General features: G+C 69.7%; 34 protein-coding genes. 19 read left to right on the top strand and 15 right to left on the bottom strand.

Annotated elements, in window-relative coordinates:
- Positions 1 to 36: 36 nt before the first annotated feature.
- Positions 37 to 456 carry a hypothetical protein gene (locus KGQ19_RS22100; protein ID WP_212011118.1) on the bottom strand — a complete coding sequence of 140 codons (420 nt, stop codon included), beginning with the start codon at positions 454 to 456 and terminating at the stop codon, positions 37 to 39.
- A gap of 816 nt (positions 457 to 1,272) precedes the next feature.
- On the opposite strand from KGQ19_RS22100, the gene KGQ19_RS22095 reads away from it, so the two are divergent.
- The 6 genes from KGQ19_RS22095 to KGQ19_RS22075 all read left to right on the top strand — a co-directional run bounded on the left by KGQ19_RS22095 (position 1,273) and on the right by KGQ19_RS22075 (position 7,857).
- Entirely contained in the window at positions 1,273 to 1,863 is a 591-nt protein-coding gene (locus KGQ19_RS22095) for a TetR/AcrR family transcriptional regulator (protein WP_212011117.1), read from the top strand.
- Positions 1,864 to 2,061: 198 nt separating this feature from the next.
- Positions 2,062 to 2,157, top strand: coding sequence for an Ms4533A family Cys-rich leader peptide (locus tag KGQ19_RS52875; RefSeq protein WP_323746664.1), 96 nt, complete (start codon positions 2,062 to 2,064; stop codon positions 2,155 to 2,157).
- Between the two features lie 172 nt (positions 2,158 to 2,329).
- A complete protein-coding gene (locus KGQ19_RS22090) occupies positions 2,330 to 4,045 on the top strand; it encodes an ABC transporter substrate-binding protein (protein WP_212011116.1) in 1,716 nt (571 codons plus the stop codon).
- Positions 4,046 to 4,055: 10 nt separating this feature from the next.
- Positions 4,056 to 5,018, top strand: coding sequence for an ABC transporter permease (locus KGQ19_RS22085; RefSeq protein ID WP_212011115.1), 963 nt, complete (start codon positions 4,056 to 4,058; stop codon positions 5,016 to 5,018).
- Complete coding sequence (locus KGQ19_RS22080) at positions 5,015 to 6,004, top strand: ABC transporter permease (protein ID WP_212011114.1); 990 nt, start codon at positions 5,015 to 5,017, stop codon at positions 6,002 to 6,004. The genes KGQ19_RS22085 and KGQ19_RS22080 overlap by 4 nt, the downstream gene beginning before the upstream one ends.
- Positions 6,001 to 7,857 (top strand): ABC transporter ATP-binding protein, encoded by a 1,857-nt coding sequence (locus KGQ19_RS22075; protein ID WP_212011113.1) that lies wholly within the window; start codon positions 6,001 to 6,003, stop codon positions 7,855 to 7,857. The genes KGQ19_RS22080 and KGQ19_RS22075 overlap by 4 nt, the downstream gene beginning before the upstream one ends.
- 55 nt (positions 7,858 to 7,912) lie before the next feature.
- Here the strand turns inward: KGQ19_RS22075 and KGQ19_RS22070 are convergent, their stop codons facing one another.
- Both KGQ19_RS22070 and KGQ19_RS22065 read right to left on the bottom strand, forming a co-directional pair.
- Entirely contained in the window at positions 7,913 to 9,058 is a 1,146-nt protein-coding gene (locus KGQ19_RS22070) for a lysylphosphatidylglycerol synthase transmembrane domain-containing protein (RefSeq protein WP_212011112.1), read from the bottom strand.
- Positions 9,059 to 9,168: 110 nt separating this feature from the next.
- Complete coding sequence (locus KGQ19_RS22065; RefSeq protein ID WP_212011111.1) at positions 9,169 to 10,137, bottom strand: ketopantoate reductase family protein; 969 nt, start codon at positions 10,135 to 10,137, stop codon at positions 9,169 to 9,171.
- Positions 10,138 to 10,276: 139 nt separating this feature from the next.
- Between KGQ19_RS22065 and KGQ19_RS22060 the strand changes: the two genes are divergently transcribed.
- On the top strand, positions 10,277 to 10,528 hold the full coding sequence (locus KGQ19_RS22060; RefSeq protein WP_212011110.1) for a hypothetical protein: 252 nt from the start codon (positions 10,277 to 10,279) through the stop codon (positions 10,526 to 10,528).
- 109 nt (positions 10,529 to 10,637) lie between these two features.
- On the opposite strand, the gene KGQ19_RS22055 is transcribed toward KGQ19_RS22060, so the two are convergent.
- The gene (locus KGQ19_RS22055; protein WP_212011109.1) at positions 10,638 to 12,095 is read right to left on the bottom strand and encodes a hypothetical protein; all 1,458 of its coding nucleotides are present in this window, start codon (positions 12,093 to 12,095) and stop codon (positions 10,638 to 10,640) included.
- Positions 12,096 to 12,264: 169 nt separating this feature from the next.
- Between KGQ19_RS22055 and KGQ19_RS22050 the strand changes: the two genes are divergently transcribed.
- Complete coding sequence (locus KGQ19_RS22050; RefSeq protein WP_212011108.1) at positions 12,265 to 13,041, top strand: VOC family protein; 777 nt, start codon at positions 12,265 to 12,267, stop codon at positions 13,039 to 13,041.
- A gap of 38 nt (positions 13,042 to 13,079) precedes the next feature.
- Here the strand turns inward: KGQ19_RS22050 and KGQ19_RS22045 are convergent, their stop codons facing one another.
- The 4 genes from KGQ19_RS22045 to KGQ19_RS22030 form a co-directional block, all read right to left on the bottom strand.
- A complete protein-coding gene (locus tag KGQ19_RS22045; RefSeq protein WP_212011107.1) occupies positions 13,080 to 13,502 on the bottom strand; it encodes a hypothetical protein in 423 nt (140 codons plus the stop codon).
- Positions 13,503 to 13,510: 8 nt separating this feature from the next.
- The gene (locus KGQ19_RS22040; RefSeq protein ID WP_212011106.1) at positions 13,511 to 13,822 is read right to left on the bottom strand and encodes a hypothetical protein; all 312 of its coding nucleotides are present in this window, start codon (positions 13,820 to 13,822) and stop codon (positions 13,511 to 13,513) included.
- 83 nt (positions 13,823 to 13,905) lie between these two features.
- The gene (locus KGQ19_RS22035) at positions 13,906 to 14,754 is read right to left on the bottom strand and encodes a DMT family transporter (protein ID WP_212011105.1); all 849 of its coding nucleotides are present in this window, start codon (positions 14,752 to 14,754) and stop codon (positions 13,906 to 13,908) included.
- Between the two features lie 176 nt (positions 14,755 to 14,930).
- Positions 14,931 to 17,750, bottom strand: coding sequence for a ricin-type beta-trefoil lectin domain protein (locus KGQ19_RS22030; RefSeq protein ID WP_212011104.1), 2,820 nt, complete (start codon positions 17,748 to 17,750; stop codon positions 14,931 to 14,933).
- Between the two features lie 521 nt (positions 17,751 to 18,271).
- On the opposite strand from KGQ19_RS22030, the gene KGQ19_RS51990 reads away from it, so the two are divergent.
- The 3 genes from KGQ19_RS51990 to KGQ19_RS22015 all read left to right on the top strand — a co-directional run bounded on the left by KGQ19_RS51990 (position 18,272) and on the right by KGQ19_RS22015 (position 23,053).
- Positions 18,272 to 20,536: a chitosanase gene (locus tag KGQ19_RS51990; protein ID WP_212011103.1), complete on the top strand. Its 2,265-nt coding sequence runs from the start codon at positions 18,272 to 18,274 to the stop codon at positions 20,534 to 20,536.
- A 115-nt stretch (positions 20,537 to 20,651) separates the two neighbouring features.
- Positions 20,652 to 22,052 carry an MFS transporter gene (locus KGQ19_RS22020; RefSeq protein WP_413562887.1) on the top strand — a complete coding sequence of 467 codons (1,401 nt, stop codon included), beginning with the start codon at positions 20,652 to 20,654 and terminating at the stop codon, positions 22,050 to 22,052.
- Entirely contained in the window at positions 22,049 to 23,053 is a 1,005-nt protein-coding gene (locus tag KGQ19_RS22015) for a TolB family protein (RefSeq protein WP_212011101.1), read from the top strand. The genes KGQ19_RS22020 and KGQ19_RS22015 overlap by 4 nt, the downstream gene beginning before the upstream one ends.
- Before the next feature lie 187 nt (positions 23,054 to 23,240).
- Here the strand turns inward: KGQ19_RS22015 and KGQ19_RS22010 are convergent, their stop codons facing one another.
- Together KGQ19_RS22010 and KGQ19_RS22005 are read right to left on the bottom strand one after the other, a co-directional pair.
- Positions 23,241 to 23,915, bottom strand: a complete 675-nt coding sequence (locus tag KGQ19_RS22010) for a class I SAM-dependent methyltransferase (protein ID WP_212011100.1) — start codon at positions 23,913 to 23,915, stop codon at positions 23,241 to 23,243.
- Between the two features lie 57 nt (positions 23,916 to 23,972).
- Positions 23,973 to 24,479 (bottom strand): hypothetical protein, encoded by a 507-nt coding sequence (locus tag KGQ19_RS22005; RefSeq protein WP_212011099.1) that lies wholly within the window; start codon positions 24,477 to 24,479, stop codon positions 23,973 to 23,975.
- 175 nt (positions 24,480 to 24,654) lie between these two features.
- Here KGQ19_RS22005 and KGQ19_RS22000 point away from each other — a divergent pair, with 175 nt between their 5' ends.
- Positions 24,655 to 25,929: a sensor histidine kinase gene (locus tag KGQ19_RS22000; protein WP_212011098.1), complete on the top strand. Its 1,275-nt coding sequence runs from the start codon at positions 24,655 to 24,657 to the stop codon at positions 25,927 to 25,929.
- Positions 25,917 to 26,570: a response regulator gene (locus KGQ19_RS21995; RefSeq protein WP_212011097.1), complete on the top strand. Its 654-nt coding sequence runs from the start codon at positions 25,917 to 25,919 to the stop codon at positions 26,568 to 26,570. The genes KGQ19_RS22000 and KGQ19_RS21995 overlap by 13 nt, the downstream gene beginning before the upstream one ends.
- Here KGQ19_RS21995 and KGQ19_RS21990 read toward each other — a convergent pair.
- Positions 26,567 to 26,944: a hypothetical protein gene (locus tag KGQ19_RS21990; protein ID WP_212011096.1), complete on the bottom strand. Its 378-nt coding sequence runs from the start codon at positions 26,942 to 26,944 to the stop codon at positions 26,567 to 26,569. The two genes, KGQ19_RS21995 and KGQ19_RS21990, sit on opposite strands and share 4 nt — an antisense overlap.
- Before the next feature lie 595 nt (positions 26,945 to 27,539).
- On the opposite strand from KGQ19_RS21990, the gene KGQ19_RS21985 reads away from it, so the two are divergent.
- On the top strand, positions 27,540 to 29,954 hold the full coding sequence (locus KGQ19_RS21985; protein ID WP_212011095.1) for a UvrD-helicase domain-containing protein: 2,415 nt from the start codon (positions 27,540 to 27,542) through the stop codon (positions 29,952 to 29,954).
- 594 nt (positions 29,955 to 30,548) lie between these two features.
- On the opposite strand, the gene KGQ19_RS21980 is transcribed toward KGQ19_RS21985, so the two are convergent.
- Positions 30,549 to 31,718, bottom strand: a complete 1,170-nt coding sequence (locus KGQ19_RS21980) for an acyl-CoA dehydrogenase family protein (protein WP_212011094.1) — start codon at positions 31,716 to 31,718, stop codon at positions 30,549 to 30,551.
- Between the two features lie 120 nt (positions 31,719 to 31,838).
- On the opposite strand from KGQ19_RS21980, the gene KGQ19_RS21975 reads away from it, so the two are divergent.
- Both KGQ19_RS21975 and KGQ19_RS21970 read left to right on the top strand, forming a co-directional pair.
- Positions 31,839 to 32,693: a 3-hydroxybutyryl-CoA dehydrogenase gene (locus KGQ19_RS21975; protein ID WP_212011093.1), complete on the top strand. Its 855-nt coding sequence runs from the start codon at positions 31,839 to 31,841 to the stop codon at positions 32,691 to 32,693.
- Positions 32,694 to 32,749: 56 nt separating this feature from the next.
- On the top strand, positions 32,750 to 33,745 hold the full coding sequence (locus KGQ19_RS21970) for a DUF1444 domain-containing protein (protein ID WP_212011092.1): 996 nt from the start codon (positions 32,750 to 32,752) through the stop codon (positions 33,743 to 33,745).
- Here KGQ19_RS21970 and KGQ19_RS21965 read toward each other — a convergent pair.
- A complete protein-coding gene (locus KGQ19_RS21965; RefSeq protein ID WP_212011091.1) occupies positions 33,708 to 34,943 on the bottom strand; it encodes an MFS transporter in 1,236 nt (411 codons plus the stop codon). The genes KGQ19_RS21970 and KGQ19_RS21965 overlap by 38 nt on opposite strands.
- Positions 34,940 to 36,220 carry an MFS transporter gene (locus tag KGQ19_RS21960; protein WP_212011090.1) on the bottom strand — a complete coding sequence of 427 codons (1,281 nt, stop codon included), beginning with the start codon at positions 36,218 to 36,220 and terminating at the stop codon, positions 34,940 to 34,942. Before KGQ19_RS21960 ends, KGQ19_RS21965 begins: the two co-directional genes overlap by 4 nt.
- A 274-nt stretch (positions 36,221 to 36,494) precedes the next feature.
- Between KGQ19_RS21960 and exaC the strand changes: the two genes are divergently transcribed.
- Entirely contained in the window at positions 36,495 to 38,018 is a 1,524-nt protein-coding gene (gene exaC, locus KGQ19_RS21955) for an acetaldehyde dehydrogenase ExaC (protein WP_212011089.1), read from the top strand.
- Positions 38,019 to 38,140: 122 nt separating this feature from the next.
- Entirely contained in the window at positions 38,141 to 38,476 is a 336-nt protein-coding gene (locus KGQ19_RS21950) for a DUF779 domain-containing protein (protein WP_368862140.1), read from the top strand.
- Positions 38,477 to 38,535: 59 nt separating this feature from the next.
- On the opposite strand, the gene KGQ19_RS21945 is transcribed toward KGQ19_RS21950, so the two are convergent.
- Positions 38,536 to 40,056, bottom strand: coding sequence for an MDR family MFS transporter (locus KGQ19_RS21945; RefSeq protein ID WP_212011087.1), 1,521 nt, complete (start codon positions 40,054 to 40,056; stop codon positions 38,536 to 38,538).
- Positions 40,057 to 40,155: 99 nt separating this feature from the next.
- Between KGQ19_RS21945 and KGQ19_RS21940 the strand changes: the two genes are divergently transcribed.
- Positions 40,156 to 40,725: a TetR/AcrR family transcriptional regulator gene (locus tag KGQ19_RS21940; protein WP_212011086.1), complete on the top strand. Its 570-nt coding sequence runs from the start codon at positions 40,156 to 40,158 to the stop codon at positions 40,723 to 40,725.
- Positions 40,726 to 41,833 lie beyond the last annotated feature (1,108 nt).

The following is a 41,833-nucleotide window of genomic DNA, read 5'->3' as shown; positions in this document are numbered from 1 at the left end:
ACCATCAACAGGCACACAGCCGAAATCCGGCGACTCCTACAGGCCGCAGGCCACCAGATCACACCAGCCGGCGACCACCCCACCACCTTGAACGACCTCCACCAACTCGCCACCGACACCGACACCGGACCCACCCCGACACACCAACCCTAAGATCAAACCAGCGTGTTGTTTATCTGCAAGCCCTAAAGTCCGCGCGCGGCGGTCATGCAGGTAGGCGGCGGTTTCGTGCAGCGCGAACTTGACCCCCGGCCACCGGCACTGTAGGCGAAGCCCTGCCGACGCGACCGAGGGGAACGAACCGAAAACCAGCCGGAAGAATAGCAATCGCAGGGAACGACAACGCGGGTCGGTGATGCAGCTGCCGGTGAGGGTGCGGCGGCGGGCCGGTGGGGAGTTGGTCGAGAACACGCCCAGGTGCGGTAGGCGGCATGCCTTGGTGGCCAGGTCTGTCATCCGGCGGCGGCTATCGTGGCGATGGGCGGCCAGGTCTACATGCCATCCGGCGGCAGCCAGGCGAGCCCGCACCGCACCCGCCAGCCCAGAATGCGCACCTCGGGACTGCCGCGCTGCCAGCACCCTGACCGGCGGCCGTACTCGCCGAGCCGCCGGTACCCGCACCTCCTGTTTTGTACTTCTCCGGCTGGTTTTCGGTTCGTTCCCCTCGGTCGCGTCGGCAGGGCTTCGCCTACAGTGCCGGTGGCCGGGGGTCAAGTTCGCGCTATCACAAACCGCAGCTCACACGCCCGACCGCAAGCGCGCGGACTTTACCCCCGGACACCGGTGCTGTACCCATCGGGCTGACGACGCGACCGTGGGGAACGGACCGCACCACCTCACCGACCGCCGCCGCTGAGACTGACCCGGCCACCCGAGGGAACCGCGCAAGTTTCCCTGAGGTTGCCGAGGCCCGCCGGAGGCCCGGCCCTTCACCACAGCCCTTGACCTTGACCTTGCTTGTGGCTCTTGATCTTGCTCTTGCTCGGACTTGCCGGAGTTGAAGAGGCCTGAGGTGGGGCGGGGTTGTGAACGCGCGAACCGGCAGCCGACAAGCAAACCCGCCGACCCGAACCCCGAACCGGCACAACTATGACCGAAGGCCGTAAAAAGCATTTAAAACCCACACCCCAACCGCAACCCGGCCCACAACACCAGCCACCAACAGATCCCGCCCGGCGACCAGCGCGTCACGAACTCCGCCACGAACTCCACCACGAACTCCGTCACAAACAACCGGGCAAAGCATGCCTGACACGGCACTAGAATCGCACCATGCCGCGCTGGGACCCGAGAGCCGAGGACCGCCTGCGTGAATCCGCGCTCGCCCTGTTCCTGGAGCGCGGCTACGAGAACGTCACGGTCACCGACATCACCGACCACGCCGGCCTGACCCGCCGCACGTTCTCCCGCTACTTCGCCGACAAGCGCGACGTCCTGTTCGCCGGCTCGGACCGGCTCCCCACGGTCATCGCCCAGGCGGTCCAGGCCACCGACCCGGCGCTGACCCCGGCCGAGGCCCTGATCGCCGGCCTCGCCGACACCGGCACGCTGCTGGCCAAGCAGGTGCCCCGCTCCCCCGAACGCCGCCGCATCGTCGCCGGCAGCGCCGAGCTCAAGGAGCGCGAGCGCACCAAGCTGGCGGCCGTCGTCGACGCGGTGGCCGAAGTCCTGCGTGCCCGCGGCGCCTCCAACACCGCCGCCCGGCTGCTCGCCGACGTCGGCGTCGCGGTGTTCCAGGCGGCGTTCGCGCGCTGGACCGAGGAGCCGGACGGCGCCGACTTCCCCGTCTACGTGCGCCGGGCCGCGGCCGAACTGACCACGGCGCTGGAACCGATCGCGCGGCGGACCGTCACAGAACTCTGACTTCGGCGAACCAGCAGCCCGGCGTTGAGTTGAATCGCATAACGCTGATACCGCCAGGGCACAATCGCGTCATGCGCCCGAGCCGCCCGGGGGCGAATAATCTCGGCCAGGGCACCCTCGGGTAACGATCACGTCAAGCTCTTGTCCATATACCGAACCGGTTTGACCGTCCCTAGAATCCCGACCTATTTTCTAGACATGTCCTCGATCATCGCGACCCGCATGGCGTTCCTCGAACGCGCCCTGCTCGCGGTGACGAACCACTGCGTCGCGGACATCCTCTGTAGCCGTTAAGCAGCTCTCGGCCGGCAGCAGCCGCGAGCCGGAGCCTTCATCGGCAGCCGTTCTCGCCGGCTCCCTGCGCGTTCCTCGCGCATCCCCCACACCAAGCGTTCCCGTCAGTGCGCGCCTTCCCAGGGCCCGCGCCGCCGCCCCACGTCTCCCCCCTCATCCGAGAGGTCTTCCCATGCGGAGAATATCCGTCGTTTCGGCTGCCCTGGCGCTGGTCCTCGCCGGGACGGCCGCGTGCTCGTCGTCGTCGGGACACTCCTCCTCCGGCGGTTCCGGCACCGCCGCCGCGTTCGATCCCAAGACCTGCCAGGGCGGCACGCTGGAGGTCCTGAACCAGGACAGCATCAGCAAGCTGGACCCGGCGCGGATCTACACCTCCGGCGGCGGCAACATCCCCTCGCTGCTGTTCCGCACCCTGACCACCCGCAACCGGGAGCCCGGGCAGGACGGCACCAAGCCGGCGCCGGACCTGGCCACCGACCTGGGCACGCCCAGCGACAACGCGCAGACCTGGACGTACCACCTCAAGGACGGCATCTTCTTCGAGGACGGCACGCCGATCACCTCGGCGGACATCAAGTACGGCATCGAGCGCTCGTTCGCGCCGGAACTGCCCGGCGGCGCCCCGTACCTGCGGGACTGGCTGGTGAACGCTGCCAACTACCAGGGCCCTTACAAGGACCCGGACGGCATCGCCGCGATCGAGACCCCGGACCCCAAGACCATCATCTTCCACCTGCGCAAGCCCGAGGGTGACTTCCCGCTGCTGGCCACCGCCACCCAATTCGCCCCGGTGCCCAAGGCCAAGGACACCGGCGTGGACTATGACAAGCACCCGATCTCCTCGGGTCCTTACATGGTCGCCAGCTATGAGAAGAACAAGACCCTGGACCTGGTGCGCAACCCGCACTGGTCGGCGGCCACCGACCCGCTGCGCTACGCGTGCCCGGACAAGATCGACGTCACCTCGGGCCTGGACCCGGCGGTCATCAACCAGCGCATCGCGACCGGCACCGGCCAGGACGCGAACGCCGTCACCACCGACACCACCATCGGCCCGGACCAGCTGGCGCAGCTGAACAGCAACCCGGCGCTGGCCAAGCGGGTGGCGCACGGCGAGTTCCCGGCGACCACCTACATCGCCTTCGACACCAAGGTGAAGCCGTTCGACGACATCCGGGTCCGCGAGGCGATCTCCTACGCGATCAACCGCACCACCGCCGTCAACGCCGCGGGCGGCACCGCCGTGGCCGGCGCCTCGACCACGTTCCTGCCGCCGCAGAAGGCCCTGGGCTACCAGCCCTACGACTACTTCCCGGCCGGTGCCACGGGCAACCCGGCCAAGGCCAAGGAACTGCTGGCCCAGGCCGGCTATCCCAACGGCCTGACGGTCACACTGGCCCACCAGTCCGACGACGCCAACAACTTCGGCCCGAAGGTGGCCACCGCGGTCCAGGACGCGCTGAAGGCGGCCGGCATCACCGTGAACCTGAACCCGATCGACGACAACAGATACACCGACGTGACCGGCAAGCCCAGCACCGAGCCCGGCATGTCGCTGCAGTACTGGGGTGCCGACTGGCCCTCCGGCGCGCCGTTCCTGATCCCGATCTTCGACGGCCGGGAGATCATCAGCAGCGGCGGCAACTTCAACCTGGCGCAGCTGAACGACCCGAGCGTGAACGCCGAGATCGACGCGATCAACGCCATCACCGACCCGGCCCAGGCCCAGGCCCGCTGGGGCGCGCTGGACGCCAAGCTGGGGCAGCAGGCGCTGACCGTGCCGCTGTTCTATGAGAAGGACGTCTCGCTGTTCGGCAAGAACGTCAAGAACGCGGTGCCGGACGGCTGGCGCGGCCAGTACGACCTGGCCCGGGTCTCGGTCAAGTAAGGCCACTGCGTTGACGGTCACGCTCGAGGCGGCGACGGGTCCCCAGCCGGGACCCGACCCGTCCTCGCCCCCACGCCCGCGCGGGGCCACCTGGCGCCGGCTGCGCCAGGACAAGGCCGCCGCGACCGGCATGGTCATCATCACCCTGATGGTGCTGGTCGCGGTCCTCGCCCCGCTGCTGACGGCGCTGGAGGGCCAGGACACGACCACTCAGCACCCTGAGTTGGTCGACTCGGCCTCCGGCGGCACCCCGCTGGGCTCGCTCGGCGGAGTCAGCGCCGCCCACTGGCTCGGGGTCGAGCCGCAGACCGGCCGCGACCTGTTCGCCCGGCTCGTCTACGGCGCCCGGATCTCCCTGGGCGTCGCGCTCGGCGCCACGGCGCTCCAGGTCCTGATCGGCGTGTCCGTCGGCATCGCCGCCGGGCTCGGCGGGCGGTTCGTGGACTCCGCCCTGAGCCGGCTGACCGACCTGACACTGGCGTTCCCCTCGGTGCTGTTCGCGATCGGACTGATGGCGATCGTGCCGGGCTCGGTCCCGCGGCCGCTGGTGCTGGCCGTGGTCATCGCGCTGCTCGGCTGGGGCGCCACGGCCCGGCTGGCGCGCGGCCAGACGCTGTCGCTGCGGACCCGGGACTACGTGGCGGCGGCCAAGCTCTCCGGCGCGCCGCCGCTGCGCGTGGCCCGCCGCGAGATCCTTCCCGGGCTGGTGACGCCGATCATCACCTACGCCGCGCTGCTGGTGCCGACCAACATGATCAGCGAGGCCGGGCTGTCGTTCCTGGGCGTCGGGGTGCGCCCGCCGACGCCGTCCTGGGGCCAGATGCTCTCGGCCGGCACGACCTGGTTCCGGCCGGACGTGATGTATGTGCTCGTCCCCGGCGGCGCTCTGTTCCTGACGCTGCTGGCGTTCACCCTGCTCGCCGACGGCGTGCGGCGGACGCTGGACCCGCGGAACACCGAGGTGGCCGCGTGATCGGCTACCTGATCCGCCGGGTGATCGGCGCGGCCGTGGTGCTGCTGGCGCTGTCGGCGATCGTCTACGGGCTCTTCTACGCCGGCCCCTCCGACCCGGCGCTGCTGGCGTGCGGCAAGGGCTGCACACCGGACCGGCTCGCGGTCGTGAAGTCCTCGATGGGCCTGGACAAGCCGCTGGTGGACCAGTACCTGTCGTTCCTGCACGCGATCTTCTTCGGGCACGACTACTCCTCGGGTCCGTCGGTGCGGCACTGCCCGGCGCCGTGCCTGGGCTACTCCTTCGAGACCGACCAGCCGGTGACCACCATCCTGGGCAGCACGCTGCCGGTCTCGGCGTCCCTGGCGCTCGGCGCGATGGCGCTGTCGCTGCTGCTGGGCATCGGCGCCGGGCTGGTGACGGTGCTCAGCCGCCGGCGCTGGCTGGACCGCGGGCTCAACGCGGTGGTGCTGGTCGGGTACGCCATGCCGGTGTTCCTGGTCGCGCTGATACTGCTCATCGTGTTCTGCTCCGACCTGCGGTGGCTGCCGTTCCCGACCTACGTGCCACTGACCCAGGATCCGGCGGGCTGGGCCCAGAACCTGCTGTTGCCGTGGATCGCGCTAGCGCTGATCCAGGCCGCGGCGTACGCGCGGATGACGCGGGCCCAGACGCTGGAAACGCTCAGCGAGGACCACGTCCGGACGGCGCGCGCCTACGGCCTGAGCCAGCGCCGGATCATCACCGGGCACGTGCTGCGCGGGGCGCTGCCCCCGCTGGTGACGATGGCCGCGATCGACCTGGCCGGGATCATGACCTCGGCGGTGCTCACCGAGACCATGTTCGGCCTGCCGGGCATCGGCCAGGCGCTGGTCAGCGCGGTCGGGAGCACCGACCTGCCGGTGATCGTCGGCGTGACGCTGACCGCCGGCGCGGTCTATGTGCTGGCCAACGCGCTGGCCGACATTCTGTATGCGGCTATCGATCCTCGAGTGGAGCTGGCATGAGCGCGATATCGGATACCGGCGCTGAGCCCGGGGCGAGCGCGGAGTCCGGCTCGGTTTCGGGCCCGGGTTCGGCTTCGAGCTTGGGTCCTTACTCGGTTTCGGGCTCGGCTTCAGGCCCGGGTTCGGCTTCGAGCCTGGGTCCGGACTCGGCTTCGGACTCGGGTCCGGTCGCCGGGTCCGGCGCGGTGCTCGAAGTCAAGGGCCTGAGCATCGACTTCCCGGTCCGCGGCGGCTCGGTGGTGCACGCGGTCCGCGACCTGAGCTTCGCGGTCTCGGCGGGCTCGGCGCTCGGCATCGTCGGCCAGTCCGGCTCGGGCAAGAGCGCCACCGCGCTGTCCCTGCTGGGCCTGCACCGCGGCACGTCCGCGCGGGTGTCGGGCCACGTGCTGGTGGACGGCGTGGACCTGGTCACGGCCCCGGAAGCCGCGGTGCGCCGGCTGCGCGCGTCCCAGATCGCGATGGTGTTCCAGGACCCGCTGACCGCCCTGGACCCCTTCCACACCATCGGCGACCAGATCTCCGAGGTGTACCGGGTGCACACGAAGGCCACGCGGGCGCAAGCCCGGGCGCGGGCTGTCGAGGTGCTGGAGCAGGTGCGCATCCCCGACGCCGCACGCCGCTACCGGGCGCACCCGCACGAGTTCTCCGGCGGCATGCGCCAGCGCGCGCTGATCGCCATGGCGCTGGCCTGCCGGCCGCGGGTACTGGTCGCGGACGAGCCGACGACGGCCCTGGACGTGACGGTCCAGGCGCAGATCCTGGACCTGCTCGACGAGGTACGGGCCGAGACCGGCATGGCCCTGGTGCTGATCAGCCACGACCTCGGCGTGGTCGCCGGGACGGCGGACGACGTGGTGGTGATGCACGAGGGCTCGGCGGTCGAGGCGGGGTCGGCCGAGCAGGTGTTGCTGGCGCCGCAGGACCCTTATACGCAGGGGCTGCTGGCGGCGATGCCCCGGCTGGATTCGCCTTTGGTGGAACGGGACACGACTGCCGACGGCTCCCCTGCCGAGCCTGAAGTGCTGGCCCACATCGAAGCCGTCACCAAGCACTACCGCCGCGGCGGCCTGCTCGCCCGCCGCACCGAACCCGTCCGCGCGGTGGACGGCGTCACCCTGGACCTGCGCGCCGGCGAGACCCTCGGCCTGGTCGGCGAGAGCGGCAGCGGCAAGACCACCCTCGCGCGCATGCTCGTGCGGCTCCTGGAACCGTCAGCGGGCCGAGTGGTGTTCGCCGGGACCGACATCTCCGCACTCCCCGAGCGCCAGCTCCGCCCCCTGCGCCACGACCTGCAGATGGTCTTCCAGGACCCGCTCTCGTCCCTGAACCCCCGGCGCTCCGTCGGCGAGACCATCGCCGACCCGCTGCGCATCGCCGGCGGTTTCACGGACGCTGAGATCCGCGGCAGCGTCCACGGCCTCATGACCAAGGTCGGCCTCGACCCCGACTCCTACGACCGCTTCCCGCACGAGTTCTCCGGCGGCATGCGCCAACGCGTCGGCATCGCCCGCGCCCTGGCCCCGCGCCCGAAGCTCCTGGTCTGCGACGAGCCGGTGGCCTCGCTCGACGTCTCGACCCAGGCCGTGATCCTGGACCTGCTGCGCGACGTCCAGGAAGAGTACGGGCTCACCGTCGTGTTCGTGGCGCACGATCTGGCCGTCGTCCGGCAGGTCGCCGACCGCGTGGCGGTGATGCGGGCCGGGAAGATCGTCGAGCTCGCCGACACCGCGACGCTCTTCGACGCCCCGCGGCACGAGTACACCCGCACGCTCCTCAACGCGGTGCCGATCGTCGACCCGGTCGCCGCCCGCACGCAGCGGGCCCGACGCCGGGAGGCACTGGCGGCGGCCTAAAGGATCCAAGTCGGCGGCCTGCGGGATCCAAGGCGGTCGGGCAGATCGCGAGGTTCTACTCGGCAGCCTGCTGCGAGCCGGCCACCGCCTGGTTCGAGGGGGCCGCCGGCCCCCGCCGCAACCGCCACCCGGCATAGGCCAGCGCCCCCAACACGATCGGCAGCGCGTACGTCAGCCCCCTGGCCAAGAACACGGCCGCGGTGACCTTGGCCTTCCCCGCCGTGTCGAGCCCGCCCGCCAGATAACCAGCCAGCCCCCACTCGATCACGCCGACCCCGCCCGGCGTCACCGGCAGCACGGCCAGCACCCGGGCCAGCGCGTACCCGGCCAGGCACCGGCTCCACGGCACCTCCGACTGCGGCACCCCGCAGGCCAGCAGGCTGGTCTGGAACACCAGCAGCCAGCCCAGGTCGTTGCCGATGGTGGCCAGCGTGAGCCGCCGGCTGCGCGCGCGGAGCAGGTCCACGGCATCGTTCCGGAACCGCACCACGGCCGCGGCGATGGTGGTCGGCGCGGTGCGGCGCAGGACCCGGAAGAGCCGGTCGGCCCACCGCTGCGCGCCGCGCCCGACCGCGTCGGCCGCCCGCTCGTCGCGCAGCGACCGGCGCACCAGCACCGCGCTGACGACGAACACGGCCGCGCAGACCAGCGCACCCAGGCACAGCGTGGCGACGGCGCCGGTCCCGGCGGTCAGCCGACCGGTCGCGGCCAGCACCAGCACCACGATCGCCGGCGTGGCCAGCTTGGCCAGCGTGCTCCACAGCCCGGTGACCCCGGTGTAGACGGCGAACGAGCGCTTGCTCAGCCCCCAACTCGACAGCATCCGCCAACTCACGCCGACCGACACCGCGCCGCCGGCCGGGACCGTGTTGGCGACCGCCGTCGAGGCCAGGTTCACCGCGGCGGCCCGGCGCAACGGCAGCCCCGGAATCGCCGCCGCGATGAACAGCCAGTTCAGGAGCAGGTTCACTCCGGCCGCCGCCAGGACCAGGACCGCCCAGCCGGAGGTCAGGTCGCGGAAAGTGCCCAGCACTCCGTGGTACGAAGCCAGCTTCGGCAGCCCGTACCCGAACGCCGCGACGCACACCACCACCGGCAGCAGGATCGTGACGGCCCGCCGCCCCCGGACACCGAGCTTGCGGCCACCAGGTTTTCCGGCACCTCTTCCGACACCGAAACCGCGGTCACCAAGCTTCCCCACCACAACCCCCTCCGCCCGGATCCGAGCGCCCCTATACCGAGGAGGCTAACTGGTCACGCATATCTATGCGTCGATACTCCGCCCGGCCACACCGAACGAACACAAAGCCCTTACGCGCCGGCCGCCGGCACGTTTTCCAGTTGCTCAGTAACCAGCCGCTCAGTGTCCAGCCGTGCGTTGTGCACCCGCAGCCGGACCGCGACCGCCGCCATCAAGGGCACCGCGACGCCCAGCGCCTCGGCCGAGGCCACCAGGTCGCCGAAGATCTGCTCGGCCTCGACCGGCAGCCCGGCGCTCAGGTCGCGGAACAGCGACGACGTGCCGTCGTTCCCGGCCGTCGTCAGCATGCCGCGAACAAGGTCGAGCTCCTTGTCCGACACCGGATACCCGGCCGCCGCCGCGACCGACGCGCCCTCCGCGAGCACCGCCAAGGCCAGGGCCTGGCCGCCGGCGACCGCCGCCACCTCGGCGACGCTCCCGTCGCCGAGCACGCACACCGCACCGAGCGTGGCGATGAACGTCCACTTCGCCCACATGCCCGACAGGATCCGCTCGGACAGCACGGTGTCGAACCCGGCGTCGGACAGCGCGGCGTGCACCGCCGAGACCTGCTCGTCGACGCTGCCGTCCCGCCGGCCGTAGACGAGCCGGTGCATGCCGTCCAGGCGCAGGATGTCGCCCTCGGCATCGATCGTGGTCATGACGTAGGCGATGCCGCCGAGCACGGCGGCCTCGCCGAACCGCTCGACCAGCACGTCGATCTGCCGCATACCGTTGAGCACCGGAACGATCAGGGTGTCCGGGCCGACGGCGGGCGCCATGTCCGCCACCGCCCCGAGCAGCCCGGACTCCTTCACCGTGAACAGCACCAGGTCATAGGGGCCGGTTATGGCATCGGCGGTGACCAGCTCGGGCTCCAGCACCGTCTGCTCGCCGAGCCCGACGATGCGCAGGCCGCGCTCGCGCAACTTCCGGGCCCGGCCCGGGCGGACCAGGAACGTCACGTCCCGCCCGGCCTGGGCCAGCCGCCCGCCGAAATACCCGCCGGTGGCCCCGGCTCCGACGACGAGAATCCGCATGCCGCACTCCTCCTGAAGGAAGCTTGTCCTGAACGCCGAACGATCCCGGGCAGGCGATCATCCCCGACACGCCGAAGCCGCCAACCATTCGGCGCAACGGATGCGGCATTCGCCGGTGCGGATCGCGACCCTGGACGTCATGAAGGTTCTCATTAGACCCCGCAGGGCCGCACGCCTGGCGTTCAACTGCGCCGTCGTCGTCTCGCTGGCCCCACTGACCGCCGTCAGCGCGGCGGCCGCTGTCACCGCCTCGGCGTCGCCGACCGCCGTGGTCCGGCACGCCCTGCCCACCGAGCTCTGCGACGGTCACCATTGGTCGCTGTTCGGTTGCCGTCCCGATCATCACCGGGTCCAGCAACCGGACGTCGGCGGGTTGGCGTCGGATGACTAGCTGACCGACTGCGAGAAGGGCCGCTCCCGGGTGGCGGGAGCAGCCCTTCTCGCAGTGGCGCGAATCAGACCTATGCGCATCAGACCTATGCGCATCAGGCCTATGCGCATCAGGCCTTGTGGTCGGGACGGCGGCGGGCCGCCAGGACGGTGCCGATACCGGCCAGCAGGGCGGTCAACGCGGTCACCGCGCCGAGCGCCGCCGACAGCGGGACGCCGGTGTCGGGCAGGCTGCGCGCCTTCTTGCCGGTTTTGTGGAACGGCCGGCTCGAAGGCTGACGCCTGGCGGACTTCGTGGTCGTCCTGTGGGGTGCCGCCGGGCGCTGTGTCGTCGCAGCGTGCTGGGACGCTGCGGGCTGCACCGCGGCTGCGGCTGCGGGGGCCGGGGCCGCCTGGACCAGGCCGCGCTGCTGCGGTGCGGGCGCCGCACCCGCCGACGCGCCGGGCACCGGGAAGCCGACCGTACCGGCCGCGAGGTCGAAGCGGATCGGCCCCTTGGCGAACGCCGGAAGCCCGATCAGGGTGCCGGAGGTGTCGGTCGAGGGCGCGTCGGTCACGGTGACGCCGGTCCCCGCGCCGGTGCCGTAAGTGGCCGACCAGCGGGCCTGCGGGACGCCGACGGTCAGAGAACGCCCGGCGGGCCAGGTCGCGGCCGGGGCCCCGGGCACGTTGAGCGCGAACTCGGGGGTGCCGGAGTCGAACATCGCCGGGGCGCAGGTCTTCGCCAGGCCGGTGCCCTCGACGCAGGTCTGGACGGCGCGCGGGTTCCAGGACGGCGGCTTCGCCGGGTTCGCCGGGCGGGAGCGCTGGTGGTTGAGCGGGGGCGTCCGGGGCAACTGCGCGAGACCGTAGCCGGCGGCGGGGACGTTCAACAGGATCTCGCCGCTGACCTCCGCCGGGTCGTACCGCACCGCGAACTGCCGCCCGATGTGGTTCCCGGCCGGGTCCTGCAACCCCCACAGCGGGTTGACCAGCCCGGAGATCTCCTCGGGGCTGACGCCCATGATCCCGTCGAGCACTCCCCCGAACATCGCGGGCTCGGCCCCGTGCGCGGCCGGGCAGTCCGGCTTGTCGGCGAAGCAGTCGGTGGAGCGGACCAGCTCGATCGGCAGCGGACCGGTGTGGTAGCCGGCCAGGACCACGTCGGCGTTCGCCTGGTCGCCGTGCAGCTGGATGCCGCTGCCGTAGCCGTAGGGCCGCGCCGCGCCGGTGACCGCGACCGCGCTGGACGGGATCTTGTCGGCCGCCACGCGGATGCCGGTGGAGCCGGTGTCCAGCAGCAACAGCAGCTGCACCCCGCCGATCTCGGCGGTCACCACCGGCCGCGGCGCCGTGTCCGGATCGGCGACCGAGAAGGGGATGGACCCGGCCGGGACCGCCCCCTGGTCGGCCCGCGGCGGGGTGAAGGCGGCCGGCCGCGCGGCCGGATACCCGCCCGGATGCGCGGCCGGGTGAGCCGCGGGCGCGGTCGCCGCCGCGACGCCCGCCGGTAACGCCACGAACGCCCCGCCGACCAGCCCGATCGCCGCCGCCGTTGCCGAGAACCGTGTGGCCAAGGTCAGATCCATCCGCCCGAGATTGCCGAAGTCGGGCCCCACTTTGGGCGATCAGTGCCCTCAGACACGAATCGCTTGCGCTGAACGGATGAACGGATGGCCGATTCCGCTAGCGCCCGCCCGCGCGAGGTGGAAACGTGGCCGGTGGGGACGAGCGCAGCACCGGCGAGGAGGCCATCGCGTGAAGCCGACCGAAGCCGTCATCGGCGCCCCGTGCTGGGTCGAACTGGGCACCTCCGACGTGCCGGAATCCAGCCGGTTCTACGGCTCCCTGCTCGGCTGGACCTTCACCACCGACCCGCGCGCCGAAGCCGGCGGCTACACCAGCGCCACCCTCGACGACACCCCGGTGGCGGCCCTGTCGCCCCTCTACGCCCCGGGCCAACCGGTGGCCTGGACGGTCTCCTTCGCCGTCCTGGACACCGACGACGTCGCGGCGCGCGCCGCCGACGAGGGCGGCACCGTGGTCATGGCGCCCATGGACATCTTCGACAGCGGCCGCTTCTCAGTGCTGCGCGACCCCACCGGCGCCATGTTCAGCATCTGGCAGCCCCGCGCCTTCCACGGCTTCGGCCGCTGGGACGAGCCCGGCGCGGCGTGCTGGGTGGAACTGGCCACGCGCGACGTCCCGACGGCGACCGCCTTCTACCAATCCCTGTTCGGCTGGTCCATCAGCGCCGACTCCTACCCGCACCTGAGCGTCGGCGACCACCACTTCGGCGGCATCCAGGACATGAACGCCGGCGGCGTCCCGGAGAGCACACCCGAGCACTGGCTGCCGTACTTCCGCACGGAGAATGCCGCGGCCAAGGCCCAACACGCGGCCGAACTCGGGGCCCAGACTCTGACCGAGCCCTTCCATCTGCCCGGCACCGGGCACTTCGCGACGCTGCGCGACCCGCAGGGGGCGGTTTTCGCGCTGTTCCAGGGGGACGATGAAGAGGTTGCGGCGGCTTAGGCAGAGTCTCGCGGCTTAGGCGGCGCCTATCAAACCGTTCAGCGTCCGTAAGCCTCGAAGAACATGTCGACGCTGCCGCTGATCTCCTCCAGGTCGCCGGGCGTTCGAGCCTTGAGCGCCGACCGCAGGGCCGAGACGGCTCGCCGCACCTCATCCGACTCCGCCGCCAGCGCCTCGTCCGCCGCGACCTCCGTCAGCATCTCGGCGAAGACGTGCGGTTCGCACGTACGCGCACTCTGCTCGATGAGGTCGACGGCCGCCGCCTGATGGGCCCGGTACAGCAGGTCGAAGGCGAATCCCCGCAGGAACACGTCGCCGATGCCGTCCTGGAGAACCTTCAACGCCACCCGCGCACCGGTGTCCGGATCCAGGCTCACCAGCTCGATGAGCGCTTCGGAGGCCTGTTCGTAGTCGTCCGGGAGCTGGACCTGCCGGACCAGATCGTCAATGTCCGATGTCACGCCGACCCCTACTCCCCATCGATGACGTTTCCCTCGTCATCGTAGACAAGCCCGTTGTCTATCAGCTCGTCCGCGAAAGCGAAATCCCCGGCAGTCGCCTTCCAGTCGTCACCACGCGTTTCCCACATGGCTATCAATCCCAGGAGCTCTTCGGGATTGGTCGCACTGAACAAACGATCGCCCTGGATGGCATTGTACTCGTAAGCACAATTGCCGACATCTCCACCTTCAGCGAAGGCCGCGTATTCGAGCTCGTACCCCTTCGCCCTGATCGCGGCCAGCGCGGGTATCTGCGTGTTTCCCGCTATCCGGATCGTCAAGCGACACCCCTGCACCGACAGCCTTCCATCCGACCCCACTGGCGACCGCACCACGATAACCCTCCCGACCCCCGCCGACGACGCTATTCCCGCACCAGCGGTGACCTGCTGAGGATCACGATCCCGACGACCGCGAGCATCCCGGCCGCGACCTGCCCGACCAACGCCCACGACGTCGCCAACGGCTCCTCGAACACCACAGCCCCCATCACCACCGACCCCACCGGCTCGACGGTGTCGATGATCGGCAGGCTGACCGCCAGCGATCCGGCCTGGTAGGAGCTCTGGACGAGGATCAGCCCGGTGCACCCGATGACGATCAACGCATAGGGCTCCCAGTGCCCCAACGCACCCAGCCCATCATGACGGAACAGATCCGCCACACTCTTCGTCACCGCGTCGAGCAGCGCCAACAACGCCCCGGCCGCCGCCGCGTACAGCGCCGTCCGCACATTGCCGGACATCCGGATCCCCACCGCTAGCAACCCGGCCACCACCGCCGCGACCCCGATCAGCGCCGGCACCCAATCGGCCAACCCCGGCAGCCCGGCCCCGGCCGTGGACGGCAACGCCACCAGGAACGCGGCCATCCCACCGGCCGTACAAGCCGCCCCCACCACCTCTGCCCGATTCAGCCGCTGCCCCCGCCGCCACGCCAGCAACGGCAGCGCGAACAACAAGTCGGTCGAAGCCAGCGGCATCACCAACACCAACGGCCCGAACGCCAGCGCCACCCCCTGGATCCCGAACGAGGCGACATCGAGCGCGGCCCCCGCGACCCACGCCGGACGACGCACCAGCGAGAGGAACAACCCCGGCCGCAACGACTCCGACGCCGGCACATCCGAAGCGGCAGCCTGCTGGATCACAGCCGCGACGGCAAAGGCCACGGCGGCCAGGAGCGCAGCCGTCACCGCCACCGCAATAGACATATGTCAAAGCATGGCGGTTGCCCGCGCGAGGCCGATACAGGACACGCCAATGTCTTGATGTCAATGGAAGGTGACCCTACGGCGACGCGGTAGCTGATAGAGCATGAACCCGTCCGCTCCCGCAGCCGGATGGCGAGCGGAGAGCAGACGGGTCAGGTGACGGCGTTCGTGATGCCTCAGGCGGCGGGCAGCGCCCACTGCTGATTGGCGCCGTCGTTGCAGTCGTATATCTGGAGCTGGGTTCCCGGCGTCGTGCTGAATCCCGGGTCGTCCAGGCATCGGCCGGACTGCGGGTTGAGCAGCTCACCGTCGGCCTGGGGCGTCCAGACCTGGTTGGCGCCGTTGTTGCAGGTGTACAGCTCGACCGGGGTGCCGTTGGCGGTGGCGCCCGAGCCGGTGACGTCCAGACACTTGCCGTTGTTCATCAGCGCGGACCCGACCTGCTGCCAGCGCTGCGCGTTGGTGTCGTTGCAGCCGTAGATGTCGACCTTGTTGCCGTCGGTCGTGACGTCGTTGGCGTCGTCGAGGCAGAGGGCGTCGACGCCGGTGGTGACCGGTCCGACGATCGGGGGCAGCGCCCACCTCTGGTTCGCGCCGTCGTTGCAGTCCCAGATGTCGAGCTGGGTACCCGGCGTCGTGCTCAGCGCCGGGTCGTCCAGGCACCGGCCGGACTGCGGGTTGAGCAGCTCACCGTTCGCCTGCGGTATCCAGATCTGGTTCGGGCCGCCGTTGCAGAACCACACGTCGACCAGGCTTCCGTTCGCCGTGGAACCGGAGCCGACGACGTCCAGGCACATGTCGCTGTTGGTCTTCATGATGCCGTTCGACGGCGTCCACCGCTGGCCGGTGGAGTTGTCGCAGGTGCCGATGTCGACCTTGTTGCCGTTGGAGATCGAGCCGTTCGCGTTGTCCAGGCACAACCCGGCCAGACCGGAGGTGGCCGGGCCTGTGCCGTAGGTGCCGTAGCCGCCGGGCAGCGGGTTGACGGCGAGGTTGTCGAACTGGTCGGTCTGGTAGCCCACGACGCCGAGCCCGGCCTGACCGGTCTGGTAGGTGCCGTCCGAGGCGGAGCCGACAGTGGTCCCGTCGATCGAGGCGGTGAGCGCGGTGCCCCACATGTTCAACGCGATGGTGTGCCAGCGGCCCGTACCCAGCGCGCTCACGGTGCCCGACGCGAGCGTCGTGATGGACCCGACCGCATCGCTCCGGTCGATCGACCACGCCCCGGAATCCGAGACCCGGAACAGGTAGGCCGCCTGATCGGACTGCGGCCTGTCCTGCTTGTTCGCCCGACCGAACAGCTCGGCGGTACCGGCCTGGTTCAGGTACACGTCGGAGGAGACCGTGTAGTTCGACCAGGTCGTGTCACCGATCAAGCCGTACGCGTCGGAGTCGCTCTGCCACTCGATCGGCGTGGTGGGGGCCAGCTGCTGGACGCACTGCCCCGAGCGGCCGCCCAGGCACGGCTCGACCTGGTACGCGCCCTGCATCGTCTGCAAGTACTGCGGCTCGCTGCCGGTCGCGTCCTGGTCGTAGGAGTCGTTGTACGGCAGGCCGAGCGTCGCCGGGGCGGGGCTGACCGCCGTGCCCTTGCCCTGGCCGGTGGTGGTGGTCAGGGTGTAGATGTACCCCGGCTGGACGGTCAGCGAGTAGGAGCCGTTGGCCGGCGTGATGTCCTGGCTGTGGATCAGCGCGGTCGCCGGACTCGGCGCGTTGACGTCTGTGCTCCAGACGTGCACGGTGCCGTTCGACAGGCCGCCGGACACGTTGACGTTCACGGTCTGGGCCGCGGTCGCCGTCGTGGTCTCGATGACGGTGGAGTAGTCGCTGCCGTTGGTGGACTTCAACGAGACGTAGGCGCCGTTGCCCTCAGCGCCGCCCAGGTACCCCGAGCCGGAGTCGAGGAACTGCCAGCCGGGCTCGGTGAACTGGGTGACCTGCGCGGTGGCCCAGGCGCTTTCCCCGACCGAGTAGTTGCCCGACCAGGGCTGGCCCGCCGTCATCATCCCGTCCGTCGGATACGGCAGATTCGGGGTGATCGCGGCGATCAGCGGCCAGTTGAGGTACGCCGTCATGCGGGCGTCGGTGTAACCGCGGACGATGGAGCGGATCAACGCCGGCGCGCCGGTATCCATGTCCTGCGACCCGTTCTCCGAGGCCCACAGCGGCTTGCCCGAAGACGTCGCCTGGCTGGTGGTCGAGCACGACAAGGCCGGGCCGCCATCACCCTGACACGGATAGTGCGATCCGATGACCTGCACCGCGTTGGCGAAGGCGGGGTCGGCGTCGATGTCGTTGGCCACCGACCAGTCCGAGTCCGCGCCGACGATCTGCACCCCCGAGTAGCCGTCCGCGTTCAACGTCGAGCGCAGCTGCTCATACCAGGCGATGTTGTAGCCGCGCTCATTCCAGCCGCCGAGATAGTCGATCGTCAGACCGTCCGCCTTGGCACAGCCGAGCCACGACACCAGGTAGTTGATGGTGTCGGTGGACCAGAAGTCGCCGCCGCCGATCCAACCCGGCGCACCCCAGGCCAGCCCATACAGCTTGATGTTCGGATTCAGGGCCTTGGCCTGCTGCATGAGCCAGAACTCATAGCCGGTCCCGCACTGCACGTTGCCGGCGGTGTGCTCGATCGACGGCTCGGCCCCATCGGTGGAGTTGGTGTCACCCCCGATCTCAACCTTGAGGATCTGCAGATCGGCACCATATCCGGGCTCGAACAGGTAGTCGAGAATCTGCTGACGCTGAGCCGGCGGATAGTCGATGAGCAACCGCGAGTTGCCCCCGCCGCCGCTGATCGCGCCGATCCCGTCGAAGGTACGTCCGGTACCCGCACCGTTGACCGCGATCGTGGTCGCCGCGGCAGCCGCACCAGGAGTGGCCGCCGGAGCCGCCGGCGCCCCGATCACAGAACACAAGGAGGCGAGCAGCGCCACCAGCAGCACAAGGGCGGCATGGCTGCGCAATCTTCGAGGAAGCACCGAAGTCATCATCTTCCCTTCTTCGCAGACACCCCGGCGTCTCCGCCCCGGCCTCCCACCGCAGCACCGGGGCGCACGTCAAGGACTGTGTCGGCGTGGGCCGCGCACTCCTGACCTACGGCGCCGCCCTCCGTTCGCAGGATACGGAGAAAGAAGCTATGGGAGTTTTCGAACCTCAACGCGCGATCCGTCCCGGTGCCGCCTCATGGTCACGCTTCCACGACTTCTGGTAAACCTCCCTAACCACAGGGATACCAGCATGTCTGAGCAGCGTCAAGAGTCTGAGGAGGACTCGGTGCGGGGCTGAAAATCGTTTCGGCGGAACGATTGACAAGCACCTATCAGAGTATGTATGTATTCTCGTCAGTGGCTTGGCGTGGAAGTTCCGAACCGGACACGCTCAGAGGGAATCTGACCCGGCTGCCTGCGGCCGTATGCCGCCTTCTCATTGCGGACAGCGCTTGCGGCGATGCGTGCTGCGCGCCGGCCGTTTCCCCATCGCATCGGGGGCTGCGGCCCTCAAGGAGACCGAAATGCGACTTCGGCAAGCCTTCTCGCGCCCCAGGCGCACCCGTCCACCGTCGGCCGCGGACGCCTCGTCCGCCGCGGACACCCTGCTGTCCACGAAGAAGCGGCGCGCCGTCATCGCCGCCGGGTCGGCCTTGGTGCTGGTCACGCTCGGCGTGGCGTCGACCGCCGCCGCCCGGCCGTCGTCGGCGTCGGCGTCGGTCTCGGCCACGGGTCTGCCCGTGTACGACCACGTCGTGCTGGTCACCGAGGAGAACAAGTACTACGACGACATCGTCGGCAGCAGCAACGCCCCGTACATCAATTCCCTGATCAAGCAGGGTGCGTCGTTCACGAACTTCCACGGTACGACGCACCCGAGCCAGGGCAACTATGTGGCGCTGTTCTCCGGGTCCCTGCACGGGGTCGACTCCGACGACTGTCCGTACAACTTCAACGCCGACAACCTCGGCAACCAGTTGCTGACCAACGGCCACACGTTCGTCGGCTACTCCGAGAGCCTGCCCGCCGACGGCTCGAAGGACTGCGGCGACGACGGCAGTGGCGGGTACGCCCGCAAGCACAACAGCTGGGCCGACTTCGCCGACATCCCGGCCAGCTCGAATCTGCGCTTCAGCAAGTTCCCGACGGACTTCAGCAAGCTGCCCACCGTGTCGTTCGTGACGCCGAACCTCGACGACGACATGCACGACGGGACGGTCAAGGCCGGCGACACCTGGCTGCACGACCACATCGACGGCTACGCCCAGTGGGCCAAGACGCACAACAGCCTGCTGATCGTGACCTGGGACGAGAACGACGGCGACGACACCGACAACCAGATAGCCACCATGGTCGTCGGCGCCCACGTGAAGCCGGGCGCCAGCAGCGGCACCCACTACAACCACTACTCGCTCCTGCGCACGCTGGAAGACGACTACGGCCTGCCGGCGCTGGGCAGCGCGGCCACGGCATCCGACCTCTCCGGAATCTGGGACCAGGGCGGCAGCACCACGCCGACCTCTCCGAGCTCGCCCCCGACCTCCTCGACCTCGCCTCCGGCCGGCGGCACCGACCTCGCGCTGGGGCGGCCGGCCACCGCGTCCTCCACGGAGAGCTCGTCGCTGTCGGCGGCCAACGCGGTCGACGGTGACGCGACGACCCGGTGGGGCAGCAAGGAGGGTTCGGATCCGCAGTGGATCTCCGTCGATCTGGGCAGCAGCACGGCGATCAACCAGGTCAAGCTGACCTGGGAGGCCGCGTACGGCAAGGCCTACACCATCCAGACCTCTGACGACGACAAGACCTGGACGACCGTCTACTCCACGACCAGCGGCCACGGCGGGACCGAGGACCTGACCGTCAACGGACACGGCCGCTACGTGCGCATGTACGGCACCAAGCGCGGCACCTCCTACGGCTACTCGCTCTATGAGTTCGCGATATACGGCCCGGCGTCTGCCCTGGCCGCCCCGCCGGCGAACCCGGCGGGCCTGGCAAACCCGGCGCCGAACCTCCCGGCGACTCCGCAGGTGACCGGCCCGACCTACGCCTCGCCGATCCCGCCGAGCAGCTCCACCAGCGACCTGACCGACCCGCGCAAGAAGGAAGCGGCGATGGAACTGGTCTCCAGCGCGCAGAACTCCTCGCTGGACTGGAAGGCGCAGTACGCGTACATCGAGGACATCAGCGACGGCCGCGGCTACACCGCGGGGATCGCCGGATTCAGCTCCGGTTCCGGCGACCTGCTCGACCTGGTGAACCTCTACACCCAGCGGGTTCCGCACAACGCGCTGGCCGGGTACCTGCCGGCGCTGCGCGCGGTGAACGGCAGCAGCTCGCACCGCGGGCTGGACCCGGACTTCACCTCCGCCTGGCACACCGCCGCTTTGGACCCGGCGTTCCAGCAGGCCCAGAACGACGAACTGGACCGGGAGTACTTCAACCCCGCGGTCACCCAGGCCAAGGCCGACGGCCTGCACGCGCTGGGACAGTTCGCCTACTTCGACGCGATCGTCAGGCACGGCTCCGGAACCGATCCGGTCAGCTTCGCCGCGATCCGCGCCGCGGCCATGAAGCAGGCCCGCACGCCCGCGCAAGGCGGTGACGAGGCGACGTATATCAAGGCCTTCCTCAACGCCCGCAAGGCAGCGATGCTCGCCGAGGCCACACCCGACGACACCAGTCGTGTCGCCACCGAACAGCAGGTCTTCCTCGACAAGGGCAACCTGAACCTGAACGCGCCGCTGTCCTGGCAGACCGACGGCGACACGTACACCATCGCCGACTGACGCCGTCTCCCCATCGGGCGGCGGAACCGGCCCGCCACTCCCTGCCGGTCGGCGCACCGTTCCGGTGTGCCGGCCGGCAGCCCCCACTCGGGGTAGCCGGTCTGAGAGGACGGACATGTACATCTCGTCGACGCGCCGGAATCCCCCTGCTCCGGCCGTCTCAGTCGCTTCGGCGAACTCTGCGAGTCCTGCCGGTTCTGCAGGTCCTGCGGGTTCTGCGAGTTCTGCCGGGTTGGCGGACTTGGCGGACTTGGCGGACTCGGCGGAGATTGCAGAGGCGGCACCGGCGCGTGCCGATGCCGCCTCCCGGCCGGTGCCGGGACGGACCCGGGTCGCCGTGGCCCCCAACGTGCTGGCGTTGGGGTCAGTCAGTCTGGTCACCGACATCTCCTCGGAGATGATCACAGCGGTGCTGCCGATGTATGTGATCTTCACTCTCGGTCTGAGCCCGCTCCAGTTCGGCGAGCTCAACGGTCTGTACTTCGGCATCACCGCGCTTGTACGCCTGGCCGGCGGGCACGCGGCCGACCGGTGGCAGCGCCGCAAGCTCGTGGCCGGCAGCGGCTACGCGCTGTCCGCGGTCTGCAAGCTGGGCCTGCTGGCCGCCGGCTCGTCGGTGTCGGCGCTCGGTGCCGTCATCGCCGCGGACCGCACCGGCAAGGGACTGCGTACCGGGCCCCGGGACGCGCTGATCTCGCTGAGCAGCACCCCGGAGACGCTCGGCCGCTCGTTCGGCGTGCACCGCGCCCTGGACACCGTCGGGGCGTTTCTGGGTCCCCTGGCCGCTTTCGGGCTGCTTCTGGCGACCCCGAACCACTACGACACCGTCTTCGTCGCCAGCTTCTGTATCGCGTCGTTCGCGGTCGTGATGCTGGCCTTGTTGGTGCGCGACCGGACCGAGAAGGTGGACCAGGGGAACCCGGTCTCCTTGGGCGCCGCGCTACGGCTCCTGCTCCTGCCGCGGTTCCGCCGGGTCTGCATAGCCGCCCTGCTGCTGGGCGTGGTGGCGCTCAGCGATTCCTTCGTCTACCTACTGCTGCAACAACGCCTTGACATCTCCGCCGAGTACTTCCCCCTGCTGCCGCTCGGCACGACGGCCGGCTACCTGCTGCTCGCGGTCCCGTTCGGGCAGCTCGCCGACCGGGTCGGCAGGATCCGGGTATTCGTCGGCGGCTACGTCGCCCTGCTGTGCGCCTACCTGATGTTGTTCGGACCCGTGGGCGGGGTGGTGTTGCTGGTGCCCACACTCGCGCTGCACGGCTTGTTCTACGCCGCCACCGACGGCGTCCTGATGGCCGCCGTCGGCCCCATGCTGCCCGTCCACCTGCGCGCCAGCGGCATCGCCCTGATCCAGACCGGCCAGTCCGTCGCCCTGCTGGCGTCCTCGGTGCTCTTCGGCGCGGCCTGGGACCGATGGGGACTACACGCGGCCCTCGCGCTGGCCGTGACCTCCTTGGCCGCCGCGATCCTCGCGGCCCTGTGGATCCTCCCGCTAGCGAAGGAAAGCAACACATGAACACGCGCACACGAGTGCTGATATTGACGGTCACCGGCCTGATGGCCGCCACCGCGATCGTCGGATACACGGTGAACACCCGCGATGCCGCAGCCGGTACGTCCCCGACCGGCAGCATCGATCTGGCAACGGCCGACACGATCGTCTTCCGCGACACCGCACCAGGACCCGACTTCGGCCACATCGCGTCAGTACCCAGCGCCCACCCCGACGCCACCCCGACCGTCAGCAGCACACTGTGCGACCGCTTCTACGCCGCCAACAACACCGCGATCTGCCTACAGCGCGGAGGCGCACTCCCCGCCACCTACGCCACCGTCCTGGACCACTCCCTGCACCAGGTCCGCCAAGTCAAGACCGCCGGCTTCCCCAACCGCGCGCGCGTCTCAGCCAGCGGCCGGATGGTGTCCTGGACGATGTTCGTCCAGGGCGACTCCTACCTGAGCGACGACTTCTCCACCCGCACGGCCATCCTGGACACCAAAACCGGCCGCCTCATCGACAACGTCGAGAGCATCCCCCTCACCCTGGACGGCAAGCCCTACCAGGCCGCGGACGTGAACTATTGGGGCATCACCTTCGCCGCGGACGACAACACCTTCTACGCGACCGTGCGCACCGCGGGCCGCACCTACCTCGTTCAAGGCGACTACCGCGCCTGGACCGCACGGACCCTGCGAGAGAACGTCGAATGCCCCTCCCTATCACCGGACGGCACCCGTATCGTCTTCAAGAAACGCGTCAACGCCAGCGCAAACCGCCCCTGGCGCCTCTACGTCCTCGACCTGCGCACCATGGTCGAAACGCCGCTCGCGGACGAGCACAGCATCGACGACCAGGCGGCGTGGCTCAACAACAACACGGTCATGTACGGCCGCCCCCGCCAGTCCGGCGGCGACTGGGACATCTGGGCCGTCCCCGCCGATGGCGGAGGATCCCCACGCATCCTCATCCCCGACGCCAGCTCCCCGACCCCCCTGGGCACCGACACCGGACCCTGACGACGGGTGTCGGACACACACGGTCACGCCGAATCGGGCTGCTCTCGGGCAGCCCTTTGAAAGTGCCTCGGCGGCCGGGCCTGGAGTCCGGCCGCCGGTCCCGGCGCTGTGAAGTTCGGTTCCCGCCCGTAGGGCGGAACAGTGCGCCGACAAGGCCAGCAGCGTTGTGGTCGAAGGCCCCCCGGGCTCAGGCCGCCCCCGCCCCTGCCGTCTCCGTCGCGCAGGGTCGGAAGGCGGCGAGGTAGGCGAGGCTGGGGCCGCGGCGTTCGAGCAGGTGCAGGCCCTGGGAGTCGGCCATGCGGTGCAGGCGCTGGAACGGGATCCAGTGCCGGTCGAAGAACTCGCCCACCACCAGCCGCCCGCCGGGCTTGAGCACCCGGGCTGCGTCGGCGAGCACCCGCTCGGGCTCCGGTATCTCACCGAGCGCGGTCACCAGGTAGACCGCGTCGAACTCGGCCTCCTCGAACGGCAGTTCGCGCGCGTCCGCGAGGTGCGGGACGATCGCGCCCGGGCCGTCACCTTCCGCGCGATCCTCCTGCGCGCGCCGCATGACGTGGTCCAGCATCTCCTGCTGCACGTCCACGATGTCCAGCCGCCCCTGCGGGCCGAGCTGCGGCGCCACGTGCAGCGCCTGCAGCCCGGTGCCCGGCCCGAGTTCCAACATCCGCTCGCCCGGCCGCGGCCGGAGCACCGTGTCCAGGTCGGCCAGGCCGAGGAAGGGCAGCTGCAGGTCCAGCAGGCGGCGCTGGGCGTAGGGGTAGGGCGCGCGGTCGGTGAACCACCAGGCGCCCGCGGCCAGCGCGGCGGCGCCGGTGGCGGCGGCCAGGGCGGTCTTGCGCGAGGGACGGGCGAAGTGCGCCATTGTCTCTATGTCCTTAGATGTGTCGAGGAAATCGGGGGAAGCCGACGCGGCTGGGGCTCAGCGGTCCTGGGGGAACGGCGAGCGCAGCACGCGCAGCGCGAGCAGGGTGCAGACCGCGGCGATCGGTATCTCGGCAGTCGCGGCCATCGCGGCCGCGGCCACCAGGTCCGCGCCCGGCGCCGCCGAGGTGAGGTCGAACCAGGCGTCCACCACCACCAGCACGGCGGTGGCGGTCGCGGTCAGCGCGCACCGGTTGTCCCGCCGGGCCAGGAAGCGGCCGGTGGCGAACAGGGCGAGCGCCTCGCAGCTGTCCAGGCCGACCCAGGCCAGCGCCCAGTGCGCGTCCCGGGCGCTGGCCGGCAGGCTGCACGAGAGGTAGAAGACCCAGGGGATCATCGCCAGCCCGGCCAGTACGAAGGCGGCGTCGAGCCGGTGGCCGCGGCCGCTGCCGGGGCCGTGGCCGGGGCGCGCGCCGCGGCGGGCGCCGGGGGCGGTGCGGCCGGCGCCCGCCTCAGCCCGGGCGAGGCCGGCGGTCCGGTCGATCCGTTCCGTGACGGCGAGCATGGCCTCTGGTCTCCTCCCGGCCCGGCGCGGCGCCGGGCAACGATCACCACTGTCGGCCACCGCGGCCCGCGAATCTGTAGCGCGGCTTGCCGTCTTGGGGGTGGTGCCAGGTACACCCCGAGGCGGCAGCCCGCGCCATGGAACGATGGCGACCAGCTCGAATACGGTAGAAACCATGAACGCCGCCCTCGCCTCGACCGGCCGGTTCCTGCTCGTTCCCTGGCAGGCGCGTGCCTGGCGCGACCTGTGGTTCGTCGTGCTGTCCTCGGCGCTGAGCCTGCCGCCGCTGGGCATCATGGTGCTGGCCTGGATCTTCTACGTCCCGGCCTATGTGCCCTCGGTGCTCGTGTGCGTGTTCGCCCCGCTGGCCGTGGTGGTCCTGCTCAGCCCGCAGCTCACCGCGCTGCGCCGGGCCACGTACTTCGAGATCCGCGGCGTCAGGATCCCCAAGCCGCCGCCGCTGCCGTCCGCCTCCGGCGGCCCGCGGAACCCTGGTCGGCTGACCGCCGTCGGTTCCGCCCTGGCCGACCGGTTCCGTTCCCCGCGGACCTGGCGGCAGGCCCTGTTTCACCTGGTGGCCTGCCCGGCGGCGGAGCTGGTAGGCGTGCTCTCCGGGGTCGCCTGGCTCGGCGCCCTGGTCTTCGCCTCGGTCGCCGGTAACTTCGCCGCGAAAGGGTCGTTCGCCTTGGCGGGTGTGCAGTTCGCAGTGTGCCTGGTCCTCGTCTACCTGGCTCCGTGGCTGGTCATGGCCTCGGTCCGCTGGGACCTGAAACTCGCCGCCGACCTGCTGGGCCCCACCCGGGAGGAGCAGTTGGCGCAGCGGGTGTCCGACCTGACGGAAAGCCGGGCCGCGACGGTGGACGCGGCCGACGCCGAGCGCCGCCGGATCGAGCGCGACCTGCACGACGGCACCCAGCAGCGGCTGGTCTCGCTGGCGATGAACCTGGGCCTGGCCCGGGCCACCCTGACCGACCTGCCCGAGGACGCCCGCGCCGCCCTGGCCGAGGCGCACGAGGAGGCGAAGGACACGCTCGCCGAGCTGCGGCACCTGGTCCGCGGCCTGCACCCGGTGGTGCTCGAGGACCGCGGCCTGGACGCTGCACTCTCCGGCGTCGCGGCCCGCTCCCCGGTGCCGGTGCGGCTGGCCGTGGACGTGCCCCGGCGGGTCTCGCCCACGGTCGAGGCGGTCGCGTACTTCACGGTCTCCGAAGCCCTGGCCAACATCGCCAAGCACGCCCAGGCTGCCGAGGCCCGGGTGGACGTGTGGCTGGACGGCCCGCTGCTCAAAGTGTCCGTCACCGACGACGGTGTCGGCGGCGCCGACGCGGGCCGTGGCTCGGGCCTCAACGGCCTGGCCCAGCGCGCCGCCTCGGTGGACGGCGGGTTCGAGTTTTCCAGCCCGGTCGGGGGTCCGACCACGATTCAGGTGGAGCTTCCGTGCGAACTGTGATCGCCGAGGACTCGGTGCTGCTGCGCGCCGGGCTGACCAAGGTGCTGGAGACCGCCGGCTTCGAGGTGGTCGGGGCGGTTGACGACGCGGCCGGGCTGCTGGCCGCGGTCGAGGAGCACCGCCCGGAGCTGGTGATCGCGGACGTGCGGATGCCGCCGACGTTCACCGACGAGGGGGTGCGCGCGGCCTTGGTGGTGCGCCGGCAGTGGCCCGAGGTGGCCATCATGGTGCTGTCGCAGTACGTGGAGGAGCGTTACGCCGCTGACCTGCTGTCCCAGCAGACCTCGGCGATCGGTTACCTGCTCAAGGACCGGGTCGCGGACGTGGAGAGCTTCCTCGAGTCGCTGCGTCGGGTGGCCGGCGGCGGTACGGCGCTGGATCCCGAGGTGGTGGCACAGTTGCTGCTGCGCCGGCAGGACACCTCGCTGGACCGGCTCACCGCCCGGGAGCGGGAGGTGCTCGGCCTGATGGCCGAGGGCCGGTCCAACACGGGGATCGCGGAGCTTCTGGTGATCAGCGAGAGCGCGGTCGCCAAGCACATCAACGGGATCTTCGCGAAACTCGACCTGTCCTCCAGCGACGGCGGCGACCACCGGCGGGTACTCGCCGTCCTGAGGTTCCTGGACGGCGAGCGGGCCTAGGTGCCAACCTCAGTTCGATCCTGAAGGAACTCAGCCTTGTCGACCGGCGTGACCCACATATAGTTCCCGCGGCGGCGCGTGGTGGCGGGTTGGTAAAGCGGCACGTACTCGCCTGCCGCGGTCTCGGCCACAAAGCTGTCGAGATACACCCCTGTGGCCGCGAGCCAAACGCCGTGCCAGTCTCCACACGACCCGCGCTTCTTCACTGGGCACGGCCCGAAACCCTTTTGGCAGCGTTCCATGCGCAAGGCACGGACACCGCCTCGAACGTTCAGTTGTCTGCCGGCGACCTGCCGCCAGTCCGTGATCTTGTCCAGACGGTTCCACGGCCCCCGATCGATGACCTGCGACCGATCGTTGTCGACCGTCCACATGGGCGTGATGCCGTGGGCCTTGGCGGTAACGGTGCGTTTGATCGTCGCGCGGCCGGTGATGTGCGAGAACTGGATCTCCCACCCGATAGGGCCACCGTCACCCCCGTCGACCGCAGGTGGGAGGCGATCCGGAGACCGTCTCGCACCTGGATGTACATTGCCTCGGGGCACTCGGTGCCGTCGTCATCATCGATGGCCATGCAGCGCAACAAGCGAGGCTGGGACGCGTCCGGCTTGTAGATCTCTTCCCACAGGCCCGGCCGGTCAGGATGTCCGAGGTCTTCCAGCGACAGGTTGATGACGATGTGGTACCCAGCGTGCCAGACAGTCTGAGTCACATCACCAGGGTAACCACGAACCCTGACATAAGCATCGCTTCTCCACCTCGTCAGGCTACTCACGATCGCTGGCAGGAGATCAGAGGCCGAAACCAGGCTGGAGTACCAGACGCTACTCGTCTCTCTTGTCGAAGTCGGGTTCCGGCATTTGGTCCGCACGCCGCCTTCACCTTCAACCCGACACCGTACAGCCGCAGCGATCCGTCCCGAATCTATGGTAGACCACTGATTTAGTCGGCATTGGAGACGGGGTGGGGATGATTCAGGCCACAGCGGAGCAGCAGGCGGCACGCGATGCGTTCGCTTCGGGTGACGATCTGGCGCTGATCGCGGGCGCGGGGGCGGGCAAGACGTCGACTCTGGTGCTGATGGGTTCGGCCACCAGAAAGCGCGGCCTGTACATGGCCTACAACAAGGCCGCTGCCGAAGATGCCCGACGCCGGTTCGGCGGCAACGTCGAATGCCGTACATCGCACGCCCTCGCCTATCAAGCGGTGGGCATCCGCTACAAACGCCGGCTCGAAAACTCACCGCGCCGCCCGGGGAAGGAGACGGCGAGGCTTCTCGGACTAACCGATGTCGTAAAGGAAGGAGCGGTCCAGATCGCCCAGGCTCATCAGGCCCGCCTGATCATGGAAATGGTCGCGCGCTACTGCCGCACCGCCGATCTGGAGGTATCGGCCCGACACATGGCGCGTGTCAACGGCCTCGACCCTGGCGCTCAGGACCGCCTGTCCCAGCACCTCTTGCCGTACGCGCGCCGCGCCTGGGAGGACATCTGCGCGCTCGACGGCGTGCTCAAGTTCGACCACGAGCACTACATGAAGATGTGGGGTCTGTCCCGCCCAGTGCTGTCGGCCGACTTCATCTTGCTCGACGAGGCCCAGGACACCAACCCAGTGGTCGAAGAAGTCTTCCTGGCACAAGACGCCCAACGCGTGTGCGTTGGTGATCCAGCACAGCAGATCTACGCCTGGCGCAACGCACGCGACGTCATGACCGGCTTCCCTGCCGACCACCTCTACCTGACCGAATCCTTCCGATTCGGACCCCCGATCGCCGATGAGGCCAACCGGTGGCTCGCCCACGCCGGCTCCGAGATGCGCCTGACGGGCCGCGGGCCGGGAGACAGCGCCATCAGCGCGCTCGATCACCCCGACGCGGTGCTGTGCCGTGGCAACGCCGACGCCATCCGCGAAGTACTCACGCACCTGGATCAGGGCATACCCGTCGCGCTGGTCGGCGGCGGCAAGGAACTGCGACGCCTGGCCGAAGCAGCCATCGACCTGAAGGCCGGCCGGCGGACCAGCCATCCGGAGCTGTTCCTGTTCGCCAACTGGGGCGAAGTCCAGGACTACGCCGACAGCGACCCGGAAGCCCAGAGCCTGCGCACCATCGTCAACCTCATCGACAGCTTCGGCCCCGACACCATCATCGACGCGGTGGGCCGCCTGTCAGACGAGCAGGACGCCCGCGTCATCGTCTCCACCGCGCACAAGTCCAAGGGCCGCGAGTGGAATACCGTACGCATCGGCGCCGGCTTCCACGCGCCGCCCTTCGACGAGAGCGGCCTGCAGCGTCCGCTGCGTCTGGACGAGGCGCGCCTGATCTATGTCGCGGTCACCCGCGCCCGCCACGTCCTCGACCAGTCGTCGCTGTCCTGGATAGGCGAATACGAAAAGCGAGCCGCAGAGACCGGCTCACATGCAAGCACGGAGACGCTTGCCGAGCTCCCGCTCACCGGGCAGCTGAAGCTCTCCGAGTCCCCTGTTTCGCGTTTCATGGCCGAGCACCTTCCCCACGTGGGCCCACTGCACGTCCAATACCTGAAGTTCGCCGCGACACTTCCCCACCCCGTCCAGCCCGTCGACGTCCGATCCCCCGCCTGGGCCGCCCTCGGCCACGCAATCGACTACCGCCTACGGCTGTCCCTGGGCTCCGACCTCGGCCACGCCGTGTCCCACGGGGTGAAGATGGTCGGCACCGGCACGCACCTGCCCGGCGCACCCGATGCTGCAACCCGTGCCGCGCTCCAGGCCGCCGGCATCGAGCTGCAGACTCTGCTGCTTCACCATCTCGACGGAGCCGCGTCCCTCGGCGACGAACAGCTCAGCCGCCTGTGCTTCGTCGCCGCCTCCTACGAAGCCGTCTATCGCACTGGACGCCTTCAACGCGGCAGCATGCTTCTCGGTGCGACGCCGCAGATCACCCTCTCAGAGCTGACTGCGACGGTGCCCGAGTACGCCATCGAGGACCTTGACCGCCAATTCGCGCTCTCAACTGAGCCTTTCGCTGCGCTGCGCGCACTGCCGAGCAGTAAGCAAATCTGCGGGCCCACCTTCGCCGGAAGCACCGATCTCGGAGGGGCCGACGCGGACTTCATCCTCGACGGGCTCCTCCTCGACTGCAAGGCCACCCGGCACCCCCGCTCCCTGGGGCGTGAGGAGATCTACCAGCTCGCCGGTTACCTACTCCTCGACTATGACGACCGCTATCGCATCACCCGTCTCGGCCTCTACCTCGCCCGCCAGGGCGCGATGATCGCATGGAGCGTCGAGGAGTTCCTGCAAGCGTTGGGCTGCAGCCGCTCCCTCGCCAGCCTTCGCGGCTTGCTTCAGCTCAAGCTACGCGGGCGCCGAACGTTCGCCGATTCCCCGACCCCCATCCGATAACGCACCCACATCGGTGGACTGTGTCCTCGGAACCCCGACCGAGCGCCATATTGCCTCGAGCACGGCACGATGCGCGCACGACTAGCCGAATAGCGCGCCGCGGCTGGCGACACGCGCGGCGGCGACCGGACCGACTCAAGTTGTCGGGTGCCCGTGTCACAGCGTCCTTATTCGAATGCACCGGCCGAAGGAGGGCTCATGGTTGCCAAACCTGTCATCGTCGGGGACATCTACTTTCCGCGCAGGGGAGCCGCCCAGCAAGCCTGCCGAGATCTGCTCTACCGTTACCGCCAGGCTCGGTCATCGACGATCCGTCTGATGAGGCACCCGGACAACCGCGCGCCCGAAACGTCAGGTGAGTGAGCAGTCGCGGTCGTTTACCTGCCTGGCAGAGATTGGCGTCACTCCGCGAGATGCATTGATTGCCAGTTCAAGGGGTTGACCAAGCTTCCCAGGGGTTGGGAGCGCAGAGACATCACGTGATCTGTTCCGTCGCTGATGGTCCTCTGCCGAGGTTCTCACGGAACAGCCACGGAACAAGCAGTCGGCGGCCGGTTTTTCAGGCCCGGCCGCCGAGGCACTTTCAAACAGAAACTACAAGCTCAGCCCACCTGCGAGCACCTGCCGAGCCATCACGATCCGCTGCACCTGGTTCGTGCCCTCATAGATCTGCGTGATCTTCGCATCCCGCATCATCCGCTCCAGCGGATAGTCCTTCGTGTACCCGTACCCGCCGAGCAGCTGCACCGCGTCCGTCGTGACCTCCATCGCCACGTCCGAGGCGAAGCACTTCGCCGCCGCGCCGAAGTAGGTCAGGTCCGTGTCGCCGCGCTGGGACTTGGCCGCGGCGGTGTAGGTCAGTTGGCGGGCCGCGGTCAGCTTCATCGCCATGTCGGCGAGCATGAACTGGATGCCCTGGAAGTCGGCGATGGGCTTGCCGAACTGCTTGCGCTCCTTGATGTAGTTCGACGCGTAGTCCAGCGCTCCCTGGGCGATGCCCAGGGCCTGGGCCGCGATGGTGACGCGGGTGTGGTCCAGGGTGCGCATGGCGGTGGCGAAGCCGGTGCCTTCGGGGCCGATGAGGCGGTCGGCGGGGATGCGGACGTTGTCGAAGTAGACCTCGCGGGTCGGGGAGCCCTTGATGCCCAGCTTCTTCTCGGGGGCTCCGAAGGTGACGCCTTCGTCGCTCTTCTCCACCACGAAGGCCGAGATGCCCTTGGAGCGGGCGGCGGGGTCGGTGACGGCCATCACCGTGTAGAACTCCGAGACGCCGGCGTTGGTGATCCAGCGCTTGACGCCGTTGAGGATGTAGTGATCACCGTCACGCTCGGCGCGGGTCTTCATGCCCGCTGCGTCGGAGCCGGCGTCAGGCTCGGACAGGCAGTAGGAGAACATCGCGGTGCCGGCTGCCAAGGGGGTCAGGTACTTCTGCTTCAGTTCCTCGGAGCCGGAGAGGATGAGCGGCATCGAGCCCAGCTTGTTCACCGCCGGGATCAGGGAGGAGCTGGCGCACACGCGGGCCACCTCCTCGATCACGATGCAGGTGGCCAGGGCGTCGGCGCCCTGGCCGCCGTACTGCTCGGCCACGTGGACGGCCGCGAGGTCGGAGGAGACCAGGGCGTCCAGGGCCTCCTGGGGGAAGCGGGCCTGCTCGTCGACGTCGGCGGCGAAGGGGAGGATCTTCTCCTCGCACAGCGAGCGCACCGCCTCCCGCAGCAGGTCGTGTTCCTCGGAGACCTTGAACAGGTCGAAGTCGGCGGCCATGGCTCGCTCCTAGTGTGAAGGTACTGGGTACCCTCGATTATCCACACTCAGTGCCACAGATACCCTGTGGTACGCACCACAAGTGCAGCACAGAACGTAATTCCGGAACCGGAGGCATCGGTGATCGAACGAGTCGGAGTGGTCGGGGTCGGCCAGATGGGATCGGGCATCGCGGAGGTCTGCGCGCGCAGCGGGCTGGACGTGATCGTCGCCGACGAGAACGCCGAGGGCCTCAAGCGCGGGCGCGACCGGATCGCGGTGTCCCTCAAGCGCGCGGTGAAGGCCGGCAAGATGAGCGAGGCCGACGCCGAGGCGGCGCTGGGCCGGATCCGCTTCACCGAGGACCTGCAGGAGTTCGCCGACCGGCAGCTCGCGGTCGAGGCCGTGGTCGAGGTCGAGGCCGTCAAGACCGCGGTGCTGGCCAAGCTGGACCTGATCCTGCCCGAGGATGCCATCCTGGCCTCCAACACCTCCTCCATCCCGATCATGCGCCTGGGCACGGCCACCGCCCGCCCGCACAACGTGATCGGCGTCCACTTCTTCAACCCGGTCCCGGTGCTGAAGCTGGTCGAGGTCATCCCCTCGCTGGCCACCAGCGAGGACACCCGGGCCCGGGCCGTGGCCTTCGTCGAGCAGCTGGGCAAGCAGGCCGTGGTGGCCCAGGACCGCGCCGGGTTCGTGGTGAACTCGCTGCTCATCCCCTATCTGCTGGCCGCGATCCGGATGGCCGAGGGCGGCTTCGCCTCCGCCGAGGACATCGACTCCGGCATGGTCCTGGGCTGCGCGCACCCGATGGGCCCGCTGGCGCTGTCCGACCTGATCGGCCTGGACACCGTGAAGCTGGCCGCCGAGGCGATGTACGAGGAGTTCAAGGAGCCCCTGTACACCCCGCCGGCGCTGCTGCTGCGCATGGTCGAGGCCGGCCGGCTGGGCCGCAAGGCCGGGCGCGGATTCTACGAGTATCCCAGCCTCTGATCGAGGGTCGAAATACCGCCCACCGGTGATCGGGGACCTCGATAGGGTCCCCGATCATGGGAAGCACCACAGACCCCAAGCCCGAGCGGACCCCCCGGGACTGGGCCTCGGCCCGCCCGCTGCTGCGGCCGGTCCCCCGCCCGGCCGACTTCGACCTGGACGCCGCCGACGAGACCGGCGTCCAGTTCCCCTCCCGGCCGATCGCGCCGTGCCTGAGCGAGTTCATCGGCGTGGACCTGAGCGTCGGCATGGGCTACGCCACCACCGAGCTGGTGGCCGGCTGGGGCGTGAGCGCCGACGAGGTCGCCGCCACCGCGCACGCCAACCTCGCCGCCGATTTCCGCCCGCTGGTGAGCAGCCGCAGCCTCGCGCCGGACGTGACCTACCTGCACGAGCCCGGCGACGGCTATCTCAGCTCCCTGCCACTGCTGGGCGGCTGGATCACCGCCTGGGCCGACAGCTCCGGCTGGGGCGAGCGACGCCCGGTCTTCCTCATCCCGCAGCGCAACGCCCTGCTCATCGCCCCCGAACCCACCGACGCCGAGCAGCTGCTCAACCTCCTGGCCGCCGCCGAGCGCGAATGGCAGGGCGCCGAGCGGCCCCTGTCCCCCGTCCTCTACACCTGCGACGCCGCCGGCCACATGATCCCCTACGACCTGCCCGCGGACTCCCCGTTCCGAGGCGCGCTGCGCCGCTCCTGGAACCTGCTCGCGGACAGCGTCTACGCCGGCCAGACCGAATACCTGCGCGCCAAAGCAGAGTTCGGCGACCCGTTCTTCGCCGCCCTGCAACGCTTCGTCGACCCCGGGACCGGCGCCTCGTTCACCGTCGCGACCTGGGCCGAGGACCTGGAGATGACACTGCTCCCGGAGGCCGACTGGATCGCCTTCGCCACCCGGGACAACGAGCGCTTCTTCGTCCCCTGGGACGACGTCGCCCGCGAGTGCCCCCTGATCCCCGATCCCCGCTACCACCCGATCCGCTACTACGTCCAAGACTGGCCGGAGCCGCAGGTCATGATGCGGCTGCAGGCGCTGGCGTCGATGCCTTAGGCGGCGCGGGCCCGGCCTCCGTCCCGACCCGGCGCACGGAGGCCAGCGTCAGCGGCGCCACCATCGCCACCGCGAACAGCACGCCGGTCCCGACCATGACGTGCCGCGTGCCCAGCGCGTCGGCGATCGGGATGACCGACAGCTGGCCCAGCGGGACGGCCAGCGACCTGCCGAACAGGTCGTAGGACACGACGCGGGACATCATGTCGTTCGGGACATACGTGTGCAGCGACGTGTCCCAACTGACCGCGGCGAACGTGATCCCGAACCCCGCGACGAACGACGCCGCGGCCACCGCCGCCACCCCGCCGTTCAGCCCGAGCAGCAGATAGGGCACCGCCTGCACCGTGATGGCGATCTGCCCGACCAGCAACGGCCGTCGCACCTTGACCCGGATCATCAGCACACTCATGATCAGCTGCCCCACCGCCCGGCAGCTGAGGATCACGCCCCAGCCCTCGGCACCGAACGTCTGCTTGGCCAGCACCAGCCCAAGCACCTGTCCGGCGCCCATCTGCAGGAAGTTGGAGACGGTGAACGCCGCGGTCATCGACCAGATCCAGGAGCTCCCGCGGAAGTAGGCCCAGCCCTGCCGCAGCTCGCTGAACAGCTTCCGGTCGGTCCGCACCCGCCCGGACACCGGGACGAAGCAGAAGATGACGGCCGCGAGGAAGAACGACGCCGAATCCGCGGCCAGTGCCCACCCGCCGCCGATGGTGCTGACCAGCACACCGCCGACCGTGGGCCCGAGCACTCGGGCGGCGTTGCCGACGCTGGCCAGCAACGAGTTCGCCTTCCGCAGTCCCTCCGGACGCACCAGCTGCGGCACGATCCCGCTCAGCGAAGGACCGGCGAACGCCGACAGCACGCCGGTGAGGAAGGCCAGGCCGATCAGGTAACCGATCGGCTGCTTGGTGAGCAGACAGAACGCCATCACGCCCTGCGTCAGCCCGAGCCCGAAATGCGTGACCCGCAGCAGCAGCGCCTGCCCCAGCCGGTCACCGATCCCGCCGCCGATGAGCAGCAACGCGATCGTCGGGAGCATCTGGGCACTGACGACGAAGCTCAGATCCTTCGCGCTCCCGGTCAGCTGCAGGACGGCGAAGAACAGCGCGACCTGGGTGGCGGCGCCGCCGAGCACCGAGACCGACTGGCCGACGAAGAAGCGTTGGAAGGGCTTGTCCCGAAGCGGATTCACGAGGCGACCGCCGCAGTCCCGGTATTCGGTGTATCCACCTCAGCCAGGACCTCGCCCGAGACCTCGGCCGCCACCGGAGAAGCCGCCACCGGAGCCGATCCCAGCCGACGCACCGAGCCCAGCGCCAACGGCGCGACCATCGAGCCCAGGAAGATGACGCCGGCCGCCAAAGCAACGTGGCGCGCGCCGAACGCCGTCGCCAGCGGGATCACCGACAGCTGCCCGATCGGGATGGCGCAGTACGAGCCGAACTGGTCGTAGGCCACCGCGCGGGACATCATCTCGTTGGGGACGTGGGTGTGCAGCGCGGTGTCCCACAGCACGCTGCCGAAGCTGGACGCGAGCCCGGCGCAGAACGTGGCGGCGCCGATCGCCACCACGCTCGCGTTCAGCCCGAGCAGCATCAACGGCACGGCCGCGACCGTCATGGCCAGTTGCCCGGCCAGCAGTGGCCGCTTCACGTTCAGCCGCACCATCAGCACGCTCATCACCAGCGCTCCGGCGGCCCGGCAGCTCAGGATCGCGCCCCAGCCGCCGGCCCCGAACGTGCCCCGGGCCAGCACCGGGCCGAGCAGCTGCCAGGCCCCCATCTGGACCAGGTTGACCACGGTGTAGGCGAGGGTGACCGACCAGAACCAGCGTGTGGAGCGGAAGAACGTCCAGCCCTGCCGCAGCTCGGTGAACAGCTTCTCCTTGTGCTTCTTGCGCCGGTCCTGAACGGGGATCAGCGAAAGGACGATCGCGGCGATGAAGAACGACGCCGAGTCCACGGACAGCGCCCAGCCGCCGCCCACCGTGGCGACCAGCACCCCGGCCACGCTCGGCCCGATGACCTTCGTCGCGTTGGCGACGGTGGCCAGCAGCGAGTTGGCCCGTCGCAACCCCTCGGGGCCGATCAGCTGCGGCACGATGCCGCTGAGCGCGGGCCCGGTGAAGGCCTGGAGCACGCCGTTGACGAAGGCCAGCCCGATCAGATAGCCGATCGGCTGCCGGGTGAACAGGCAGAACGCGATGGCGGCCTGGGACAGACCGGACCCGAAATGGGTGACCCGCAGCAGCAGGGCCTGCCCGACCCGGTCGGCCACCCCGCCGCCGATCAGCAGCAGCGCGACGGTCGGGATCAGCTGGGCGCTGACCACGAAGCTCAGGTCCTTGGCGCTGCCGGTGAGCTGCAGGACGGAGAAAGCCAGGGCGACCGGGGTGAGGGCGCTCCCGGCGACGGAGATGGACCGGGCGATGAAGAAGCGGCGGAAAGGTTTCTCATGGAGCGGATTCACTGGGCGATCCCTACGGCCTGACCTGACGTCACCTGACCTGTCCCGACCCGACGTGACCTGACAGGCACAAAGGACCGGAGGCTAGCAGCGGCCTCGGCGGATGCGCACCCGATTTAACACGCCCTGGCTCGCGGGCCCGGTTTCAAACCCTTATACGCAGATCCCCGTACAGCGGGGTGAACCCACCTCACCTCGGGATTAGCGTCACGCGCATGCCGCCGGCGGGCCAGACGACGGCTGTCCCTCGCAACGCCGCAGAATGTGGAGGTCTCCCATGACCGTCTTCATCGCGCCGGGCCGCCCCGACGCCCTCATGAGCTACCAGCCCCGGTACGAGCACTGGATCGGTGGCGAGGCCGTCGCGCCGGCCGGCGGGCAGTACTTCGAGAACCCGACGCCGATCACCGGGCAGCCGTTCTGCGAGGTGGCCCGGGGCACCGCCGAGGACGTCGAGCGGGCGCTGGACGCCGCGCACGCCGCCGCGCCGGCCTGGGGCCGTACCTCGCCGGCGGAACGGGCCGAGGTCCTGAACCGGATCGCCGACCGGATGGCGATGAACGTGGACCGGCTGGCGCTGGCCGAGTCGTTCGAGAACGGCAAGCCGATCCGGGAGACGCTGGCCGCCGACATCCCGCTGGCCATCGACCACCTGCGGTACTTCGCCGGGGCGATCCGGGCGCAGGAAGGCGCGCTTTCGCAGATCGACGAGGACACGGTCGCCTACCACTTCCACGAGCCGCTGGGTGTGGTGGCGCAGATCATCCCGTGGAACTTCCCGATCCTGATGGCGATCTGGAAGCTGGCCCCGGCGCTGGCCGCGGGCAACACCGTGGTGCTCAAGCCGGCCGAGCAGACCCCGGTCTCCGTGCACTACCTCATGAGCCTGATCGCGGACCTGATCCCGCCGGGCGTGGTGAACATCGTCAACGGCTTCGGCGTCGAGGCCGGCAAGCCGCTGGCCTCCAGCGGCCGGGTGGCGAAGGTGGCGTTCACCGGCGAGACCACCACCGGCCGGCTGATCATGCAGTACGCCTCCGAGCACATCAAGCCGGTGACGCTGGAGCTGGGCGGCAAGAGCCCGAACATCTTCTTCGACGACGTCTCCCGCATCCGCGACGACTTCTACGACAAGGCGCAGGAGGGCTTCGCGATGTTCGCCCTCAACCAGGGCGAGGTCTGCACCTGCCCCAGCCGCGCCCTGATCCAGCGCGGCCACTACGGCGACTTCCTCTCCGACGCGATCGCCCGCACCGACCGGATGAAACAGGGCAACCCGCTGGACACCGAGACCATGGTCGGCGCGCAGGCGTCCAACGACCAGCTGGAGAAGATCCTGTCCTACCTGGACATCGGCCAGGCCGAGGGCGCGAAGATCCTGATCGGCGGCGAGCGCGTGGACCTCGGCGGCGAACTGGCCGGCGGCTACTACGTGCAGCCCACGATCTTCGAGGGCGACAACGCGATGCGCGTCTTCCAGGAGGAGATCTTCGGCCCGGTGGTCGCCGTCACGCAGTTCGACGACTACGACGACGCGATCCGGATCGCCAACGACACCCTGTACGGCCTCGGTGCCGCGGTGTGGACCCGGGACGGGACCACCGCCTACCGCGCCGGCCGCGCGATCCAGGCCGGTCGGGTGTGGACGAACTGCTACCACCTGTACCCGGCCCACGCCGCGTTCGGCGGGTACAAGGGGTCCGGGATCGGGCGAGAGAACCACAAGATGATGCTGGAGCACTACCAGCAGACGAAGAACTTGCTGGTCAGCTACTCGGCGAAGGCGATGGGCTTCTTCTGATGGCCGGGCCGGAGGCCTCGGCCGGGCCGGAGCCCGGGCCGGCCGGTGCGGTCGGTGCGGCCGAGGTGACCGAGGTGACCGAGGCACCGGCGCGCGTGGCCGTCACCGACGCCGCGGCGGCGATGATGCGCAGGCTCTACACCGCGCACGGCCCGCTGATGTTCCACCAGTCGGGCGGCTGCTGCGACGGCAGCTCACCGATGTGCTACCTGGCGGGCGAGTTCCGCACCGGCGCCTCCGACGTGCTGCTCGCGCAGCTGGCCGTCGCGGACATCGCCGAACCGGTGCTGTTCTGGATGGGCCGCGAACAGTTCGAACGCTGGCGTCACACCCACCTGACCGTGGACATCGTGCCGGGACGCGGAGGGGGGTTCTCGCTGGAGGCGCCGGAGGGGGTCAGGTTCCTGATTCGCTCGCGGCTGCTGACCGACGCCGAGGACGCGGTGCTGAATCGGTAGCCCGCACCGCTCACCGTCGAGCCCGCCCCATGACCGGGGCGGGCTTAGAACGTGCGCCGTCACACCTCGGCGAGTTGCTCGGCGGAAGCCGTTTCCTGGCCCTGGGCCTCGGTGGCGGCCTTGCCGGGCAGCAGCAGGCACAGCGGGACGGCCGCGGCGGTGAACGCCGCGGCCCACCAGAAGGCGGCGCCGAAGCCGGAGGCCAGGTCGGCGGGAGTGTGGCTGCCGGCGACGGCGCGCTGGAGGATCACCACCAGGACAGCGGTGCCGATGGAGCCGCCGACCTGCTGGGCGACGCGGCTGATGCTGGAGGCCGCCGGGATCTCCTCGCGACTCAGGCCGACGAAGGCGCCGCCCATCAGCGCGATCATGGCCGCGCCCAGGCCGAGCCCGCGGACGAACAGCACGGCCATCAGCATGATGTTGCTGGTCGTGGGGGTGACGAAGCCGAACGGCACGGTGGCGGCGAAGGTGACGGCCAAGGCGACGACGGCGACCGGGCGCGCGCCGACCCGGTCCATGAACTTACCGGCCACCGAGCGGGACAGCAGCGTGCCCACGCCTTGCGGGATGAGCAGCAGCGCGGCGCCCAGAGCGGATTCCCCGCGGACCTGCTGCCAGTACAACGGCATCAGCAGCATGGCCCCGTACAGGGCGGCTCCAGCCAGCAGCAGCAACACCGTGGACGAGGCCAGCGACCGGTGCCGGAACAGGCGGATGTCGAGCAGGGCGCCGGCACCGCGCCGCAGCGCCCAGCCGGCATAACCGGCGAGCAGGGCCACTCCGGCAGCCAGCGGCACGACGACCTTGACGCTGCCGATCCCGTCGGACCCGCCGAGCTGGGTCAGGCCGTAGATGACCGCGGCGATGCCGGGCGAGAGCAGCAGCATGCCCACGGCGTCCAGGCGGGGCCGGGTTCCGGAGACGGGCCGGTCCGCGGGCAGGTTGCGCCCGGCCAGGTAGCCGCCGACCAGGCAGAACGGGATGTTGAACAGGAAGATCCAGCGCCAGTCGCCGAAATGCAGGATGACCCCGCCGATCACCGGTCCGATGACCGGGCCCAGGGCGGTGGGCACGGTGATCAGCGCCATCACCTTGCCGATGTTGCGGCCCCCGGCGGCCTGCATGACCAGCGTGGCCATCAGCACCATCATGACGCCCCCGCCGATCCCCTGGACCACGCGGAAGGCGATCAGGCTGGGGGCGTTCCAGGCCCCGGCGCACAGCATCGATCCGACGAAGAACAGGCACAGGGCCAGGATCCACAGACGCTTGCCGCCCAGGGCCGCCTGGGCCCAGCCGACGGCCGGCATGGTGGCGGCCAGGGCCAGCAGGTAGGCGGTGGTGACCCACTGGACGGTGGCCAGCGAGGTGTGCAGCTGGCCGGCCAGGCTGTCGATCGCGACGCTCATGATCGTGGTGTCGAAGATGACCGCGAGGGCGCCGACGATCAGGGTGAAGACGAGGCGCCGCACGGCCGGGTCGACGGTGTCGGGCGGACTGGCGGCGCGCGGGCCGGCGGTGTCGAGCGGGCTGGCGGCCGCGTCGTCGTCGGCAGCGGCGTTGCTGGTGGCAGCCATGAGCGGATCCTTAAGATATAGGACTCTATCTTCCGGTCCTCAGACTAAGCCGCTATCGTTAGATAAGCAAGTCTATCTAGCGGAAGAGGGACCGACACGATGCCGGAACGACGCCACGGAGCGGCCCTGGAACAGGCCCTACTCGACGCGGCCTGGGACGAACTCCTGTCCGGCGGCTACGCCCGGTTCACCATGGACGCCGTCGTCAAACGGGCCGGAACCAGCCCGCCGGTCCTGTACCGCCGCTGGTCGGACCGCGACGCCCTGGTCCGGGCCACCCTCGTCCACGTCCTGCGCAAGAACGTCCTGAAGGTCCCGGACACCGGAAGCCTGCGCGAGGACGTCCTGGCCATCCTGCGGGACATCAACACCAACCGGGTCCAGCTCATGACGGTGATGAGCGTCTACCTGGCCAGCTACCACCTGGAGACCGGCACCAGCCCCGCCGAACTCCTCGATCCCGCCGACACCGACCGCAAGCAGGCCGTCGACGCCATATACGACCGCGCCGTCGAACGCGGCGAGGCCGGCGCCGAGCGCCTGACCGACCGGATCAAGGCCCTGCCCTTCGACCTGCTGCGGCACGAGATCCTGACCACCTACGCCCCGGCTTCCGAGCAGGTGCTTGAGGAGATCGTGGACACGATGTTCCTGCCGCTGGTGCGGTGACGCGGCCTGGCGGGGTTTTGTTTGTTGGGGTTTTCGGGGTGAGGTGCGGTTGGGGTGGGGGTTTCAAAGCTTTTTACGGCCTTCGGTCATAGTTGTGCCGGTTCGGGGCTCGTAGCGGCGGGTCTGTGTGTCGGCTGCCGGTTTTCGCGTTCACAACCCCGCCGCACCTCAGGCCTCTTCAACTCCAGCAAGTCAGAGCAAGGGCAAGATCAAGAGCTGAAGGTCAAGGTCAAGAGCTATGGTGAAGGGCCGGGCCTCCGGCGGGCCTCGGCAACCTCAGGGAAACTAGCGCGGTTCCCTAGGGTGGCTGGGTGAGTCTCAGCGGCGGCGGTTCCTGAGGTGGTGCGGTCCGTTCCCCTCGGTCGCGTCGTCAGCCCGGGGGGTACAGCACCGGTGTCCGGGGGTAAAGTCCGCGCGCTGCGGTCATGCGTGTGAGCTGCGGTTTCGTACGGCGCGAACTTGACCCCCGGCCACCGGCACTGTAGGCGAAGCCCTGCCGACGCGACCGAGGGGAACGAACCGAAAACCAGCCGGAGAAATACAAAACGGGGGTGCGGGTACCGGCGGCTCGGCGAGCTCAGCTGCCGGTCCCGGTGCTGGCCAGCGCGCCGGTATCCGAGGTGCGCGCTCCGGGTTGGCGGGCGCCGGATCGGCCCGGCAGCAACAACCAATACCACCGGGATAGCAGGTTGCTGAGACAGATCGGCGGAAATCAGCTGCAGTAGTCGCCAAGCTGGGTCTTGTCCGGGCCTTCGCCCTTCATCGCGGGCACGACCGTCCAGCACCGCACATGGGCCTGTTAACTGCACTACACCCGGGCATGTTGTCGACCACCCAACCACCGGCCCGCCGCCGCACCCTCACCGGCAGCGGCATCAACCAACCGGTGTCCTCGTTCCCTGCGTTTTGTATTTCTCCGGCTGGTTTTCGGTTCGTTCCCCTCGGTCGCGTCGGCAGGGCTTCGCCTACAGTGCCGGTGGCCAATGCCGCGTAGTTAAGGTTTTGGTGGGGGTGTCAAGGTGGTGTGGCGGTGTAGGTGCCGGGTGCGGTTTTGTGGATGTGTCCGCGTTTGGCGGCGGTGTTGAGGGCGACGCCGAAGGTGTTGAGG

Origin of the sequence: Catenulispora pinistramenti (genome assembly GCF_018274385.1) — a bacterium.
In the GTDB taxonomy this organism is placed as follows: Bacteria; Actinomycetota; Actinomycetes; order Streptomycetales; family Catenulisporaceae; genus Catenulispora; species Catenulispora pinistramenti.
This window is presented reverse-complemented; position numbering and strand designations above follow the sequence as displayed.

Coding starts and splice junctions, on each gene's coding strand:
- KGQ19_RS22100 (WP_212011118.1), bottom strand. CDS start 456: ATGACAGACCTGGCCACCAAGGCATGCCGCCTACCGCACCTGGGCGTG.
- KGQ19_RS22095 (WP_212011117.1), top strand. CDS start 1,273: ATGCCGCGCTGGGACCCGAGAGCCGAGGACCGCCTGCGTGAATCCGCG.
- KGQ19_RS52875 (WP_323746664.1), top strand. CDS start 2,062: ATGTCCTCGATCATCGCGACCCGCATGGCGTTCCTCGAACGCGCCCTG.
- KGQ19_RS22090 (WP_212011116.1), top strand. CDS start 2,330: ATGCGGAGAATATCCGTCGTTTCGGCTGCCCTGGCGCTGGTCCTCGCC.
- KGQ19_RS22075 (WP_212011113.1), top strand. CDS start 6,001: ATGAGCGCGATATCGGATACCGGCGCTGAGCCCGGGGCGAGCGCGGAG.
- KGQ19_RS22065 (WP_212011111.1), bottom strand. CDS start 10,137: ATGCGGATTCTCGTCGTCGGAGCCGGGGCCACCGGCGGGTATTTCGGC.
- KGQ19_RS22060 (WP_212011110.1), top strand. CDS start 10,277: ATGAAGGTTCTCATTAGACCCCGCAGGGCCGCACGCCTGGCGTTCAAC.
- KGQ19_RS22055 (WP_212011109.1), bottom strand. CDS start 12,095: ATGGATCTGACCTTGGCCACACGGTTCTCGGCAACGGCGGCGGCGATC.
- KGQ19_RS22035 (WP_212011105.1), bottom strand. CDS start 14,754: ATGTCTATTGCGGTGGCGGTGACGGCTGCGCTCCTGGCCGCCGTGGCC.
- KGQ19_RS22030 (WP_212011104.1), bottom strand. CDS start 17,750: ATGATGACTTCGGTGCTTCCTCGAAGATTGCGCAGCCATGCCGCCCTT.
- KGQ19_RS51990 (WP_212011103.1), top strand. CDS start 18,272: ATGCGACTTCGGCAAGCCTTCTCGCGCCCCAGGCGCACCCGTCCACCG.
- KGQ19_RS22020 (WP_413562887.1), top strand. CDS start 20,652: ATGTACATCTCGTCGACGCGCCGGAATCCCCCTGCTCCGGCCGTCTCA.
- KGQ19_RS22015 (WP_212011101.1), top strand. CDS start 22,049: ATGAACACGCGCACACGAGTGCTGATATTGACGGTCACCGGCCTGATG.
- KGQ19_RS22010 (WP_212011100.1), bottom strand. CDS start 23,915: ATGGCGCACTTCGCCCGTCCCTCGCGCAAGACCGCCCTGGCCGCCGCC.
- KGQ19_RS22005 (WP_212011099.1), bottom strand. CDS start 24,479: ATGCTCGCCGTCACGGAACGGATCGACCGGACCGCCGGCCTCGCCCGG.
- KGQ19_RS22000 (WP_212011098.1), top strand. CDS start 24,655: ATGAACGCCGCCCTCGCCTCGACCGGCCGGTTCCTGCTCGTTCCCTGG.
- KGQ19_RS21990 (WP_212011096.1), bottom strand. CDS start 26,944: ATGTGGACGGTCGACAACGATCGGTCGCAGGTCATCGATCGGGGGCCG.
- KGQ19_RS21985 (WP_212011095.1), top strand. CDS start 27,540: ATGATTCAGGCCACAGCGGAGCAGCAGGCGGCACGCGATGCGTTCGCT.
- KGQ19_RS21980 (WP_212011094.1), bottom strand. CDS start 31,718: ATGGCCGCCGACTTCGACCTGTTCAAGGTCTCCGAGGAACACGACCTG.
- KGQ19_RS21970 (WP_212011092.1), top strand. CDS start 32,750: ATGGGAAGCACCACAGACCCCAAGCCCGAGCGGACCCCCCGGGACTGG.
- exaC (WP_212011089.1), top strand. CDS start 36,495: ATGACCGTCTTCATCGCGCCGGGCCGCCCCGACGCCCTCATGAGCTAC.
- KGQ19_RS21950 (WP_368862140.1), top strand. CDS start 38,141: ATGATGCGCAGGCTCTACACCGCGCACGGCCCGCTGATGTTCCACCAG.
- KGQ19_RS21945 (WP_212011087.1), bottom strand. CDS start 40,056: ATGGCTGCCACCAGCAACGCCGCTGCCGACGACGACGCGGCCGCCAGC.
- KGQ19_RS21940 (WP_212011086.1), top strand. CDS start 40,156: ATGCCGGAACGACGCCACGGAGCGGCCCTGGAACAGGCCCTACTCGAC.